Consider the following 52946-nt stretch of genomic DNA (forward strand, 5'->3'; position numbering starts at 1 on the left):
GCCGGTGTAGCTCAATTGGTAGAGCAACTGACTTGTAATCAGTAGGTTGGGGGTTCAAGTCCTCTCGCCGGCACCAGTTTTATTCATAAAATAAAGACTATAAAATTTTATGAGCCATTAGCTCAGTTGGTAGAGCATCTGACTTTTAATCAGAGGGTCGAAGGTTCGAATCCTTCATGGCTCACCATTAATAATAATGCGGGTGTGGCGGAATTGGCAGACGCGCTAGACTTAGGATCTAGTGTCTTTGACGTGGGGGTTCGAGTCCCTTCACCCGCACCATACATATTATAAAAAGCGAAGATCAACATCTGTTGTTCTTTTTTTTGTTTTTGATACTCATCATAAATATCTAAAGTTCGAAAAGAAAGGCAATGTTATTTAATACACTGTACGAACTAAAACTAATGGATGCTGTTTATGATGTAGTTGAGAAATAGCACAACAAGAGGAGAGCAATAGGGGACTATTTCAATATAAAATATAATGATACTAGTTTTTAACTTTTACTTACAAAGTTTATATCCTAGTACTAACTGCTGAATTGGACTATGTTGTCTGATTTAGCTTTTTTATATTTAGATTATTAATAAAATAACCGGTATGCAAGCTTCTAGAATTAGGGAATGATATTCAAGTAGCCAATACTATATAATTAAAAAGGAGAATCATTCAATGCAACAAAACCAACAGAATCAACAAGCGGCACAACAAGCACAGCAAGCTATCCAGCAAGCTCAACAAGCTGTTCAGCAAGCAACTCAGCAGGCTAATCCTCAAGTACTTCAACAGGCCCAGCAACAATTATTACTAGCGCAGCAACAAATCCAACAAGCTCAAAGTGGAGCGCAACCAGCTCAACAGCAACAGTACCAGCAGGCCCAGCAACAATTGCAACAGGCAGCACAACAAATCCAACAAGCGCAACAACAAAATCAACAAGCGCAACAACAAAATCAACAGCAGCAGTAAACAATAAAAGAGGGTAACTCTTAAATAAGAGCTACCCTTTGTTTAATTAATTTAAGACTCGACGTGCTTGTGTATGTTTTGAAGGATCATAAGAAGAAATCTTAACGACATCTCCAGTTTGAGGAGAGTGGATATACTGTCCATTGCCAATGTAGATCCCAACATGATGGATAGGGTTCCCTCTAAAGATTAAGTCTCCTGGTTGTACCTGACTAGGTGATACGGCCACTCCAACTGTAGCTTGTTGTCTAGAGGTTCTTGGCAAGTTAACACCAACTGAGCGGAATACATAAGAAGTGAAGCCAGAGCAATCAAATCCGCTAGGTGTTGTGCCACCCCATACATATGGGGTACCTAAGAATTGCTTACTATAATTAATAACCGCAGTAGCTTTATCCGAATTAACCGAACTAACTGTATTAGTAGAAGATGTATTGTTTGTAGTCTTCGTAGTTGTATTAGTAGGAGCTGGCGCTTGTTCAGTATTCGTGTTTGTGTTTGTTACTGCTGGTTGACTTTGAATAGATTGATTTCTTTGACTAACTTGCTCAACTTGATTTGCCTCCTGCTCTTGTGCTCGGGAGGCTAGAGCAGCTTGTTCTCTGGCAGCTTCCTCGGCTAAACGAGCCTCTTCTTCAGCTCTCCTTGCTGCCTCTTCAGCTAAGCGAATTTCCTCTTGTCGTTGCAGTTCTTTAACACGCTTTAGCTCTGTCATAACAGTAGCTTTATCTTTTTCCATTCCCTCTTGTTTCTTTTTAACTGTTTCTTTATCTTTTTCTAGCTGTTCTTGTTTCTGAACAAGGGAATCTTGTAAATTCATAAGATCATTTTCAGCACTTTGTAAGTTTTCTAGTAATCTTTGATCTTGTTCTATTACTTGCGAGATTAGTGTTACTCTTTCAAGTAGATCCCCAAAACCTTTTGATGATAGAATTACATCGATATAGGTTAGCATAGGGCTTTGTCCATTTTGTTGGATCGCACGAAGTCTATCAAAATAAATATCTTTTAAACTATCAAACTTTTCTTGTGCTTCATTAATCTGTTGTTGATTTTCTTCGATTTTTTGTTGTGCACTATTAATTTGGTTTGTTAATTCTTCAATTTTTACTATAGCTTCAATAATCTTGTTGTCAAACGTAAGTATTTTTGCTTCAAGCTCTTCTATTTGCGCGGGATATTCTGTAGGAGGATTAGCGTAGGATGTTGTTGGTGCCGCATTTAGAAGGGTTGCAGCTAATGCTGTTGCAATAACTACATGTGTTAACTTCCTCTTCATTCTATTACTCTCCTTTTATGTTTACCTTTCCTGCATTGGAAAGATTATGCTAAATACTAGTCTCCCAAATTTTAATATGTTTCATGTCTAATAACAATGAATTTTGCTAGAATGTAATATAATTGTTACATAAGAAATGATTTTGTCGTTTTTTAGGTGTATTTTTACCAAATGATTGAACTTTATTTACTTTCGGTTACTTAATGAATAACAGACTAACGAATTAACTATAACAAAAAAGATGCTTAAAGCAGTATTGATTGCTAAGCATCTTTTCTTCTAATGAATTATTCGCTTGATTTTGCTTCTAAAACATCAATGGCTTCATCTAATACTTCGGTATAGAATGTTTCAACGTCTGGATCTATTAAACCATGCAATTCTTCCTTTAACCATTGAAAGTTCTCTAATACTAATGTAGTGCTGACATTCCTCGATGTAAGAACTTCATTTAACCAGAGTGAATAATCAATAAAAACTTTTTTATTTTTTAATTTCCACGCAGTATCTAAATATTGAAGGTGATAGAAGTTATCTTCTCGCGTACGTTTCCTTCCATTTTCTCCGAATTTGTCAACTAACGTTGGGTACTTTTCATAAAACTTTTTTACTATTTCATTTACGATTTTTTCTTTAACAGTTAAGTCCATTATGTAGCTACCACCTTAAATCGTTTAACTATTGGTTTTATTGAAGCTAGTTCATAATTAGGATATTTTTTTTCGAGTTCATGTATCTGTTTAAAATTATGTGTTTGGCAGCTTGAGTTGAATAGATTTATTCGTCTGTCAATGCGCCGTAAAACACTATTTTGCTTATAAAGGGAAAAGTCTATATTACACTTATCTTTTACGAGCTTATAGATTTTTACTAATTCATCTTCTGCCAATTCAATTTTTTTATAAGTACTATATTTTGAAATAAATTTAGCCATTTCAGTAGGTGATAATATATAGTTTACGATACCAGTTTCCTTAGCACTTCGAGGCATGCAATCTAACTTTTTAATATTAGTATAAAAGTAATAGTATTAAAAAGTTTTCACTCCCCCATAGTAGTACTTTAATAATTTTCAATAAAGTAACATAAAATAATAAAGAAACATCCTTTTTAATTATTTCAATATATTTATATAAAAAGAAGAGCTAATAATTGAAATTAAATGAGTGGTTCAGATTAGCGGAGGTATCTATAGGAGCAGCATACTATAATAACCTTAAAATAAATAGCAGTGTAGGCTACTATCTTGTATCTTAATTCTACTAGATATATATGAGGTGAATTTCATGAGAGGTGAAAACATATGAATGTCACTAAAGTAGATCATATTATCTTTATCCTAGTAACCGTTATGTATTGGTTTACGATTTATAGTTATGTTCCTATATTAACGGCTTACCTAGATTTTTTAGGGGCTACATACATGTTTATTGGTATTGTAGTAGGAAGTTACGGCTTGTTACAAATGCTCATCCGTCTTCCACTAGGAATATATTCTGATGTCATAAAACGTCGAAGGCCATTTATAATTTTAGGAATTGCAATAGGGAGTATGAGTTGCTTTGGGTTTATACTCACAGACCATTTAGGATGGACGTTGCTTTTTCGAGCTTTAGCTGGAGTGAGTGCTTCCACCTGGGTTGCTTTTACGGTATTGTATGCAAGCTACTTCTCTAGGGAAGAAATTACGAAAGCAATGGGTTGGATTAGTGTGACAATGGTTCTTGGCCAGTTGGTCAGTATGGTTTTTAGTGGGATAGTTGTTGATAAATTTGGTTGGATGGTGCCTTTTTGGATTGGTGGAATAGCAGGAATTGTTGGATTGGTATTATGTTTTTGGTTAAAGGAAGAAAAAGAAAATGTTTCGAGAGAGCCTATAAAGATTATAGAATTAGTTGCGATTATTAAGGAACCTGTATTAATTAAGGTGACATTCCTATCGGTTCTAGCCTATAGTATAATCTTTATTACGATCTTTGGATTTTCTCCAAATTATGCGCTTGAGCTGGGTGCTTCAACAGTTGGTTTAAGTTATTTGGTAATTATTTTTGTCGTTCCACATGCGCTTGCTGCTATTATTGTTGGGAAATGGTTAATCCCACGAATAGGAAATTGGGCAACATTATTTCTTGGTTTTTTAGTAAGCGCTTTAATGACAGGGACAATACCTTTTATTACTTCATTCGGTTTGTTACTCCTGACACAAGCTGTTAATGGTTTCGCATTAGGTCTAGTGCTGCCATTACTTCTAGGGATGTCTATTGAATCCGTGGCGGACGAGAAAAGGGCTACGGCAATGGGGTTCTATCAAGCAGTTTATGCAGTAGGCATGTTTGTAGGACCTTTAGTAGCTGGTATTTTGAATTCAGCCTATGACCTTGCTGCGGGTTTTTATTTCGGAGGGGTAATTGGTATGGTCGGAGTTCTTTTAGTAGTTGTCTGGAAGCGTACGGAAGAAAGTAATCTTAATAGGAAAGCAGAACCTGCTGCGTTAGATTGATTAAGGGGTGGTAGAAGTGTTAGTGTTAAAAACCAAGAGAAGGATGAACTTGGTTTTTGGTAGACGAAGGTAAGGACGGTGCTTTGGGCTTCTTTACTAAGCATGGCTTAGTAAAAGGAATTAAATATTTAAATCAAACTCCCATGAAGTGGGAATAGTGCAGGTTTAGTCTCCTCGAAAAACTCTTTTCTAAAAGTCCCCACTTATCTATGAAAAAAGTTAAGTGGGGATTTAAAAGTTAACTTACTCCTTTATATTTAACCTCCCATTTTATTCTCCATTTATTTCGCCTTTCAATTCGGTTCCCTTTATAAAGGTGCTTGTACTTTTTCCAATGTGTTTTCCATTCGTTTCGACGTTTTGTTCTCATTTTTTAGTCTTCCCTTCTGTCATTTCTTGTGTCCTTTATTAATTTCAACCTTTATTGCGCTTTCCCTTTGACTGCGATTGTCTGTTAACGTCTAATTTTGCGGATTTGTCTTAGGTTAGAATAAATCGAGTTAGAATTTGCTAGAATGTGATGTATATGTATAGTGAAAAAAGAGAGGATGGGTCAGAAAAGAGGGATTAACGTTTAATTGTAGCGAGGTGAATTATTATGTTTGTACCAGTACAAGCCTCTTTTTTTCAGCAAAAGACTCTTGATTTATCGAGGAAATTACTAGGAAAATTACTAGTGAAAGAAACAGAGAAAGGGGTCGCCACAGGCTGGATCGTTGAAACTGAAGCATATATTGGCCCAGGTGATCAAGCAGCACATAGTTTTAATAACCGTCGCACGAAGCGAACAGAGGTTATGTTTGGTCCATCTGGCTATGTGTATACATATGTTATGCATACTCATTGTCTAGTCAATATAGTAAGTGGTGAGGTAGAACATCCCGAAGCAGTTTTAATCCGAGCCCTAGAGCCACACACTGGGATAGAGCTCATGTATAAAAGGCGTGGAAAGGTAAAAAAAGAGTACGATTTAACGAATGGACCAGGAAAATTAACGAAAGCACTCGGAATTGTGAAGGAGGACTATGGACGACCGTTTTTTAAGCCTCCTTTATTTATAGCGGAAGGCAAAGAAATTCCAATAGAACAAATCAGCGCTGGACCAAGAGTGGGAATAGACAATAGCGGTGAAGCAAAGCATTATCCTTGGCGTTTCTACATAAATGGAAACCGTTATGTAAGTAAGAAGTGAGAAGTAAGAAGTGTGGTGCATGCGGTATATGGTGTGCAGTGCGGCGCGGTGTGAGGTGCCAGGCACCTTTAATGCTTTGTTGTGTTAAAGGTGCCTGGCACCGTTATAGCAGGATGTGGAGCTTAAGTGAGCGGCAGAAGCCTTCGAGGCCAGGGTAAATGGTTTCGTGGGTAATATTCATTTGAGCTAGTTTGTACCAATAATCTTGTAGATTTTTTTTATTGAAGATGAGTTTATACGTCACGTCTTTTCCGTTAAGTTTATTGTTTTTAATGTTATAAACTTTTAAAATATCGTCCATCGTTTTATTTATAACGCTTGGAACGAGAAACAGTCCTTGTTGAATTCGAAGTCGTTCATTTTTTTGGTATGGATCGTAACGAAAAATGAATAATTCTGATATGGTTTCGGGAGAAAATATCGCTCTTTTGTAATGATCGTATTTATCCCCATAACGATCGTTATCGAATTCTTCAAGTTCCTTTACATTTAATGCATAAATACTAAAGTTATCCTCTGCGCCATCTAAGGCAAAAAAAGCTGCAATGTATGGAGATCGTGTCCAATCCAATAGTCGTGTAGGTGTCCCGTAATCTTGCATTACAGACAACGGCTCAAGCCGAAAATTAACCCATTCTTTCTCATTTTCTTTACTAGGCACCTGAAATTCTAGGGAAGAATACAAATGAGCAGAGGAGTAAAATTCGTTAACCATTTTATTTTCGATAGTGACGCAATTTTCGTTCGTTGGCTGTTCAATCACTTTCTGAATTTCTCGGTACAAGGAAGACTGTAAATCCCAAACTGAATTTCTTTGGCCTCGAAAAATCCACTCATTATAATGTAAGTGAGAAATTACATCATTAAACTCATGCCAGCTTTCAATTTTTATCTCTTTCCACATACGCACCTCCAAGAAAGTGAAAGTAATATAAGATAAATGAATATCGAATAAAACTTATTTTGTTCCTAGAAGTTGAAATACATGCAATAACGTACTGGGAATTACACTGGAGATACTAACTTTAATCCTATCGTTGCACCAATAATGATGAAAATGAAAAGAACACGATAGAAATTTTTAGGTTCCCCGTAAAATACAATCGCAAGGATGGCTCCTCCAGCTGCACCAATTCCAGTCCAAATAGCATAGGCTGTAGACATTGGTAATGTTTGCATAGCTAGTGCTAAAAATAAAAAGCTTCCTCCAAATGCACTAAATAGATATACCAAGGATTGCCAATTACGGTCTTTATGCAATTTGTAAATCATTACGACACCAACCATTTCAGAAATTCCAGCTATGAAAAGGTAAATCCAGGCCATTATGCTTCGTCCCCTTTATCAACAGCAACTTCTGGAGTTACAACTTTAAGTCCAATAACACCGAACAGCAAAAGTGAAATCAGTAAAATTTTTATAGTATGAACTGGTTCATTGAAAATGAGAATGTCAGCAATTATGGTCCCAACCGTCCCTAAGCCGACGAAAACCGCATATACTGTTCCTACGGGAAGTTTTTTCCCAGCCATAATCATTAAGTAGAAGCTAACAAAGACAGCGATAGCAGTGCCAATCCACGTCCATACATTATAGGAATGTTTTAAACCGATTACCCATAATACCTCAAATCCTGCTGCAATAAAAACACTCCACCAAACTTTTTGCATACAAATAGACACCTCTAATCTAATAAGCTTTCAAAGTAAAAAGCCCGAGAAGATATTAACAATTAATATCCTCCCGGGCTTTTGTCCCTCCGTGAACACAGCTAAGCTGTGCGTTTTCTCTTGGACCAGACCAGTAGTAGCTGCGGAACCCTAGAAAACCTCTTGATTTAATTAATTGTTATCTTAACGTAGGATTGCTCTTTTGTAAAGTAGATGAAATATCCAGCGGTTGGATATAAAGCTTCAATTTTTTAAATATTAAGGTTTTTTTTTTGATAATTTTTCAGCGTGTATTCGTGATGTGTCCTTTAAATTGTATATGTCATTAACTTGAAAGGTAATACTAAAATACAAAAACTGTATGTTTAATACAGTAGGAGGATAAAATGCCACGTAAAACTAAACCTCTTGAAGAGGATACAGAAGAAGTAGTTTCAAATGAAGATGAGAAGATAGATGAAGTTGATAATCTTACTCGCTTGTTAGCGGCAGTATTGAACTATCTGTCAGATGATGAAGTTGAGGAAATTGATATAGAATACTTGTTTAATCATACAGAAGGTTTAAAAGACTGGTGGGAACAATATCGTGAAAGTAACAGAAAAGTTATTGAGGAAGACATCAAGAATTCTCTTAGTGAACTATCGTTGAAGGAACTTGAAAGCATTCATGAAAGAATAAAAGAAAAAGATAAGTGATCTTTGACTGTGTAACTTATTATCAGGGTATGAAAGAGTGTTGTGTAGTAGCGTTTTGATGCGCAGCGTATACCCTAGTTTTAGTTTAGAGTGTATATGTATGGATTTGATTTTGGGGAAGAGCCGTGCTGTTCCAGTAGAAGTAGTACGAATTACATAGGGTAGTCTAGATATGGTAAAATAATGAAAAAAAGCAAATAGGAGTGTTACAATATGTCGATGAGTTGCATGTCCATTCAAGTAGGAAAGCCTAAGACTGTTAGTCATAACGGTAAAGATCTATTGACGGGGATTTATAAAACCAAAGTTCAAGGTTCTGTATTTATTGGAAAACTAAATGTCGAAGGCGATGGACAAGCCGATCTGAAAAATCATGGTGGAAAAGATAAGGCCGTTTGTGTCTATCCTTATGAGCATTATGAATACTGGCAGGAAAGTCTTAATCGAGAGTTGACTAATGGTGCATTTGGGGAGAATTTAACTGTCAGTGGAATGTTAGAAAAAGATGTATGTATTGGGGATACGTATAAGGTTGGAGATGTTGTTGTTCAAGTCAGTCAACCGCGTCAACCTTGCTTCAAATTGGCGAAGAGAAATGAGGTAGATGATCTAGTTGTTCGAGTACAAGATACGGGGTTTACTGGATACTATTTTCGTGTGTTAGAAGAAGGCTTTGTTGAAGAAGATGATACGATAGAATTAATAGAACGGCATCCAAATCAAGTTAGTATTGAGTTTGCAAATACAATAATGTTTAAAGAAAAGGATAATCTTGAAGGAATAATGGCAATTCTAGCGGTGGAAGAGCTTTCCGAAAGCTGGAGAGATACATTGCAAAAACGCTTAAATTCATAAAAAATTCTAAGGGAACGGGATGAGTTTCATGTATGTGGTTCTTTTTTGTGATACTACTTGATTAATTTGGTATAAATTTTGGCCTTATTTATAAAACTTTTAGTTCTAAAAGGCTTGTGGGGAACTATTTTTTCATTTTCTAATAAAAAGTAGTTTGATTTATACGAAAGCAGGGTAATGTTATATTACGTTATAAAACAGTAAAGACGATAACTTCCTAGATCCACCTATAAATAAATCAATAGTGAATTAGGAATGGGAGGTAAGAGTAGTGTTATTTAAAGTACGAGAATGGAGACGCTTATCGAAAAAAGAACAATTACTAATATTGTATGGGCTTGTTTCTTTAAACGGAAAGAGAAAGCAAGAAGCTTAAAAAATCCATGATACACATAGAAGCTCTAAAAAGAGGTTGACCTAATAAATAGATCAACCTCTTTTTACGTTGTTCGTTATTGCTGAATAAGCATATTTAACTTTTCATTTCGTTCCTGTTGTTCCTCTTTTGATGCAAGATCGTATTTCTTTAATAAGTGAAATAATTCATTGAGTTGAGCTTGAGTAAGAGGTTTAGCTAAAAATTGTTCAGTAGCCTCGCTAAGCTCAGTAGGTAAAAATGCTTTTTGATCTGCTAATTTCTTTTGCACATCCTCCAATGGATGATCCAATTTGCATGAACTCATAATATTCACTCCTTCTTTAGGATGGTGCCAGGCACCTTTAGTACTTTACAGTAATAGTAGTGCCTGACACCACTTATTAACCACCGATGTGGGACATTTCGATTTTTTTTCGCTTGTGTTTTAGTTGGCTACGGTCAACGGAATATTGGTCTTTGCGACCTTGCCAAATTTCTTTTATGTGTTTCAACACTTCTTCGTCAGAGAATGGAGACCGAACAATATCCCTTAAGTCGTGGCCACTCGAAGAAAACAGGCATGTGTAAAGCTTTCCTTCTGCTGATATGCGAGCGCGGTTACAGCTTTTACAAAATGCATCTGTGACCGATGAAATAACGCCAATCTCATCTGTTGAACCAACATAGCGATACCGGGTTGCTACTTCGCCGACATAGTTAGGCTCCATTGGTTCAAGTGGCATTACTTCATTAATATCTTCAATAATTTGTTTTTTTGAATAGACGTCATCAAGACGCCACTCATTTGTGTTGCCGACATCCATGAATTCAATAAACCTTAGAATGTGGCCTTGTTCCCGGAAAAATTTAGCCATGGGAACAACTTCTTTTTCGTTCATACCACGCTTAACGACCATATTAACTTTAACCTTTAGTCCTGCTTCTTTTGCAGATTCAATTCCATCAAGGACAGCTTTCACTGAAACACCTCGACCATTAATTTTACCGAATAATTCGTCGTTTAACGAGTCTAAACTAATAGAAACTCTCGCTAATCCAGCCTTTTTTAAAGCTTCTGCATATTTGGGTAGCAGTACACCGTTCGTTGTCATTGCAATGTCATCGACGCCATCAATTGTATTAATTTTTTCAATAAGTTGAGGAAGGTCTTTGCGCATTAAAGGTTCTCCACCAGTGATCCTAATTTTCTTTACGCCAAGAGAGATCACGAATAGTCTAGTTAACCGTTCAATTTCCTCAAAAGATAAAATTTCATGCCGTTCTAAAAATGGATAGTCGGGTCCAAACAGTTCGGCAGGCATGCAATACGTACAGCGAAAGTTACATTTATCTGTCACTGAAATCCGTAAATCTCGCAATGGCCGTTTTAATTGGTCATAGACACTTTGGCTTTTACTCACGATAGCAGCCTCCTCTACAAATAAATGAAAGTAATAAAATAGATTAACTCTACTTTTAATAAATAAAATGTCTTATTTGAGCCAAGTACATAAGATAAGTTTATACGTTGAGTAGCTAAATTTTATATAATATAGTATAGGTTGTCAGAGATGTCTGCTTCTAACGTATTAGCATAAAGTCGCTTGACCTATTATACGTAATCCTGAAAAGGAAAACAATTTGCACCCTTTCTTACGCTTCTTCAACGATCCGATGATGGTGTGAGTAGACGTTAAAAGAATTGCCACGGATAAAACCAACGGCTGTTATATTTAAATCTTGTGCAAGTTTAATTGCTAAATCAGTTGGAGCAGATTTTGAAAGGATTATACCGACACCAATCTTTGCGGCTTTTGTTAATACTTCTGAAGAAATTCTCCCACTAAAAACAAGGATTTTATCCCGCACTGGAATTCGATTTATTAAACAGTGCCCAAAAAGTTTATCGAGTGCATTATGACGTCCGATATCTGACCGATCGACAATAATGTCATTAGGATCACAAATAGCAGCGTTATGAACACCGCCTGTTGATTGGAAGACAACACTGTTCTGTTGCATTTTTCTCATCAGATTTAAGCATTGTTTACCTGTAATTGTAGTAGTAGACGTCGAAGTTTTCGCTGTTCTAACATCATTATGAAAATAAAACTGTCTACTCTTTCCACAGCACGAGCCGATAAACCGCTTTGAATAATATTGTTGACTTGTTATTTGATTTGCATGCAAATCAACGTAAGCAAAGCCTTTACTTACATCGATGTTCATATTTTTTACATCGTCTTTTGTACGAATTAAACCTTCAGAGGCTAGAAATCCTATTACCATTTCATCAAAATGAGCGGGGCTACATACCATCGTTGCAAATTCTTCATTATTAACATAAATCGTCAACGGATATTCACTAACGATTTCGTCTTCTGTATGGTTGAGTCGGCCGTTTTCGTATTTAACGATTGGCCATTGTGTACTCATTTGTCCGTCCATAACGTTCCACCCCAAGTCAGTTTCTTAATTACTAAACAATATAAACACATTCTTATCTATTAGACAAGTTAAATGTATTACCATTTTTCTATGAAAATGTCATCAGTTTACTATTAAGTTTTTTTGATAATTATTATAAAAAGTGTTGAAAATATAAAGGAATCGGGTTATATTATAACTGTTCAAAAATCTGTAACATTTAAGGTCCGAGATAGCGACCCTGTCATCGATTTAAATGTTTACAAGATAAACGCGAATTATGTTGGTCATAAAGTAGAGTTCCTGCTTGCTACTAACCGTCGCTGTATACTTACTATGGTTGAAATGTTTGTGTGTGAAAACGTTTTCGATCAAAACGTAAGGTACAAGCGTCGGTTTTATTTTTGTCCAAAATAGATGAGAGAACGAAAGGAAGATGAAAGTGGGAAAGACAAAAAATCGTTGGTTAATCGCTTTAGCCGCGGTAGGAATACATATTTCTATCGGTTCGGTTTATGCGTGGAGTGTATTCACAAATCCGCTACAAGAACAATTCGGATGGAGTTTAAGCGCAATTTCTTTAACATTTAGTATTGCTATTTTATTTTTAGGATTATCAGCAGCATTTATGGGACACTTCGTAGAAAAGCATGGACCTCGTAAATCTGGCCTTGTTTCGGCAACATTCTTTGGAATTGGTTTAATCGGTGCCGGATTAGCGATTAATATGGAAAGTTTAACAATGTTTTATATAACGTATGGAGCTTTAGGTGGTATTGGATTAGGTGTCGGGTATATTACACCAGTTTCAACTCTCGTAAAATGGTTCCCTGATCGTCGGGGTCTTGCAACAGGTCTTGCAATTATGGGATTTGGATTTGCAGCGATGATTGCCAGTCCGATCATGGCAAACTTAATTGGATCAGTTGGTATAGCGAATACGTTCTTTGTTTTAGGAGCTGTTTATTTCGTCATTATGACGGCTTCAGCCTTGTATCTTGAGCGCCCGCCAGAAGGCTGGATGCCAGAAGGATTTAAACAACAAGTCGCTTCAGGTGCTAAAAAGCCAGCAGCTGACTTATCACAGTTGACTGCAAACGAAGCAATTAAAACAAAACGCTTCTACTATTTATGGGTTATGTTATTTATCAATGTAACATGTGGTATCGCAGTTCTTTCTGTCGCATCTCCAATGGCACAAGAAATTGCGGGTCTATCAGCGGCAGCGGCAGCAACAATGGTAGGTTTAATGGGATTATTTAATGGGATCGGCCGTCTCGGTTGGGCATCGATTTCTGATTACATTGGAAGACCAAATGTTTACACAGCATTCTTCGCTATTCAAATCGTAACATTCTTATTATTACCGAGTATTACACATGCAATTTTATTCCAAGTTGTACTATTTTTAATCTTAACTTGTTATGGTGGTGGGTTTGCTTCTATACCTGCTTATATTGGTGATCTTTTTGGAACAAAGCAGCTTGGAGCCATCCACGGATACATTTTAACAGCATGGGCTGCTGCTGGACTAGCTGGTCCGATCATTGCATCTTATGTACGTGAAACGACAAATAGTTATGCAGGAACACTATATATCTTTGCAGCGATGTTTGTTGCAGCATTAGCTGTATCTTTAATTATTCGTCTTGATATTAAGAGACTGAGAGAACAACAAAACAGAGCTGAAAACAAGCTGGCGAGTTGACAATTAAAGTTCAGAAGACTACTCTTTTAGTAGAACAATTAAAAGGGTTGACGTTAATGAACAAATATGAAGCTGAATTTAGTAATTTAGTACGTTCTTTTCGAAAAAAACATATGGGGAAAGGCCCTAGCAAAATCAATACAAAGTTTTGTAAAAACTGGGCGATTTGCGAGATGGAAGGAAACCTTTCTCCAATTGAAAAATTTATTGCAACAGCGGACGAAGGCAAGCAAATGCTACGTGCTGCTAGAACAGAGATGGTCAAAGAAATGTATCGTAAAAACCCGCCTGCTGAGATGGAAGAGTTTCTACAATGTAATTTTGTCGAACTCTTTGTTGATATTAATATTGAAAAAGATTTAGGCATGTCCATCTTTGTATTTGATGAAGATATAGAAGAAAAATTTTGTAAACCGAATAGCTAGGTTTGGTACTTAGCAGCGATCCTGCAGAAGACTCAACCACCGACTTACCATTTCATCAAAGAAATAGGAATTTCGGTGGTTTTTTATTTCTAAAATACTGACAATTTAAATAAGTAATAAATAACAGGTTATGTGAGAATTAAGGAGTGTTAATTATGGGAAAAACAAAACATCCAGGACCTATGAAGAAAGCAAAAATGCCAGATCCAAGTCTTTGGGTAAGTCCAGTTCCTTTTGGATTAGGTAAAATAAAACCAAAACATATTAGAGATTCAATCAAAGTTGCTTGGGATAATAAAGATAACTTAGGTTATGCCTCTAGAATTATTTCAAAAGGAGTTTGTGATGGCTGTGCCCTTGGAGTGGCTGGGTTATATGACCAAACTTTAACGGGGCCTCATCTTTGTACTACACGTCTAAACGTTCTACGATTAAATACAATGCCAGCTATCAAAGAAGAAATTTTACACGCTGATATTGATGAATTAAAAAAATACGACAGCACGGAACTTCGTAAGTTAGGCAGAATTCCATATCCATTAATCCGAAGAAAAGGAGAGAGAAAGTTTTCACGCTTAACTTGGGATGACGCTATGGATATGATTGCGGGCAAGATGAAAAAATTAAATCCGAAACAGTATGCGTTCTATTTAACTTCACGTGGTATTACTAATGAGTCGTATTATGTAGCGGGTAAAGTAGCGCGTTTCTTAGGAGCAAATAATATTGATAATGCATCACGTATATGTCACTCACCGAGTAAAACGGCTTTAAAGCGTTCGATTGGAGTAGGAGCATCTACTGTAAACTATCAAGATTGGATTGGGACAGATGTTCTTTTATTCTGGGGAAGTGTAGCATCTAACGCTTCACCTGTATCTTCTAAATATATGTTAGAAGCGAAGAAAAGAGGAACGAAGATTATTGTAATCAATCCATATCGAGAGCCAGCGATGGAAAATTACTGGATTCCTTCGAATGTAGAATCAGCACTTTTTGGAACGAAACTTGCTGATGATTTCTATCAAGTCAACATCGGTGGAGATATTGCGTTCATGCATGGTATTATGAAGCATTGGTTCGAGATGGAAGAAACAGCACACGGTTCTGCAATTAACCATGAGTTTGTTGAAAAGCACGTGAATGGTTATGAAGAGTTAAAAGCAAATGTTGTAGCACAAAACTGGGATGAAATCGTTAAGTCTTCTGGTATTTCAAAAGAGAGAATTATAGAATTAGCTGAGTTACTTGCAAAAAGTAAGAATGCAGTATTTGCTTGGGCACTCGGTTTAACAATGCATTCGTTTGCAACAGATAACATTTCACAAGTAGCTAACCTTGCATTATTACGTGGGTACTTAGGGCGAAAACATGCTGGTTTAATGCCATTCCGTGGTCACTCTAGTGTACAAGGTAGTGGCGAAATGGGAGCTGATCCATTCGTATTACCTGGTGGAGATTTTTACGGTGAAAATATTGAACGTATCGAAAAGCTATGGGGCTTTACACTTCCGAAATGGCAAGGGGACACGGTTGGTATCACACTTGAAAATATCGTTCTCCCAGAAGGTCACGAACGAAAAGTAAGGTTATATTACATGTCTGGTGGTAACTTCTTAGAGACAATGCCTGATCCTCATTTTGTTGAGAAAGCTTTATCAGAGCTCGAAATCCGTGTCCACCAAGATATTATCTTAAATACTTCAACGCTTATAGATGCTAAAGAAGCTGTTATCGTATTACCTGCAAAAACACGTTATGAGCAAGAAGGTGGCGGGACTTCAACATCTACAGAGCGAATGGTATACTTCTCTCCTGAAATTGAAGGAAACAAAAATAGAATTGAAGAAGCACGTACAGAGTGGAAGATTTATATTGATCTAGCTAAACGTGTAAACCCGATGATGGCCCATTTAGTAGATTTTAAAGATGCTGATGATGTTCGTGCTGAAATTGCAAAAGCAAACCCAAGTTATGAAGGGGTACAGCATCTGAAAAAACAAGGTGATGTGTTCCAATGGGGTGGCGCTTGGTTATGTGAAGATGGAATTTGTCCTACTCCAGATGGAAAAGGAAATTTAATCCCTGTCGAAATCCCTGATCTTGGTATGAAAAAAGGCCAATATTTGTTAACGACTCGCCGTGGAAAACAGTTCAACTCAATGGTATATAGCACAAAAGATTCATTTAATAATGCGGAAAGATACGATGTATTAATGAATGCTGAAGATGCAAAAGAATTACGAGTTACTGAAGGTGAAGGTGTTGTCGTTTATAACGGATTCGGGGTATTCCAAGGAAGAGCTAAATTCGTAGATATCGCTCGTGGAAACGTTGAAGTTCACTTCCCTGAAGGAAACTTCTTACTTCCAAGAGGACGTTATGAAAAATACGCTCGTATTCCTGATTACAACATCGCTGTCTCTGTTGAAAAAGCAGACCGCTTTAATGCTCGAAAAGATCGTAAATATTTAGAGAAGCCGATCGAAGACTTAGAAACTACTGTCGGTTAATATAATAAAAGAAAGAGATTTAGCTGCTGTGCTAAATCTCTTTTTTTAGGTGTGTACTTAGGGTAATCCTATTCTAGTACTAAGCGAGAGGCACGCATAGTCAAGATTGTTAGAAAAAGCAAGAAGTTATCCCGAACTTCAAGACGGGAGTGAAAAAGTAACAGCCCAGACTTAAAACATCTTTACTTCAGCAAATAAAATGCTCTCTCTTCTATTTTATCTTTTGAAATCGCCACTTTTTCCTCCAGATTTTTGTACAAGGTACGTCTGACCAATAATCATACCTTTATCTACTGCTTTACACATATCGTAAACGGTTAATGCTGTAGCGGAGGCTGCGGTTAATGCTTCCATTTCAACCCCAGTTTTTCCTGTCGTTTTAACAGTCGCTTCAATATGTAATTCGTAGTGATCAGGATCTTTTGTTTCCCATTGAAACGATATATCTACACCTGTTAATTGTAAAGGGTGACACATCGGGATCAAGTCAGATGTGTTTTTTGCTGCTATAACGCCAGCAACTTGAGCTACAGCTAAAACATCGCCCTTTTTAAAGGTTCCTTCAATTATTTTTGTATAGATTTCTTGATTTACTTTTATACTTGAATGAGCGATAGCTATTCTTGATGTGATTTCCTTTTCAGAGATGTCGACCATTTTAGCGCGCCCTTGTTCATTGAAATGGGTAAGTTTACTCATATGATTTCCTCCTTAAATAACTGTTACAATTTTAACATGAATGATCATTGAAATGCTAAATTTCAAAGGGTGTAATTATGTAATTTTATTCGACTTTGATATAATTTTATAAATAAACTAATTAGAGAGAGGGTACCTTATTTGTCTACAATTGAACATAAAAAAGAAGCGCCTAAATCAGTAAAATGTATGATCATTACGGTTTCTGATACAAGAACACTAGAAACTGATAAAAGTGGTGAGTTAATTAAATCATTACTGGAAGAAAATAACCATGTTATAACAGAGTACCAAATAGTAAAGGATGAATATGTAGGAATTCAAGCACTGCTTAAACATGCAGAAACTCGGGCCGATATTGATGCAGTACTAATAAATGGTGGTACAGGAATTGCGTTACGTGATACTACATATGAGGCAGTTAAAGACCTATTACAAAAAGAGATGCCTGGCTTTGGGGAGATTTTTCGTTATTTAAGCTATGCAGAAGATATTGGGACAGCTGCGATATTAAGTCGTGCGGTTGCAGGTGTATACGGTTCAAAAGCGGTTTTTTCAATGCCTGGATCCTCGGGGGCGGTAAAACTAGCTATGAATCGAATTATAATTCCTGAATTAGGCCATGTAATTCGAGAAATTCGCAAAGACCTCTAATGCTTCATTTATTCTAGGTAAATGATATACTGGTCATTTAATAAGGTAAGGAATTCTGTTCAACTATATTATTTAAATAGGAAGAAAATTTATAATTAATTCTGAATTACAACATTGCATATATAGTTCAATTCATCTATAAGGATTAACTAAACGGTACTTTTTGTGTTATAATTAGAACTATCTATTCAATATTAATGAGGGGTACCTCTTTTGTAATTGGATGAAAGGGTTCAATTAAATATGTTAAAGCAAATGCTTAAGAATAAAATAGAGTTAGAAAAAGGACTCGTTAATAAGTTAGTCAATATTTCTGGCCTGAAGAGCAGGTCTTCCTTATATAAATTCCTTAATGAGAAAGACCGGGAGTTAGATAATTTTGAAGGCTTACTGGACATGGTACGTTTTACTTTTCCTCAACAAGAATTTGAAATTATGGATACCTACTTACGGGACGTTAATCCTAACGGTAAGACCGCTAGATTGAGCCTCGAATATGCTTCGGTTAATCGCTTTAATGAATTAAAAATGTTCATGATTGAGAAGTTGAAAGACTGTCAAAATGCTGTTAGTCGGGAATGGGCAAAGACGTATGAGATTGATCAGCAGGTAATGGATGGTCAGCTCTCACCAAATGAAGCAAATATAATGTATGATGAGTTGACTTTAAAAACGCAAGAAATGAAGGTAGTATCAAAAGTATTTATGATATATAATTATTTTGATATGAATATGATTGATAGATGTCAACAGGTTGCTACATTTTTAGAAGATGGAATAGCACAAATCAAAAAGTATTCGTTTTTAAGGAAGTCTTTACTTTGTCGAATTGGTCTTATTAATATGCATATTGGAAGTCGCGATGAAGCTATAAGGAACGGAAATTTAGTGTTCGATAATGCAGTTAGTGAACTTACAAAAGCCGTAGCCTATCATAACATTAGTATTGTTTATATTAGTGAAAGTTACGATGTTGCGTATTCTTATTTAACCAAAGCACTTGAAATTTATAAAAAGCATAATTCATCAAACATAAGTAGTACGAAACAGACGATTAATTTTCTACAAAATTATTGGCATAAGGAGCCAGGGTTTCTAGATTTTACATCAAATGAAACTTTTGATTTACATGAAATTGCTTTTTACTATATTCAAAAAAATCAGAACGATAATGCAGTAGCAATATTAGATAAGATAAATCTTGAAAAGGAGTCACACTTTTCAAAAGGTTTTCATTATTTTTACCGTGGCTTGATCTCACAACGGCGTGAGGATTTTTTTCAGTCGGTTATTGAATTTAAATATGCAAATCAAAAAATGTATTGTCACTTTCCTTTACTAGAGCTAAGGAAGCTAGGGGAAGATGAGTTGACTCTGAAGGTACTAGAAATTTAAAGATAAGTAATATGAATGACACTTTCTTAATAGAAAGTGTCATTCGTCATTTATCGACAAGTTTCCCGATTTTGATTTTTGAAAATCGGGAAACAAGCAAGTATATTTGACAGACTTAGACATATATTTGTATGGGGGATACAACTTAGAGTGTCTTCAAATATTTAGGGGAGCTGGAAATATGAAGATAGGGACAAAAGTAAAATACAAAGATAAGGTATATACTATTTTTTGGATCTATGAAAGTGGTTATTGCGAGATCCAAGAGGAAGATTATTTTCAAGTGGTTTTAGCTGAATTATCCGAACTAGAATTGATGGATCAGACGAATTCCTTTAAATAGCATATAGTAATTTACCTTTAGTTATAGGTGCTAATATTAAACCCAAGGGTGATTAAGGTGCCTAGTCGTCTTCACATGTTACGGACAATGAGACAGTTTGAGGATATCGTTATGGCCAGACAAATAAATCTGCTACTAAAAAATTTAATAGTTGATATGATTATATTGTTTAGTAAGTTATGTTTTTTAGTAAGGTAAAAATTAATATAAACAGCCTTTAATATCTAGTTACGGTCCAATAGAAAAAATTATAGAACAGAGTCAATAAGGAAAACATCACTAAAAAGAGCCAGTGACACCCTTCAAAAACATAGAAGCTTTCTCTTTAAATTAGTCATTTACTTTTAAATTAAAACTTCATTAAACGACATGTATATATTAAGTTAGAAGCACGTTACATCATTATTAATGATGAAGCGTTTGGTGTATAATGTTAATGTCGAAATATAATAGTCATACAAGGCTAGTATTATATAACGAAGAAATTTAGATATTATTGTTGTTCTTAGGGAGGATATGTCATTGGTAGAAAGAAGAACTCCGATACCTGTAAAAGATGCAGTAAATAAAATAATGGACCTCGTAAAGAGAAGTGGAGAAATTGAATATGTTGCGATTGAAGAATGTCTAGGACGTTATTTAGGACAGCCACTAAAAGCCGATCACGATGTGCCACCGTTTAATCGCTCTCCGTATGATGGTTTTGCGCTCCGAAGCGAAGACACGAAAGCTGCTAGTTCAGAACAACCAGTTACTATAGAGGTAATAGAAGAAATTGGTGCTGGAACAGTTGCTATAGCAAGCCTTAAACAAAATCAAGCTATTCGTATTATGACAGGGGCGCAAATTCCAAATGGAGCGGATGCTGTCATTATGCTTGAGCTCGTTAAAGAAGTACAAAAAGACGAGAAAACATACATACAAGTAAAACGAAAAGTAGCCGCTGGCGATAATATTTCTAGACAAGGTGAAGACGTTCAAAATAGTGCAGTGTTACTTGATAAAGGAACAAAAATTAACGAGGGAACGGTCGCATTGCTAGCTACATTCGGTTATGCAAAGGTTCCAGTTTTTAAAAAGCCAGTTGTTGGAATTATTGCTACGGGATCAGAACTATTGGAAGTTGATCAAGCGTTAGAACCAGGAAAAATTAGAAACAGTAATGGGTATATGATCGCGGCTCAAATTCAAAAAGTAGGTGCAGAACCTAAATTTTTTGGGAAACTAGCGGACGATTTTGATACATGTTATCAAAAGATTAAACAAACATTAGCTGAAGTCGATGTTTTAGTAACAACTGGTGGTGTATCAGTAGGTGATTTTGATCATCTACCAGGAATTTACAAGAAACTAGAGGCGGAAATCCTGTTTAATAAAATAGCGATGCGTCCAGGTAGTGTAACAACGGTTGCGGTGAAAGACGGCAAGTTCTTATTTGGGCTTTCAGGTAACCCATCAGCTTGTTTTGTTGGCTTTGAACTTTTTGTCCGACCAGCTATTCTTAGTTTATTTGAGACAGATCGTGTACATTTGCAAAAAGAGCAGGCTATACTTGATAAAGACTTTCCAAAGCCAAACCCCTTTACTCGGTTTGTAAGAAGCAAAGTGTCGATTGAAAAAGGGAAGTTAGTAGTAGCACCAGTTGGATTAGATAAATCAGGTGTTGTTTCTTCTATCGCTTATGCGAACGCACTACTCATGCTTCCAGGTGGTACAAGAGGGTTTGAGCGGGGGATGGAAGTGGATGTTCTCCTTTTAAATGGAGAAGGTAGTGCCTCGCTTTGGGGAGAGCAATGAAAATAATTCAAGTGGCAGGCTTCAGTAATTCTGGGAAAACAACTTTAATCGAAAAATTAGTTGTCAGACTACAAAATGAAGACATACGAGTCTCAGTTATTAAACATCATGGACATGAAAATCGATTAGCTACACTAGATAATGGGAAAGACTCAGCGAGGTTTCGTGAAGCTGGTGCACAAGGAACTACTGTTGTTGCTGGAAATACAGTACAAATTCATTTTAATAATGAAAACAAGTGGTCGGTAGATGATGCTCTTAGGCTTCAACAGTTTATTAATATAGATGTCGTTATTATCGAAGGGTTTAAGACAGAACCGTTTCCTAAAGTTGTCATTATAAGAAGAGATGATGACCTCCAGTTACTGAAACAACTCGAAAATATTCAAGCTGTGTTATTGTGGGATAACATTAAACTAACCACTCAATTAAAGGTTCCAACCTTTTTATTAGATGATATTGATGTTTTTTTTAATTGGTTTATGAACAATGTATTGGAGGAAAATGATGAGTGAGCAACTATTTGAGATAATAAAAGAACCAATTTCAATTGAGACGATCGTGAATAAAGTAGTTGACCGTAATGCAGGAGCTATTAATACTTTTATTGGCACTGTTAGAGAGATGACAGGAGAGAAGAAAACTGTATATCTGCGTTATGATGCATATGAAACGATGGCAGTAAAAAAGCTTGCACAAATCGGTGATGAAATTCAAGAAAAGTGGCCGCAAGCAAAAGTAGCTATTACTCATCGAATTGGTGATTTAGAAATTACTGATATTGCTGTTGTTATAGCAGTTTCGACTCCTCATCGTGCAGACTCCTATGAAGCTAGTCGGTATGCGATTGAAAGAATTAAAGAAATTGTACCGATTTGGAAGAAGGAGCATTGGGAAGACGGTCAAGAATGGGTCGGCGATCAATTAGAAAAAGTAAAATATGAAACAGGTAAGCCTGACATTAAAGAGGTGTAGCAATGAAGGTTTTGTTATTTGCACAATTAGAGGAAGTAGTCGGTAAAAGGGAAATAGAAATACAAAGTGAACCAATAACGGTACTACAATTAAAAGAGATGTTATTAGAAAAATACCCGAATTTACGGTCATTAGATAGTACAATTGTGGCGGTTAATGAAGATTATGTTAAAAATGATACTCTCCTAAAAGAAAACGACGTTGTTGCATTTATTCCGCCAGTGAGTGGTGGGTAATCACTTGCAACCAAATAAAAAAAAAGTCGCACGAATTTCTCTGTAGCGACTTTTTTGTTTGGTTTTTTTATATTTTGCCCCATTGCAAACTGAAAAAGTTCAAATCGTATTAGTTTTGGTTCATATCTTCTTTTGTATTAATATTTCGAAATGCCTCATGATTGTTAAAGCTTTCTTCCTCGATAAAGACCGTTTCAACTGCTTGAAATAACATCCCCATCTTTAATTGGTTTTCTTTTAGGTTTTTTTCAATAGTAGAAAGGCACCGTCGATTGTATACAGCAATTAATGGTTGGTTTCTACCAGCCACTTTAGGTATGAATGCATCTTTTTTTGGATGAATTTTGGTATACGATACCAACCGCTTGATTACATGTTCTGTAATATATGGAGTGTCACAAGGGAGAATTACATACCACTCTGCATGAACTAATTTCATAGCAGTATATATACCTGCTAACGGTCCAAAACCACGAAATTTTTCTTCATCTAATACAACTCTATATGAAGTATGGTCTTGCATTTGTTTAATCAGTTGTGGCTGACTAACAATAATGATATCATCCGCGTTTTTTTTCAATGCATCAAGACTGTATTGAAAAAATGGTTGTCCGTCCAGCTGATAGAAAGCTTTCGGTTCACCAAAACGGCGTGATTCGCCCCCTGCTAGTAATACACCTACGATATGATGAGCATTCATTGGTCATCCTCCTATTTCTTCTATATTTAATTATTTCATAGAAGAGGGGAATTTACTATGATCTAGGCTAAAAAGCCCCTCCATTATAATTATTGGAAGGGCTTAGTAATGGGCTAAATGTTAACATTTAACTTCTGCATTTTTTCTTGAGTAGAAGTACCAGTTGATAACCAAGCTGATTACGTAGTAACCGATAAAGATAAATAGAGCTAAGTTTGCATATCCAGTTGTATCAATTGACCAACCGAAGATTTTTGGAATAAAGAATGCACCGTATGCTGCAAATGCAGCAATTAAACCTAGTACAGGTGCAGCAAATTTTTCTTCAAAAATGAATGGTACCATTCGGAAAGTAGATCCATTTGCAATTCCAGTTCCAGCAAATAGTACTAAGAATGAAATTAAGAACCCAGTAAAATTATTAATATTCAAGAAGTAAATGACACTTGATGTTGCCAGTATCATCGCGACAATCGTCCAAAATGTTACCTTTGCACCACTATTCACTTTATCAGAAAGCCAACCACCGAATGGACGGATAGAAGCACCAACTAATGCACCTAAGAAAGCAAACTTCATAACATCGATTTCCGGGAACTCAGAGCGGATTAATAATGGAAATGCTGCAGCAAACCCGATAAATGAACCAAAGCACATAACATAAAGCCAAGTCATAATCCACATATGTTTCATTTTTAGAACAGAAAGTTGACTCTTAATGCTTGGTTTTGCTACAGGTAGTTCATCCATAAAGAAAAACGTAACAATAACAGAAGCGACAATCGGTATTACCCAAATAAATGCTGCATTTTGAATGTAAACGACGCTGCCATCTGCTAAAGTTTGGCCGCCTCCAGTTAGAGCACCAATAAATCCTAAACCGATTACGATTGGAGTTAAGAACTGAACTACACTAACTCCTAAGTTTCCAATACCAACGTTAATTCCATTAGCTGTACCTTTTGCTTTTTTAGGATAATATGGGTTTAGAGTAGCTGTTGAAGACGCTAAGTTACCTCCACCAAGTCCACACAAAGCAGCAAGGATGACCATTGTAGTAAAACTTGTTTCAGGGTTTTGAACGGCAAACCCAATTCCGATTGCAGGAATTAAAAGAACAACAGTTGTAAGTAATGTCGTTTTCTTACCACCGATTAATCCCGGCATAAAAGTATAGAATAATCGTAATGTTGCCCCAGTTAATCCAGGTAAAGCAGCTAACGTAAATAATTGACTGCTAGTAAAATTAAAGCCCACATCATTTAATCGAACAGCTGTAACTGACCATAATTGCCATACACAGAAGGCTAAGATTAAGGAAAATACGGATATTAATAAGTTCTTCCTTGCTATTTTCTTACCTTCGCTTTCCCAAAAACTCTCATTTTCTGGCTCCCATTTCGTAATTTTCGCCATGATCTATTCCCCCAAATACTTTTGTTTAGTTTTTCACATCGATGTTCTTTACAAAACTGATGATACAACCAAACAAAAAAGTTGAGTGTGATTTTTTTCACAGGAAATAAAAAAGGTTGAGCCTTATTATCCCCATATAAAAATAAATAGAGGTGAGGTTCGTAGCCGCTATATAGTAGAAAGAACGAAGATAACCTATTAAATAAGCGCTAGAAATCCCTATTATAAAAATATAAAAAAGTTAGTTATTACAAATTCATGAACAAAACTTTTTCACAAATTAGTAATACTTTAATGTATAGAGTGTGATTTTTATCACAGTTTCATCAAGTTTGTACTTGCTATACTGATATCATAAAACATTATAAACAAATAGTTATTGACGCATATATTTGTGAAATGGTGAGCAAACGGAGGTCGTAAAAAATGGAGAAAAAGAAACTAGTCATGATAGGAAACGGAATGGCAGGCGTTAGAGTTATTGAAGAACTGTTAAAAATAAACCGTGATTTATATGATATAACGATTTTTGGAAAAGAACCGCATCCAAACTACAACCGGATCCAATTATCAAACATCCTCCAAGGGGAAATGAACTTTGAAGATACGATCATTAACCTTTTGGACTGGTATAAAGATAATGGAATTGAGTTGTTTACGGGGGAAATGGTTACAAAAGTAGATCCGCACCAACAGCTAGTTTATTCAGATAAAGGACAAGTTCTTCCATATGATGAACTGATTATAGCTACTGGTTCAAAGCCATTTATTTTACCTATTCCTGGTGCCGAGCTTTCAGGAGTCATTGGGTTTAGAGATATTGGAGATTGTGTAACCATGATGGAAGTCGCTAAGCAGTATAAAAAAGCAGTCGTAATTGGAGGGGGACTTCTTGGACTCGAAGCTGCAAAAGGATTACTGCATTTAGGTATGGAAGTTGATGTTGTTCATTTAGTGGATGATTTAATGGAGAAACAGCTAGATGCTGTTGCTTCTAGTATGTTAAAACATGCTTTAGAAGAGCAAGGGATGAACTTCCTCATGCCAAAATCAACGACTGAAATTATGGGAACAGATCGAGTAGAGGGTGTTTGTTTTTCTGACGGAAGTGAAGTGCAAGCAGATTTAGTCGTAATGGCTGCTGGGATTGTTCCAAACATTGACTTTATTAAAGGTAGTGGCATTTATATCAATCGTGGCATTGTAGTAAATGATTATCTAGAAACGAATATTCCTCATGTGTACGCTGTGGGGGAATGTGCGGAACACCGAGAAGTTGTTTATGGATTAGTGGCTCCTTTATATGAACAAGGAAAAGTTTTAGCTAATCGTTTGTGTGGGGTGAAAGAAGAGGGTTACGAAGGGTCATTGTTAGGAACACAGCTCAAAGTAGCTGAAATTGATTTGTTTTCAGCTGGAGAAATTTATGATGATCCATCAACGAAAACGATAAAAGTTCATAATGAATATGAAGGAGTCTATAAGAAGGTTTTAGTTAGAGATAATCGAATTGTCGGTGTTGTTTTATATGGTGATACAAAAGATAGTTCAAGATTATTTAGAATGTTAACGAACAAAGAAGATATTTCAGATCAAGCGACAATCTCTTTCTTACAAGCGCCAGGAGCGGATGCGAAGACTGACGTTGGGGCGATGCCAGATAATGAAGTTATTTGTGGTTGTAACGGAACGACTAAAGGAACGATTGTCGGTGCCATTCAACAACAAGGACTTGCAACAATTGAGCAAGTAGGTGGTTGTACAAATGCAGGAAGATCATGCGGGCGCTGCAAACCATTAATTGGTGAAATTCTAGAACATGCACTAGGTTCTGAATATGAATTGACTGCTCAAAAAGAAACATTATGTGGGTGTACAACTTTTAGTCGAGATGAAGTCATAGCTGAAATTAAAGATAAAGGATTAACTTCACCAAAAGAAGTCATTATGGTTCTGAACTGGAATGAAGAGCAAGGCTGCTCAAAATGCCGTCCAGCGTTAAATTACTATCTCGGTATGATTAATCCAGAATATAAAGATGATAGAAATTCTCGTCTTGTAAATGAAAAATTACATGCTAACATTCAAAAAGATGGAACGTATTCAGTTGTTCCTAGAATGTACGGTGGAGTGACGACAGCTGAAGATTTAAGAAAGCTTGCTGATGTAGCTGATAAGTATAATGTGCCACTCGTCAAATTAACAGGTGGACAACGAATTGGTTTATTTGGATTGAAAAAAGAACAACTCCCTCAAGTGTGGGAAGAGCTAGGTATGCCGTCTGGATATGCTTACGGAAAGACGCTTCGTACAGTGAAAACGTGCGTAGGTTCACAGTTCTGTCGATTTGGTACTCAAGATTCGATGAGTCTCGGTATTGAATTAGAGAAACGCTTTGAACGCCTCGATACACCACATAAATTCAAGATGGGTGTATCCGCTTGTCCGAGAAACTGTGCAGAATCTGGAATTAAAGATATCGGGGTTGTTGGAGTTGATGGCGGTTGGGAATTGTATGTCGGTGGAAACGGGGGTACAGACTTACGTGCTGGAGACTTCTTCTGTAAAGTCAAAACGGAACAAGAAGTATTTGAAATGGCTGGTGCCTTTTTACAGTATTATCGTGAAACAGCAAAATATTTAGAAAGAACATCTCACTGGGTGGACCGCCTTGGGTTAGACCACATTAAAGAAGTAGTAGCCGATGCTGAAAAACGAGCTGAATTAAATGCAACGCTGCAAAAAACAGTGAGTCGTTATGAAGAGCCGTGGCAAAAAATTAATGAGGATGAAAGTATCCTTCAAGCATATTTCAAAACAACAACTATACCAGTGCCTGTTAAGTAGAGAGGAAGATTAGAATGATGAAAACAAGACAAGCTATTAAGCTTTGTTCATTTTATGAACTGCCAGAGATGATTGGTCAAGTATTTTCTGTCGGCGGGGAGGAGATTGTTATCTTTCGCCTGACAGATGGTACGGTTCGTGCGATCGAAAATAAAAGTCCACACCCAAAAGGAGGCATCCTATCCGAAGGTCTTGTCAGCGGTCACTTTGTTTATTGCCCACTGTATGACTGGAAAATCTCACTAATTGATGGAAATGTACAAGCTCCTGATGAAGGTCGAGTTAAGACCTATAATATTGAGGTCTCAGATGATATTGTGAACCTAATTTTCGATGAATAAGAATAGATGGAAGAACCTCGTTCAATTACGTCTAATTCGTGAACTGAACAATATGTGACACGATTTTGTGATTTATATCACAGTCTGAAATACTACTGCATTGTTATACTATTTCTATAGATTATATTAAAAAAATTAGAAAAGACGCTATTAAAAAGTTAGGTTGTTTATATTCATATAGTAATTCATTAATCATTTTTAATAGCGTCTCAATCCCATTGTTAATTTTCAAGGAGTTGAAAAAGATGAGTCATCCAAACAGTTTTAGAAAAGGTAATTGGAATCAAGAAATTGATGTTAGGGATTTCATTCAAAAGAACTATACACTTTACGATGGTGATGACGCTTTTCTTGTAGGAGCAACCGAAAACACTAAAAAATTATGGGAACAAGTGATGGAGCTTACTAAAAGAGAACGTGAAAACGGTGGCGTATATAATTTAGATACTGAAATCGTTTCTACTATTACATCACATGGCCCAGCATACCTAGATAAAGAGAAGGAAACAATTGTCGGTTTCCAAACGGATCAACCGTTCAAACGTTCATTACAGCCGTATGGTGGTATTCGCATGGCAGCAACAGCTTGTGAAGCATACGGTTACAAGATGGATGAAGAAGTAGATCGCTTTTTTACAGACCATCGAAAAACGCATAACCAAGGTGTATTTGATGCATATACAGATGAAATGAAACTGGCGAGAAAAGTCGGGATCATTACAGGATTGCCCGATGCTTATGGGCGCGGAAGGATTATTGGTGATTACAGACGAGTTGCTTTATATGGTGTCGATTTCTTAATTAATGAGAAGAAACAATCACTTCAAGAAATGGGCAAAAGAATGTCCGAAGAAGTAATCCGTTTAAGAGAAGAGATTGCTGAACAGATTAAGTCGCTCCAAGAATTGAAAACACTTGCTGCTTCTTATGATTTTAATATTTCTGAGCCAGCAACTACGGCAAAAGATGCCTTCCAATGGTTGTACTTTGGCTACTTAGCTGCAATTAAAGAACAAAACGGTGCGGCAATGAGCTTAGGACGAGTCTCAACGTTTCTAGATATTTATATTGAAAATGATCTAAAAGAAGGCCGTTTAACAGAAGAAGAAGCACAAGAATTAGTCGATCATTTTGTCATGAAATTACGTCTCGTCAAATTTGCGAGAACACCGGATTATAACGAACTCTTTAGTGGCGATCCGACATGGGTAACTGAATCAATCGGCGGGGTTGGAATAGATGGCAGACCTTTAGTAACAAAAACGTCGTTCCGTTTCATTCACACGCTAACAAACCTAGGTCCAGCACCAGAACCCAATCTAACTGTGCTTTGGTCAACGAACTTGCCAGAAAACTTCAAACGCTATTGTGCAAATATGTCGATCCAAACAAGTTCACTTCAATACGAAAATGATGATCTAATGCGTGTAGAATTTGGTGACGATTATGGAATTGCTTGTTGTGTATCCGCGATGCGAATTGGGAAGCAAATGCAATTCTTTGGTGCAAGAGCAAACTTAGCTAAAACGCTTTTATATGCGATTAACGGTGGAATTGATGAAAAAGCAAAAATTCAAGTTACACCGATGTTTGAAAGAATTACGAGTGATTACCTAGACTATGAAGAAGTAATGGCCAAGTTTGATCATGTCATGGAGTGGTTAGCTGAGCTTTATATTAATACATTAAATATCATTCATTATATGCATGACAAATATAATTACGAACGGATTGAAATGGCTCTTCACGACAATGAAATTTTACGTACGATGGCGACAGGAATTGCAGGTCTATCTGTAGTTGCTGACTCATTAAGTGCGATTAAGCACGCAAAAGTAAAAACAGTCCGTGATGAAAACGGAATAGTCGTTGATTATATCGTTGAAGGGGAATACCCTCAATACGGAAACAATGATGATCGTGTCGATGAAATTGCTCAAGATATCGTCAAACGCTTTATGAAAAAGTTGAAAATGCATGATACGTATCGTCAATCTACAACGACAATGTCCATCTTAACAATTACTTCTAATGTCGTTTATGGGAAGAAAACAGGAACTACACCAGACGGAAGAAAAGATGGCGAGCCGTTTGCACCAGGGGCAAATCCTCTTCACGGTAGAGATAAAAAAGGAGCGCTCGCTTCATTAAATTCGGTAGCTAAATTACCTTACCAACATTCTCTAGATGGAATTTCAAACACATTCTCCATCGTTCCTAAGGCGTTAGGTAAAGAGACAGAAGATCGTATGACAAATTTAGTGGCTATCTTAGACGGTTATTCTGAGAAAAACGGGCATCACTTAAACATTAACGTCTTTGATCGTGATACATTATTAGATGCAATGGATCACCCTGAATTGTACCCACAATTAACAATCCGTGTATCAGGTTATGCAGTGAACTTTATTAAATTATCTAGAGAACAACAATTAGATGTAATCAATCGTACATTCCATGACTCCATTGGAGGAAAGCATTTAGTAACACCAGTATAAATAAATGTCAAAAAAGTACGGTAAAAAATGATAGGTGTCATATAAAAAAGGTAGGTATCAGGCACCTTTAGTTCGCTAAAGGTGCCTGTACCATTAATAAATAATATCATCATGAATCTATTTAAAAGGGGCTTCTAATTATGAAAGGTTACGTGCATTCAGTAGAGACATCAGGTATGGTAGACGGCCCAGGTATTCGTTATGTCATTTTCATGCAAGGCTGCTTATTAAGATGTCAATTTTGTCATAATCCTGATACATGGGAACAAAAGAAGGGTGAACCTGTTGACGTGGAGGATCTTATTCGTGACATTGAGACGTATATCCCGTATTTAAAACGATCCAACGGGGGAGTTACTGTAAGTGGAGGAGAACCACTTTTACAAATCGACTTTTTGATTGCCTTATTTAAAAGATGTAAAGAATTAGGTCTCCATACGACAATTGATACATCTGCAGGTTGCTTTTCAAGGAGCCAGTCTTTCCTTAAGTCGTTAGATGAACTCCTCCAATATACAGATTTGTTTTTACTAGACTTGAAACAAATAAATAATGAAAAGCATAAGCTGTTAACTACAGTACCCAACACGCACATTTTACAGTTCGCGCAGTTGTTAGCTGAAAAGCAACAGCCTGTTTGGATTAGACATGTACTAGTTCCTGGTATAACCGATTCAAATCAAGATCTAGAAAGACTAGCATCTTTTATTAAAACCCTTACCAATGTAGAGAAGGTTGAAATCCTTCCATATCATCAAATGGGTGTATATAAATGGAAGGAACTAGGTTTAGAATACCCACTTTCTCACGTAAATCCACCAGACGAAGAAACAGTAGAAAGAGCAAAACAAATTTTAAAAATTAAGTAATAAACGGCTGACATTCTAAGTCAGCCGTTTTACATATGTGCTATTCTATTTTCTGAATTCTTTCGATATATTCTCCATATTTATCAGAATGCTTTTCATATACAGGCTCAACAAGTTGACGGAAAGCATCTAGGTCTAGGTCTTTACTTTCAATAATCTCCACGCCGTTATCAATTAAACCTTGTTTTTGTTCTGCTTCCAACTCTTGAGAGATGTTACGTTGAATCTGCGCATACTCTTTACCGAGGGTTGTAATGACTTCTTGAACGTCAGCAGGTAGTGTATTATATAAATCCTCATTCATTAACAGTGTTGCCGAAGCATAGTATAGACCTGCTTCAGAAAGGTATTTTGTTTGTTCGTATACATTCGTACTCCAAATAACTCCGTAGGAAAAATCAGAACCATCAATTACACCTTGTTGAAGACCTCCATACACCTCTGGAAACGCCATTGGAGTTGCATTAGTTCCTAGTGCACTGTAGGTATCAAGTAAAAGTTCACTTTCTATCGTTCTCATTTTTAAGCCTTTTAAATCTTCTGGAGTTTTAATAGGATGTACATTATTAGCTAAATGGCGCTGACCATTCTCCCAAAAAGCAATTCCTTTTAATCCAGACTCTGACATTTTACCTAGTATTTCTTGACCAACTTCACCATCTAATGTTTTATAGGCATGATCTAAATCTCTAAATAAAAACGGAAATTCAAGCGCTGTTACTTCTGGAACAAAGTTACTTACTACACCCGTCGTTATTACACTCATATCTAAAGTGCCTAGTTGGACACCTTCTAATAATTCTCTTTCTCCTCCTAATGATCCGTTGCCGAAAATCTCAAATTGGATTTGTCCATTTGTTGCTTCCTCTACCGCTTCTGCATAAGCTTCAAAACCTAGAGCATAAGCTTCACCTGGTGGAGCGATATGGCCTACCTTGAATGTAATAGGTTCTTGTGTGTTATTGATGTTTTCACTGTCGCTAGTTTCATTTGTTGTACTGTTTGATCCTCCACAAGCTGTTAGTCCAACGAGACAAACAACTGAAGACAGGATCAATACCAAAGATTTCTTTTTCATTTTAGCTGCCCCCTAGTTTACTATTAGTATAGTAACATCTACTACTTTAATGCATAAAAGCGTTTAAGTATAAAAGTTGTTTACTATTATAAACCATTTATCCTTTAATTGCATTAATATTTTCAATTTTGTTTCAGTTTTCGAGGACTTCTCTTTAGTGATATTTTTCACAGCATAAAACACTACCGTTTGATAAAGTTAGGTTAAAGGAAGTGATGATATGAATTTAGTCGATCGATTTGATCGGAAACATGATTATTTAAGAATTTCGGTTACAGATCGATGTAATCTCCTTTGTCATTATTGTGTACCTAACGGCAGTCACGATTGTACAAGTTTTCAGAATCTACTAACAGATGATGAAATAGTTAATATCGTCAGTGCGGGCGCACAACTCGGAATTAAAAAGGTTCGTATAACAGGTGGAGAGCCGCTGGTTCGCAAGGGCCTACCACAGTTAATAGGAAGATTAAATGAAATACGTGGAATTGAAGATATAGCTTTAACGACTAATGGGATTTTTTTAGCTAAGTATGCAAAGGCGTTAAAGGAAGCAGGCTTAAACCGAATTAATATTAGTCTCGATACATTGAATGAAAAGAAGTATAGAAAAATTACAAGAAATGGACATTTGAAAGATGTACTAGAAGGAATACAAGCAGCAATTGATTATAATCTTAAACCCATCAAAATAAATGTTGTCTTAATAAAAGATTACAATGTGGATGAAGTCGAAACATTTTTAAGATGGACACAAAATGAAAATATTCAAATTCGTTTTATTGAATATATGCCTATAGGTAATCAACAGTCGGAATGGGCGAAACAGTATCAATCTTTATCGATTGTGGAGGTTATCGCTAGAAAAATGGGCCAGTATACGGAGCATGAGAAACAACAACTAGCAGGTCCAGCAAGGATCTTTTCCTTTAAAGGTGCAAAAGGAAGCTTTGGATTAATTCATCCAATATCTAATGAGTTTTGTGCGAGTTGCAATCGACTTCGACTTACTGCCGACGGTCATTTGAAATCATGTTTATTCTGGGAAGCTGAAGTTCCTATAAAACCTATAGCTAATGATCCTTCTTTATTAATAGAAGCTTATAAGCGAGCATTATTTTTAAAACCGAAAAACCATGAAATGGGGCAAGTGATGTATGAGCAAGGAGCCCCAACCACTCGAGCCATGTCGGCTATTGGTGGTTAACGTATTATTTATTGTACTGACAATCAGTAAAGTACCCATACTTTAGTAAATCTTCTATGGGAACTTTACGTTATTCCTCATAGTAGATATTTACTTGAGTTGACTTCGTTTATTATGAAGTCAACTTCTTTTTTTTGGGGACCTGTTTTGTCTGGTGTTAATTTTAGGATCAGCTGAAATCGGCAATATGGACAACTAAGAAAAGCCGTATCACTTAAGGGGAACGGCTTTTCTTATTAGTTTTATTGATATTTAGTTTATTGCTGCCTTTTTCGTAAGAAGACTATCTAGTTGAAGTGCAAGGTTATTAAAGTGGTTAAATAAATTTGTTGTTTCATCATAGATTGTTGGAACTTCACCAGCCTCGTTAGGTACGGCCATAGGTAATGAAGCTAGAATTTTAGTATCCAATGTTTGCGCTAGTGCTTCACCACCGCCTTTTCCGAAAAGATAGTACTTTTCATCTTGGTTAGGAGGGGAGAAGTAAGCCATATTTTCAATAACTCCTAAAATTTCATGGTTTGTATTTTGAGCCATCGTTCCTGCACGTTCAGCTACATGGGTTGCTGTTGCGTGAGGTGTTGTAACGATAATTTCTTTACATTCAGGAACCATGTGATGCAGATCAAGCGCAACATCCCCTGTTCCTGGTGGCATGTCTAAAATCACATAATCAAGCTTACCCCAAATCACATCCTTGAAAAAATGCTCAATCATTCGTCCTAGCATCGGACCACGCCAAACAATTGGCTGATTACCACGAACCATAAATCCAGTCGACATGACACTTAACCCATGAGAGCCAACAGGGATAATTTTATTATTTATGGTTTTTGGACGATCTGTGATATTTAACATTTTCGGAACACTAAAGCCATAAATATCTAAATCTATGATTGCAACATTTTTATTTAATCGAGATAGAGCAAGGGCAAGGTTGACAGATACTGTTGATTTTCCAACGCCACCTTTTCCACTAGTTACCGCAATTACATTTTCAGAGATCATGTTTTTCACTCCTAATTTATTAATATACAAAAAGGTATACCCCTATTTTAGTATTATTCTTTTATTTAGGATGTGACTTTTCTCACAACGGTAGACTATTAAAATGGGTACAATCTATTAATAAACAAAAGATGAAGAAGGTGAAGATATGAAGAAAAAGGATAGTGTAATCGTTAAGTTAGGGTTAATCATTTTTACGACAATTTTTATTTCGATGGTGATTATCTCAGTATCGAATTACCGAATTATTTATGAAAAAGTGAAAGAGGCTGCTGCTATTGAATTGTACGGATGTGCCAATATTACAACTGGACTTCTAAACCCAAATGACATTGAACAGCTTGCCCAAGGAAACTTATCGAAAGCCGAGGAAATTGGACAACTTATTAGTTGGACCGTCGATCATAAAGACATTTTCGAGACACAATACATACTTTCGCTTGAGGGGAAGGTACTAGCTGCTGATGTGAACTTGCAAGCACAAGGCTTTCAAGCAGGTGATATGTTCTATCTAGATGAAAAAGCATTACAAATGATGCAGTCAATGGGGCACCCGCATTATTCAGACATTTATGAATTCGGTGGAATGAAAAGACTTACAGGATATGCACCGATTTTTAAAGACCATGACCCGAGTAAGGAAATGATTGCTATTAGTGCGATTGATTTTGATGCAAGTATTGTTCACGAGAGAACTTGGGATATGGTAAAGGGCGGAATTTTATTTGGCATTATTCCATTATTAATTACGACAGTCGTTACAATTTGGTTTGTTAGAAGAACGATGAAACCTATTTCCAACTTTATTATATATGCGAAAAAAATTGCTCAAGGAGATCTAACAGCACCACGGATTAGAATTGATCGAAAAGATGAAATCGGAGAATTAGCAAGCGATTTTAATCGTATGGTCGATCAACTTCAGGAAATGGTTGGTAACGTTTCCGAAAGTTCATATCAAGTTGCAGCAACATCAGAGCAATTATCCGAGCAAGCTAAGCATGTGACAACTGCTACTGAACTAAATTCGGAAAGAATTAGAAATATTCAGGATGACTCTCAGCAGCAAGTAAAAAAATCTAATCATATTAATGAAGTTGTTACTGATATTTCAAATAATATGGAAAGAATACTTCTACAAATGGAAAAAACTACTAAAGTTTCAAAGCTAGCAAATGTTAAGGCAGATACGGGGGATGAGGTTATTAATCGGGCAATTGAGCAAATGGAGATGATTAAACAAAGTTCGGTATCAATGAAACAAACGATGAGCGGACTTGATCAAAAGTCAGAACAGATTAACGAAATTATCTCCATGATAACAGCCATAGCCGACCAAACGAATTTACTTGCATTGAATGCAGCAATTGAGGCTGCTCGTGCAGGTGAACACGGGAAAGGATTTGCAGTTGTTGCTGAGGAAGTTCGTAAATTAGCGGAACAGTCTTCTTCTGCTACAAAAGAGATTCGTGAATTAATTGTGCAAATCCAGGAAGAAACAACAGAAGCAGTGAAAACATCATCTACTGGTGATCAAACAGTCACAAAGGGAATTGAAGTGATGAACCAAGCAGGGGAGTCTTTCCACGATATTTCAGAAACGATTAATGAGATAACCAGTGAAGTTTATCAAATTAGTAATAGACTAGAGCAAATGAATGTTGAAATCCAAAGAATAGTTGAATTAACCGAAATGATCGTGGGTATTGCTGAACGACACGCAGAACATACGGACTTTGTTGCAGACTCTACTGAACAACAGACAGCGGCAATGCAAGAAGTGAGAGCAGCTTCTAGTGAATTAACGTTAATGTCAGAAACATTACAAGAGAAAATTAATCACTTTAAACTAAGATAGTATAGGAGGTAATGATTTTTTTATATCGCCACTGGAGAAAAAAACTAGGTGACTGTGGTAACGAAGAGGGCCCTATAGAGGTACAAACGAAAATTAAGAAGTGTCCCAGCTTAAAGCCTACAGGAAAATAACTAATACAAAAGAATTGTGATAGAGTTCACAGTCAGGCTTTACTTATTCTTCTATAGTAAAGGTAGATGTATGTATGCATTGATATTTCTCTATGAGGAGAGTGGCAATAATGGCTATGAATATAAACAAAATCAACCGAAATTATAACGAATATCCTTTCATCGTCATATGGGAGGTTACGAGAGCATGTGCTTTAAAATGTTTACACTGTCGTGCTGAAGCCCAATACAAAGAAGATCCAAGACAGTTGTCTTTTGAAGAAGGAAAGAAATTAATTGATCAAATAGCAGAGATGGATAATCCACTGTTTGTGTTCACAGGTGGAGATCCGCTTATGCGACCAGATCTCTTTGATTTGGCGAAATATGCAATCGATGAAAAAAAACTTGCCGTTTCGATGACACCGAGTGCTACACCGAAAGTTACAAGGGCGGCTGTAGAACAAGCTAAGACAGTCGGCTTATCGAGGTGGGCATTTAGTTTAGATGGGTCCAATGCGGAAATTCATGATTACTTCCGTGGAACGAATGGATCTTTTGATCGAACGATGAAAGGTATTTCTTATTTAAAAGAATTAAATATTCCTATTCAAATTAATACAACGGTTTCAAATTATAATTTCGATGATTTAGAACGGATTAGTGAGTGTGTAAAAGAAATGGGGGCTGTTCTTTGGAGTTTATTTTTCCTAATACCAACAGGGAGAGCGCAACAGAAAGATATGCTCTCACCAAAGCAGCATGAGGAAGTCATGAAATGGCTCGTTAAGGTGCAGCAAAAAATGCCGTATCATGTAAAAGCAACAGAAGCACCACATTACAGAAGGGTGTTTTTACAAAATAAACAGAGTGTCGATCGAAAAATAAACACCTTATATAACCAGTCTTCTTTTAAAAATCCACAAAAACACGTTGATGTACTTGGGAGAGCCCCTAAAGGCGTTAATGATGGTGACGGTTTTGTGTTTATTAGTCACATTGGCGATGTTTATCCTAGTGGCTTTTTGCCTGTTAAATGCGGTAATGTTCGGGAGCATTCGTTGTTAGATATCTACCAAAGTTCTCCTGTAATGCAGGCATTACGTAATAAGTCCTTATTAAAAGGTAAATGTGGTGTTTGTGAGTATAAAGAGATTTGCGGCGGCTCACGAGCACGGGCTTTTGCCGTACATGGAGATTATTTAGAAAGCGATCCTAGCTGTAATTATATGCCCGTTGCATTAGCATAACTTGCATTAAGTAATGGAGCTTCAATCAATTGATTGAGGCTTTTTATTATGAAGTTTTTTCTAGAGGTATATGAACTATTAATTGTTTTTTTCCTGGATCGTGACAACGTTTAATCCAGGTAACTTCATAATTAAACTGATACCTAGATTTAACTTTTGATTATAATCTGTTTTATAACATGCTCCTTATTTAGTTACCCTTTAACTCCTACTTGCAGTAAGCATCTTATTTAAAATGTGTCATAAAGTTCACATATCCTCTAAATAAAATCCTGTCTCCTGTAAAAACGGCGCCATTTCAACCTTTTACTATGCTTTAATATGAGCTTCCATTATTTTTTTACTATATTTTCTTACCTCGTGTGAAAAAACTCACAGTCCTAAAATCGAGCTGCATCTACAATAAGTTTAACAAAACAAATTGTGATTTAACGTAGAGGAGTGACAAGGATGACTCAGTTTGAAAAGTCCTTTTATTCAAAAACAAGTATGTATGCTTTTATTGTAGTTTTACTATTAATTATCTCGATGTGGGTAGGTACAAAGCAGTTCAGCCATGTGGACATGATGTTGTTTGGTTATCTAATATCATCGTTTGTCTTTGCGATTGGGATGACGGTTAGAATATGTGCTTGGTCAATGCGACCAGCCACTCACCATGTATTAAAAAGAACGATCCAAAACTTAAAAACTAGAAAAAGACAAAAACGTAATTTTAAATCTGTGATGCAGACATTAGTCGATAATATTTTATTCCAAAAATTTATTTTCAAGCGCGGCATATATCGGGGCATTCAACATTGGCTTGTAGCTTGGGGCTGTATCGGTTCTTTTGCGATTACATTTGGACTGACGTTTGGCTGGATGCACTTTAAACTCGTTGATGCCACGACGTACCAACTTGTAGTGATGGGGTTCCCAATGATCAAGATGGCGGCAGACGGATTATTCGCAGAATTAGTTTTTAACGGCCTAAACATTACCGCTTTAATGGTATTAGGTGGAGTAGTCATGATGATGATCCGACGCCAAAGAGACAAGGGTGTTCAAGTTACACAACGATTCGAATTTGACTTATTTCCTTTATATATGCTTCTAGCGATAACAGTATCTGGTTTATTTTTAACGGTTTCTTATAAATTTTTAGATGGCTTTATTCATTCTTATTTAGCGCTTTTTCACCAATTTACGGTTGTTATTTTCTTAGTATATTTCCCGTTCGGAAAGCTGTTCCACTTACCAATTCGTCCATTAGCTGTGGCGGTTCCGATGAACTACCAAGAGCAATTGAAGGTCGATACAAGACCATGTAAAAAATGTGGAACAACATATAGCAGTGACGATCAAATTGATGATGTTAAAGATATTTTAGGAGCGCAAGCATTTGACTTACAACTAAAAGACGGTTCCTATTTAGCGGACTACTGTCCATCGTGTCGAAGAAGAATGCGTGTAATGAGCCAATTAAACTTAGAAAATGCAGCAGGTAATCCTTTTGGACCTATCCAAACGAATAACGGCATTCACATTCCAGGGTTTGGCCGCAAACGTTCTGAAGACTTTTATGATGAAACAAGAGAAGGGGAGAAATAAAATGACTGACTATCTTGTAAAAGAAGGCGTACAAAACTTACAACATGAAGGAGAAAAGTTAATTTCAACACACTGTTGCTACTGCGGAATGCAGTGTGGAATGCACATTCGTTTAGATGAGAAAACAAATAAAGTCGTAGGAGTTGAACCTCGTTACGACTGGCCAGTAACACTTGGAAAGCTTTGTCCTAAAGGGGTAACCGCTTATCAAACGATCGATCACGACGAGCGAATTACAAAACCACTTATCAAAAAGAACGGACAATTTGTTGAAGCAACTTGGGAAGATGCGCTTGATCTGATTGAGAAAAACTTTAAAAAGCTGCAAAAAGAACACGGTAAAGATGCACTGAGTGTATTCGGTGGTGTATCGATGACAAATGAAAAATGTTACCTTGTTGGGAAATATGCTCGAGCTGTACTAGGTACACGTTATGTTGATTACAACGGTCGCTTCTGTATGAGTTCAGCTGCGGGTGGATTTATGCAAACATTAGGAACAGATAGAGGATCAACATTACCTTGGCCTGAGTTAGAGCATACGGATTGTTTCTTTATGGCTGGTTCAAATACGGCTGAATGTCATCCAACAAGTATTCAATGGTTATGGAAAGCGAGAGACAAAGGAGCGAAAATGATCGTTGCTGATCCTCGTGAAACTCCAACTGCTCGAATTGCCGATGTACATCTTGATCTTAGACCTGGAACAGATGACACATTAGCAAGTGGAATGCTTCACCTACTCATTAAAGAAGGCTATGTAGATGAGGCGTATGTCAACGAACGCTGTAATAACTATGAAGAATTAAAACAAGCAGTAGAAGGTTTTACACCTGAATTTACATCAAAAATTACGGGTATCGCTGTAGAAAAAATTGTGAAAGCAGCTCACATCTTTGGCCGTTCTCCTCGATCAGTTGTCATGTTTGCACGAGGTATTGAACAGCAATCCAAAGGTGTAGACAATGTTAGACTTTACACGTCAATGGCGCTTCTAAGAGGTCAAATTGGTAAATTCGCATCAGGTGTTGCAACATTTACTGGTCAAGCTAACGGTCAAGGTGGACGTGAACACGGTCAAAAAGCAGATGCACTTCCAGGTTACCGCAAAATTTCTGATCCAGAAGCAGTTAAATATGTCTCGAGTGTATGGGGTATTGACCCTGCTGATATGCCGAAAGAAGGAGTATCTGCCTACGAAATGTTTGATGAAATTGAGGAAGGTCGCATTCGCGGAATGCATGTAATGTGTAGTAATCCAGCGGTATCAGCACCTAACCTTCAACATATATGGAATGGATTTAATAAATTAGATTTTTTAGTTGTAAGTGACTTCTTTATGTCAGAAACTGCTGAATTTGCTGATGTTATTCTTCCAGTAACATCTTGGGCAGAAGACGAAGGGACAACGACTAATCTTGAAGGTCGAGTCATTCGTATTCGTAAAGTAAAAGACCCGATTGGAGAATCAAAAACAGATTGGCAAATTATGAAGGCGGTCGCAGAGCGAATGGATAAAGGACATTTATTCAACTACAACAATCCACGTGAGATCTTTGATGAGTTCCGCTTAGCTTCAAAAGGTGGAAAAGCTGATTATTACGGGATTACGTACGAGAGAATTGACCAAGAAGACGGTGTATTTTGGCCATGTCCTTCAGAAGACCACCCGGGAACACCAACGATGTTTAAACAGAAATTCGGAACGCCTGATGGAAAAGCAATTCTTCCAATTGTTAACTACCGAGACTCAGGAGAAGTCCCTGATGAGGAATATCCGTTGTATTTAACAACAGGACGTGTGGTTTTCCACTTCTTATCAGGAAGTCAAACGAGACGAACTGAATTTTTAATGCAGCAATGCCCGGTACCTTATGCAGAGATGCACCCAGCACTTGCAAGTCAATATGGCCTTGTAAATGGGGGCAAAGTGAAATTAATGACAAGACGTTCAGAAATGGAATTAGAAGTTCGCTTGACGAAAGCAATTCGTGAAGATACAGTGTTTGTTCCTTACCATTGGGGCAAAGAACTTGCGGTTAATGTCTTAACAAATCCAGCATTAGATCCAGTTTCGAGAATGCCTGAATTTAAAGTATGTTCGGTAAAAATGAAAAAGGCCTAAATGGGATAAGGAGTGTTTTATAATGAAAAAAGTTATGTATTTAGAATTTGAAAGGTGTATCGGCTGCCGCTCATGTCAAGCGGCATGCCGTGAATGTGGCGGGCACGATGCAAAAGAAAGAAACTACGTTGAATATGTTGACTTTATGGAAAGTAGACAAACGTTTCCTATGTTATGTATGCAATGTAAAGACCCAGCATGTGCACGAGTATGTCCGGCGAATGCAATTCAGATAACAGAAGAAGGCGTAGTCTTGTCTGCTATGGAAGAAAAATGTATTGGCTGTCGAAACTGTACGTTTGGTTGTCCGTTCGGAATACCGAAATTCGATTTTGAAGAAAATAAAATGTACAAATGTGATATGTGTTATGACAGAACACAATACGGGATTTCCCCTATGTGTGCCTCAGTTTGTCCTAGTGACGCGATCCGTTTTATCGATTTTGACGAAATGCAAGCTTTACGCAGACGTCGTACACAGATGAACTTAATCGAAGGAAAAAAACCTTCAGAACAAGATAAATGGCAATACGTACCTGAGTTTTTCGGGGTGTATTCGGATTAAAAATTTTCTAAGACCAGAGGAGGGACAGAGATGACGGATAAAAAGAAACTCGGTCGAAATCAAAAAAACAGTCAAGATGATATGGTTAATCTTGTTGATAATATTGATCGTGATGACGATTTAAAATTTAATCGTCGTGCTTTCTTAAAGACGGCAGTAGGAGCATCAGTCGCTTTAGGACTTGCAACAGTACCATTTTCAGTACGTGCGATGCTCGGTTTTGCTGAAGATGATTTTGCAAGAACGGAAATAGCCAAAATGGTGGATATACCAAAAGGAAGTTCCATTACATTTAACTACCCAACAGATAATGATCCTGCCATTCTTATTCATACGAAAGCTGGTGAGTGGTTAGCGTATAACAGTGCTTGTCCACACTTAATGTGTCCAGTTTTTTATGAACCAGAAAAAGAAGAATTAGTTTGTCCGTGTCATAAAGGATATTTTGACTTACACAGCGGACAACCGATGGCTGGCCCGCCGCAACGAGAGTTACCGCTAATCGAAATTGAATTAAATAATGGGGTCGTGTATGCAGTGGGAAGGAAAATTCGCCATGGGTAAAAAAATATGCTGGGCCATTATATTAATAACTATTGCTGTGAATGTCGTAATGCTACAATGGACGATTGAAGCGTATCTGGGTGTCGAGTATGAGAAAATTTATACTTATACAATTGTTGGAGTCGTTTCATCGGTTATTGCATTTTTAACGTACTTAAAGTGGCGGAAATTAGAATACACCAATTAGTAGAAAATAGCCAACATGTGCCAACTAAAGTGGTCTTTTGAGGACAATTTTAGCAGCTTTGTTGGCTTTTTTCACCTTTTCTAAAAAGACTTACTTTCTGTATTGTGTCAATTTCACCAAGGATTTAGGCAGTTGATCGCAGTGCAGATTATTAACAAAAGGCCGAAGTAGGGAAAAATACACCTAAGCAATTCAGGGTATTCACCGATTGATAATACATAACAGCTAACGTATCATTTAGAAGTAATTAATTTTGCATAAGTACGGTATTAATAGTATTTACAACGGAAAAACTAATCGATGCGAAATGTTGGTTAACCATCGAATGCGAAGTTTATTAATAGCGAGACATTTCATATAGTAAATTACTTATTAAAAATCTTTTGTAAAGTTTACACATAAATGCAACTAGAAAAGTAAAATTGGAGTGAAGTAATAGTGGAGAAGCGAACGGTAGAAATGAAAAGGTTTTTTAGTGAATTGTCCCATGAAAACCAACGAATTCTTTTAGATGTAGGTACGGACATCACAGCCGATGAAGGTACTGTATTATTTGTTGAAGGCGATTATCCAGAATTCGTATACTTAGTTCGTTCGGGGCAAGTTAGCTTAAGTAAGATGACGATTGATGGAAAAGAGTTTTCTGTTCATTTAAAACAAAAAGATGAACTAGTTGGCGAAGTTGGTTTATTCAACGAAATGGCAATTAGTGTAACTGCTAAAGTTGTTGGAAAAGCTAAATTAGTACGCTTTGAACGTGAACAATTAGAAAACTTATTTTGCCAAAATGGTGAAATTGCCATGGCGTTCATGAAGTGGTTCACAAGACACACCCAATCGACACAAGCTAAATTCCGAGATCTTTTACTTTGTGGTAAAACAGGGGCTATTTACTCAACATTAATTCGCTTTTCTAACTCTTATGGGATTGAACATGAAGAGGGCGTAAAAATAAACGTGAACTTAACGAATCAAGATTTGGCTAATTTTATTGGTACATCAAGAGAAAGTGTAAATCGTATGCTAAATGACTTAAAAAAAGAAGAGGTAATCGAGTTAGACGATGGCTATATCGTCATAAAAAACATCCAATTCTTAAAGGATTATTTGCACTGTGGCGATTGTCCAGTAGAAATATGTACAATTTAAAAGTGAGGCTGACTTATGCTTTTGCACCCCTCGTTATGGGGTTTGCTTGCGCAAATTAAGTCAACCTCTTTTTTGTTAGGGACCTACTTTAAGTCTTTACTTAGAAAAACTCGCCAGTTGCAGCGATGGACATATTATTATGCGTAAACACTTTTTCTCCAAAACGAGTCAACAAGGTAATACTTTTAATTTGAAATGCTTTTTCATCATCTAATACGTAGTCAACTAAAATCCCGTCTGCTAATTTTTCATCGCCATTGAAAATCTCTACTTTTTGCCCTTCCATCGAACGATGCTTCGCTTTTAATATAAACTCTCGCCATTGTATGAATTGATTATAAATAAAGGCTTTTCCACCATCTGGTAAATACCCGATAAAAGCCCTTTGATCATCAAGCTTTGGCTCTCTACAGTGAAGGAGGAGCTGCTCAATTAATTCATGAATTTTTTCAAATTCGACTAAATTTAATTCAGGAGGAAAAGAAAGAATCCAGCAACCTTCCTTTGGATGATGCACGATATTTAAGGCGTGTATGTGATTAAATTTTATTTGCAATTGGTCAGTGGAGTGACGCAATACATATCCATTAATGGTAACGTTCATTGGATTAAGCTCTTTGTAATAAATCGTAACGTTTAACATGAAAACATCCTTTCTAACCCACGTTATAGCTTCACTTTAACAAAATATAAATAGGTTGACAGTGCGAAAAATCACACGATGAATAGGTGTGATGGATATCACTTCGTCTTTCATTGTGATCTATTACACTAAGTGTAATGAAGGGTTTGGAACCTTTTGTATAACAATTGAAAGGCGAGATGACCATGAAATTATTTATTCCACGTGAGCATGGTGCATGGGCGATGTTAATTATTCCATACCTATTAGGATCGTTATTTAGCAATACAAATTGGACTCATTTCATTTTCTTCATCGGAATATTAAGTTTTTACTTTGCAACAGGACCTATTCTTTCTTATATTAGGAAACCTAAATTAGGGAATTCTGTTGTTCCAGCACTTTTACTATATTTTTTAATAGGATGCATATTTATAATCCCTGTGTTGCTTGAATATCCTTTTTTATTACTATTGTTTTTAATGATTAGTCCTTGTTTTCTCATAAATTTGTGGTTTGCAAAACAGAAAAAAGAACGATTGTTTATTAATGATGTTATTGCTATTATCGGTTTTTCGTTTTTAGTATTAGTTGCTTTTTATATCGGTAATGGTGAAATTCCAACGCAAGCATTTTTCCTCATGTTGATAAATGTATTTTTCTTTATTGGTAGTGTATTTCATGTTAAAACCTTTATTCGCGAACGTGGTAACAAACGTTTTCATAAGCTATCAAATTTTTATCATGGAGGGTTAATTATTGTACCAGTTTTACTAGGTTTGCCGTTTGTTGCGTTAGCGTTAGCAGCCAGTTCATTAAAAACTTGGATTATGCCTAAGAAAAATCTGAAACCAATTACTTTAGGTTTAATAGAATTAGGAAATAGTGTCGCTTTTGTGTTGCTTTTAGTTTTATTTATCTAATTGATTTTAGGTTCTAAAGATGCTCATTTTTATCAAATGTGATATGTCAAAAAAATTACGGTATTTAATGAAGAAAAACGTGTTTCGTTTTATAATGAAAAGCAAAGCATGATGAGAGTAGGGGAAGCTGTGGAAGAAAAAAAGACTTTACATTCATTAAAAGCACAAGAAAAAGAAGCACGAAGACAACTAATTATTGATGCAGCAATCTCACTATTTAGTAAGCGACCTATATCTGATGTAAGTGTTAGAGATATAGCCAAGCAGGCGGAAATTTCACCAGCGTTAATTTACCGACACTTTCAAGACCGGGATGCTCTATTCGTGGAAGCCTTCGTAAAAAAAAGTGAGGACATAATCAAAGGCTTTGAAAGAATGATGGATGAAAACGGGCAAATGAATGCCGAGGAGGTAGGGGTGGAATTTGTCAGTTATTTATTAGATAATGACTTGTTTTTTAGAATGATGACATATTTCATGCTAGATACGAACATCAATGAGAAATCACTACACAATTTTAATGAAAATATCCGACGGTTACTAGGGATGTTTGATGAAGTTTTTAAGGACAAGAAAACAGAGTCAGACATTCGACTTCACTCTCATGCCTTTTTCGCTGCTTTAAATGGCGTGTTAATTACGTACCGTCAATACCCAGGAAGAACGGAAAAACAAGTGAGAGAACATATGATACAACTAGCTAAAATAATCGGCAAACAATTCTAAACATAGACTTCACTCCACTAAAGGTGCCTGGCACCTTCAGTGGAGTGAAGTTTTTTAATATACAGAATTGAGTAGTTCCTTCGGCAAAATATCGTCGTCATTGATGTTAACTAAAATATCCTCTTGGAACATCAAGTAAAACTCTTCTAGAAATTGCGTCCATTTTTTGGCTACTCTAATGTTACTTTCATTTGGATATGCATATAAATCTGCTTCTAACAGTAATTTGAGTTCATTAGCAAGGCCGTTAATTGTTTCTGTTGAGCGGTTAGGTAAAACAGCTCCTATGAAAAGATGAGGTGTACACCAGCTCATCGCTTTTTTCAAATCACGATAGATTTGTGCAAGTAGGACATTTCGTGGACCTTCCCATAATTCGTTGACCATCGCATCTCTAAATAAACGGGGAATTGCAGAAAAATCTTCTATAGCTCCATGCCCCCCAAAGATAGAAATAGCTGTTCGAAGATGGTCAATAGTTTCCTTTGTGACAAAGACTTTTTGGAGTAAAATTAATTCACGGATGACAAATTGATTAAGTTTATCTTGAGATGTTAGATTTGATTTAGTCAAATTTTCATACTTGAGATATTCATTATGAATATGAAAGGCGGACACAGTTGCCCGCTTAGCCGCATCTTCTAACTCTTGAAGTTGAGCTTTTGCGAGTGGAAATTCATTAATTTTACGTCCGAAAACGTCACGGAAATTTGCATAAAGAACTGCTTCTCTAGCTGCACGCATTATAAATGCAGCTGAGCCAAATCCAATATCTAGGCGTGAACGTGTTAGTACAATACTAACTGCAATTGCCACACCCCGTTCAATAGGCCCAACACGATAAGCTTTCGCCCCTTCATAATTGATTTCTCCAGAAGGTAATTCACATGTTCCTAATTTTCGTTTTAATCGATTGACCACATGGCCATTTCTCCTATCTTTCAATTCATTTTCATAAGTAGGTACAACAAAGCAGGCAACATGATCGGTACCTTGTACACGAGCAGTTACTACAGAATAGTCTGCATGAGTTGCAGAGCAGAAAAATTTATTGCCGTATAGTCGGTAATAATCTTTTTCAGGTACTGCTTCTAATTGGTTAGCGGGAATATTTGATCCGCCTTGAATTTCTGACATAAATTGAGCGCCAACCGCAAAGTCACCCTCTATTCCTTCTTTTGAATGTAATAAAATATTCTTTAATTCAGGGTGAAGCTCATCTTCATACGTTTCAAGTAAAGCGACTAAACCATCCGTACAAGCGAGAGGACACATAAGACCAGCTTCGCCGTTATGGTGAAGAAGATATCGCTTTAGTGTTCGATCACTTTCGCTCGTACTTGCTGAAAACAATCCATGAGCAAAAACTTCCTTCTCCATTAATTCTAATTGATGAGGACGGACAATTTCGTCTATACGATGGTTATGTGCATCAAAGTGTAGCAGCCTTGGTTGGTTCTCAACCCGAGCATTTTCCTCAGTCATTTTTCTCCAATGATTTGATACTTTGTTAGAGAACGCTTTCATTTCTTCTGTTTCATAAATTCTAGAACCATTAGTGAAATAATCAAGAACATTGTGTAGGAAGGGGTTTTGTAAATGATTGAGTTTGTTCCGTGCCTCAAGAAAACGATCAAAGGAATAGGTTGTTTTTTTGGTTGTTGTATCCATTTTTATCAAACCTTTCTAAATAGTCTAATAATTCTAATTTTAGGTTTAGTTGTAGATTGTGTCAACGTTGTTTTTTAAAATAAACAATGTTTACATCATCTGTGATATGCAGAGGTTATAAAATTAATTTAATATAAGAAAAAAGCGGACAAATTGATTGATTTTAACAATCCGCTCGACTAAAATTGAAATGTTGTGTCTTAATTTAAGACTTATTCTGTAGATATGACATGATAATTTCATCTTAGTAGGGGAAATTAATTGAAAGATGAAACAATATGTTGTTTTCAGTCAAACTAGTAACAAGAGTGGAAAATTAGGAATGATAAATCTCTTAATAATGGCTGTGTTAAAGTGAAGGTTAATATTAAATATTAGGGGACTTTTTGAGATGAGATTTTCTACGAAATTTCTTAAAACCTTTTTATCAGTCAAAATCAACACAATAACATAACATAAGTCTAATAAATAAAAAAGTGAAAGATAAGAGAGGCATATTGATGAACACAAAACCGAAATCTACATTAGTTATATTTGGAGCAACTGGTGATTTGGCTAAAAGAAAGCTTTATCCATCAATTTTTAACTTATTTAAAGGAAGAAAATTATCTGAAGAGTTTGCTGTCGTTGGGTTAGGGAGAAGGTCTTGGTCAAACGAAACTCTTCGTGATACAGTAAAACATTCACTAGGGGAAAATGAGAATGAAGAGCTTATCGAAAAATTTTGTGAGCATTTCTATTACCTGCCATTTGATGTTCAAGAAAAAAATTCATACCATGAATTAAATGATCTGTTAAATGAGTTAGATATAAAACACCATATTCCAGGCAACCGAATTTTCTATATGGCGATGGCACCCGAGTTTTTTGGAACAATTGCATCTAACCTGAAGTCAGAGGGGTTAACGGATACGAACGGTTGGACAAGATTAATTATTGAAAAACCATTTGGTCATGACTTACCGTCTGCGCAACAATTAAACCGTGAAATTCGTGAAGCTTTTTCTGAAGATGAAATCTACCGAATTGATCATTATCTAGGGAAAGAGATGGTTCAAAACATTGAGGTAATTCGTTTTGGTAATGCTATATTTGAACACTTGTGGAGTAATCGATACATAGAAAATATTCAAATTACATCAAGTGAAACATTAGGGGTAGAAGACCGTGGTGGGTATTATGAAAAGTCAGGTGCCCTTCGTGATATGGTACAAAACCATATGCTACAAATGGTATCCTTACTTGCAATGGATCCGCCATTAAGATTGACTCCTGAAGAAATACGTAGTGAGAAAATTAAAGTACTTCGTGCACTTCGCCCTATTCCAAACGAAAAGGTAAGTGACTATTTTGTCCGAGCTCAATATGGACCAGGTGAAATTGATGGTACTGAAGTTGCAGGCTACAGAAGTGAAAGTAATGTGGACCCTGATTCATACACTGAAACATATGTTGCTGGAAAGTTAGTCATTGATAGTCATAGATGGGCTGGGGTACCTTTCTATATTCGTACTGGTAAAAGAATGCGAGTGAAATCAACAGAAGTAGTCATTCAGTTCAAAGATCTACCAATGAATCTTTATCTTAATAAGGAAGAGAAAGTTCATCCTAACTTATTAATTATTCATATCCAGCCAGATGAGGGTATTTCACTAGTTTTAAATGGCAAGAAAATGGGTACTTCAGGTGGTAGTGTCCCTGTACAGCTCGATTATTGTAATGATTGTGTGGATGCAGGTAATACCCCAGAAGCCTACGAGCGTTTAATTTACGATTGTATTTTAGGGGATGCCACCAATTTTGCTCACTGGGATGAAGTGGACTTATCATGGACTTATATCGATATGATTTCCAAAGCGTGGGAAAGCCGAGATATTGATATTCATACTTATAAATCAGGCTCTATGGGACCAAAAGCTGCTGATGAATTGCTAGAAAAAGACGGTAACCATTGGTGGTCCATTAACGATATAAATAAATAGAAAGAGGTTTTGTAAAATGAAAGTGATTGATATTAGTGTACCCATTTATGAAGGTATGCCAGTATATAAAAATAAGCCAGAAAAACAACCGAAGTTACGTACTGAAACAAATGGTTATGTAACGGAGTCGCGTCTAGATTTAGATGTCCATTCAGGAACTCATGTAGATTCTCCGTTGCATATGGTTGTTGACGGCAAAACATTTGAGACGATTGAATTGGAAAAATTAGTTGGCCCTTGTAAAGTGTTTGATTTAACACATGTTGAAGACCGTATTACTGCTAGAGATCTAGAAGGTCTAGATATTGTAGCAAACGATTTTATTTTATTGAAAACGAAAAATTCTTTTGATGAAGAATTTAACTTTGAGTTTATTTTCTTAGCTGAAGATGGAGCGAAACTCTTAGCAGAAAAAGGAATTCGTGGAGTTGGAATTGATACTTTAGGAATCGAGCGTAGTCAAGAGGGACACCCAACACATAAAACATTGTTTGGACAGGATATAATAATTATCGAAGGATTACAATTAAAAGACGTTGAAGCCAAGGAATATTTAATGGTTGCAGCGCCTTTAAAATTGATCGGGACTGACGCATCCCCAGCTCGAGTGTTATTACTTGATGGTGTTACAGTTTAATAAATAAAAAATGATGACAAAGAAGTATTAAGGTTCATAATCAGCCCTAATGCTTCTTTTTTAGGTAACTCTATTCAAAAAGACTGCGGATAACTCTTTCATCCTCTTGTGCTGGTTTTCTTTATTGTTTTTGTTCAGAATAAGATAAGATGGTAGCGTTATTACATCCCATGCTCTCAACAATTGAGAAGAGAAAAAGAAGGCCTATCATCAATTGCGATGATAGGCTGTTTCTAGTATTTATTTTTCTAGCCAATTTGTGTGGAAAGTACCCTCTTTATCTATGCGTTGATACGTATGAGCACCGAAATAGTCTCGTTGAGCTTGTAAAAGGTTAGCTGGCAGTCTTTCACTTCGGTAACTATCGAAGTAAGAAAGAGCTCCAGATAAAGCTGGTACTGGTATTCCACTTTGCACAGCGAGTGAAATAATATCTCGTAGAGCACCTTGATATTGATTAGAAATATCTTTAAAGTAAGGATCTAGAAGTAGGTTATCTAACTTCGGATCTCGATCGTACGCTTCCATTATGTTTTGTAAGAAGCCAGCACGTATAATGCAACCATTTCTAAAGACCATTGCAATCTTACCATACTGAAGATCCCAATTATATTCCTCTGAAGCTGCTTTTAATTGAGCGAAACCTTGAGCGTATGAACAAATTTTACTGAAGTATAAAGCTTGGCGAATTGACTCAATAATCTCTTCTTTATTTCCTGTGAATTTTGGTTGACTTGGACCTGACAAAATACTACTTGCTTTCACTCGTTCTTCTTTCATTGCAGATAGGAAACGAGCGAATACAGACTCTGTAATAATTGGTAGAGGTACTCCAAGATCTAAAGAACTTTGACTCGTCCATTTTCCAGTTCCTTTTTGGCCTGCAGTATCGAGTATTAAATCAACGATTGCTTCACCAGTTTCAGGATCCTTTTTCGTGAAGATGTCTGCCGTAATTTCAATTAAGTAACTATCTAGTTCACCTTTATTCCATTCTGCAAAGATTTCATGCAATTCATGGTTACTTAAGTTCAGCCCTTCCTTCATCAAAAAGTATGCTTCACAAATTAATTGCATGTCACCGTACTCAATTCCGTTGTGAACCATCTTAACGTAATGTCCTGCACCATCTGGGCCAATATAAGTGCAACAAGGGTCACCGTCTACTTTAGCTGCAATGCCTTCCAACATAGATTGGACTAAATCATAGGCTTCTTTTTGTCCGCCAGGCATGATGGCAGGTCCTTTTAATGCGCCTTCTTCACCACCAGAAACTCCTGCCCCGATAAAGTGAATACCTTTTTCAGCAAGGTATTGATTTCGTCTCATCGTATCAACGAAATAAGTATTTCCACCATCGATTAAAATATCTTTTTCCGAAAGATAAGGTAATAATGACTCAATTGCTTTATCGGTAACGGCACCGGCTTGAACCATTAATAATATTTTGCGTGGGACTTCAAGTGATTGAACAAATTCTTCTATACTATATGTACCTACAATATTCTTCTCACTATGTTCAGTAGTAATATTCTTTACAGTTTCTGATGAGATGTCATAAATGGAAACAGAGTGCCCTTTACTTTCAAAGTTTAAAGCAAGGCTTTTTCCCATAACTCCAACACCTAAAACACCGATTTGTTGTTTTGACATTAAATTTTACATCCTTTCTATGTTCACTATCATGACGTTATCATGACAACATTAAAAATAATACCGAACTATTGTCTTTATGTAAAACGTAATTTCCTATTTAACAAAAACAATTTAGGAAGGGACTTAACCAGATAAATGTTCGTTTAGTATATATAGTTTGCTTTGTAGTTGATCTTTTATTACAAAAAAATGCACCCATCTCTAATATTAAGAGTAATTCGTTAACCTTTTTCTGCTGGTCGGGTGTGACCATAGAGTAAATGTCTAGAACAATACATTCAAATAGTATTCGGAGAATTGCTAACAGCAATCTTATTTAAAAATAAACATTATAAAGGAAGAAATGAAAAGTTGGGAGGTATTGGTTGAGGGAATCCTATTGATTATTAGTATAATTCTTGATATATTATTGTCTACCGCCGATGAGCGATCATATTTCGAAACATATCTTTATAAAAGTATTGCATAGTATAAATTTATTTGTTATGATATATTTTGTCGCTATGAAAGTTGAACTGAAAGATAACATTTAACTTTTTACCAAAAATTAGATGTTGATCAAAAGTTCCTAGCGTGGTAAGATATAATTCTTGTCGCTAACAACGACATAAAAAGTTCTTTGAAAACTGAACAAAAAGCCAAGCGAAATAAAGAGATACATGATATCT

The 52946-nt window shown here is 36.4% G+C and carries 49 protein-coding genes, 3 tRNA genes and 1 riboswitch; of the genes, 35 read left to right on the forward strand and 17 right to left on the reverse strand.

Translation table 11 applies throughout. The features are described 5' to 3' along the window. The 4 genes from GKP30_RS20205 to GKP30_RS20220 all read left to right on the forward strand — a co-directional run bounded on the left by GKP30_RS20205 (position 1) and on the right by GKP30_RS20220 (position 972). Positions 1-76 (forward strand) — tRNA-Thr (locus GKP30_RS20205). A 35-nt stretch (positions 77-111) separates the two neighbouring features. Further along, a tRNA-Lys gene (locus GKP30_RS20210) sits at positions 112-187 on the forward strand. Between the two features lie 11 nt (positions 188-198). Further along, positions 199-282 (forward strand) — tRNA-Leu (locus GKP30_RS20215). Between the two features lie 393 nt (positions 283-675). After that, a complete protein-coding gene (locus tag GKP30_RS20220; protein ID WP_216831279.1) occupies positions 676-972 on the forward strand; it encodes a hypothetical protein in 297 nt (98 codons plus the stop codon). Between the two features lie 46 nt (positions 973-1018). On the opposite strand, the gene GKP30_RS20225 is transcribed toward GKP30_RS20220, so the two are convergent. From GKP30_RS20225 to GKP30_RS24060, 3 genes are all read right to left on the reverse strand, one after another. Then, entirely contained in the window at positions 1019-2251 is a 1233-nt protein-coding gene (locus GKP30_RS20225) for a C40 family peptidase (RefSeq protein ID WP_216831280.1), read from the reverse strand. 287 nt (positions 2252-2538) lie between these two features. Then, the gene (locus GKP30_RS20230; protein WP_216831281.1) at positions 2539-2901 is read right to left on the reverse strand and encodes a globin family protein; all 363 of its coding nucleotides are present in this window, start codon (positions 2899-2901) and stop codon (positions 2539-2541) included. Next, positions 2901-3242 carry a hypothetical protein gene (locus GKP30_RS24060; RefSeq protein ID WP_216831282.1) on the reverse strand — a complete coding sequence of 114 codons (342 nt, stop codon included), beginning with the start codon at positions 3240-3242 and terminating at the stop codon, positions 2901-2903. Before GKP30_RS24060 ends, GKP30_RS20230 begins: the two co-directional genes overlap by 1 nt. A 312-nt stretch (positions 3243-3554) precedes the next feature. Here GKP30_RS24060 and GKP30_RS20240 point away from each other — a divergent pair, with 312 nt between their 5' ends. Together GKP30_RS20240 and GKP30_RS20245 are read left to right on the forward strand one after the other, a co-directional pair. Beyond that, positions 3555-4751 carry an MFS transporter gene (locus GKP30_RS20240; RefSeq protein WP_216831283.1) on the forward strand — a complete coding sequence of 399 codons (1197 nt, stop codon included), beginning with the start codon at positions 3555-3557 and terminating at the stop codon, positions 4749-4751. A 598-nt stretch (positions 4752-5349) separates the two neighbouring features. Then, the gene (locus GKP30_RS20245; RefSeq protein ID WP_216831284.1) at positions 5350-5943 is read left to right on the forward strand and encodes a DNA-3-methyladenine glycosylase; all 594 of its coding nucleotides are present in this window, start codon (positions 5350-5352) and stop codon (positions 5941-5943) included. A 103-nt stretch (positions 5944-6046) separates the two neighbouring features. On the opposite strand, the gene GKP30_RS20250 is transcribed toward GKP30_RS20245, so the two are convergent. From GKP30_RS20250 to GKP30_RS20260, 3 genes are all read right to left on the reverse strand, one after another. Continuing rightward, positions 6047-6847: an FRG domain-containing protein gene (locus tag GKP30_RS20250; protein ID WP_216831285.1), complete on the reverse strand. Its 801-nt coding sequence runs from the start codon at positions 6845-6847 to the stop codon at positions 6047-6049. A gap of 101 nt (positions 6848-6948) precedes the next feature. Further along, positions 6949-7269, reverse strand: coding sequence for a DMT family transporter (locus tag GKP30_RS20255; RefSeq protein WP_216831286.1), 321 nt, complete (start codon positions 7267-7269; stop codon positions 6949-6951). Beyond that, a complete protein-coding gene (locus GKP30_RS20260; protein WP_216831287.1) occupies positions 7269-7613 on the reverse strand; it encodes a DMT family transporter in 345 nt (114 codons plus the stop codon). Before GKP30_RS20260 ends, GKP30_RS20255 begins: the two co-directional genes overlap by 1 nt. Before the next feature lie 68 nt (positions 7614-7681). Beyond that, a riboswitch (guanidine-I (ykkC/yxkD leader) is annotated at positions 7682-7778 on the reverse strand. A gap of 221 nt (positions 7779-7999) precedes the next feature. On the opposite strand from GKP30_RS20260, the gene GKP30_RS20265 reads away from it, so the two are divergent. Together GKP30_RS20265 and GKP30_RS20270 are read left to right on the forward strand one after the other, a co-directional pair. Next, positions 8000-8311: a hypothetical protein gene (locus GKP30_RS20265; RefSeq protein ID WP_216831288.1), complete on the forward strand. Its 312-nt coding sequence runs from the start codon at positions 8000-8002 to the stop codon at positions 8309-8311. Positions 8312-8524: 213 nt separating this feature from the next. Further along, positions 8525-9166 carry an MOSC domain-containing protein gene (locus tag GKP30_RS20270; RefSeq protein ID WP_216831289.1) on the forward strand — a complete coding sequence of 214 codons (642 nt, stop codon included), beginning with the start codon at positions 8525-8527 and terminating at the stop codon, positions 9164-9166. Between the two features lie 452 nt (positions 9167-9618). Here GKP30_RS20270 and GKP30_RS20275 read toward each other — a convergent pair whose 3' ends face one another. From GKP30_RS20275 to fdhD, 3 genes are all read right to left on the reverse strand, one after another. Continuing rightward, complete coding sequence (locus GKP30_RS20275; RefSeq protein WP_216831290.1) at positions 9619-9849, reverse strand: group-specific protein; 231 nt, start codon at positions 9847-9849, stop codon at positions 9619-9621. Between the two features lie 76 nt (positions 9850-9925). After that, a complete protein-coding gene (moaA, locus tag GKP30_RS20280; protein ID WP_216831326.1) occupies positions 9926-10948 on the reverse strand; it encodes a GTP 3',8-cyclase MoaA in 1023 nt (340 codons plus the stop codon). A gap of 229 nt (positions 10949-11177) precedes the next feature. Then, positions 11178-11972: a formate dehydrogenase accessory sulfurtransferase FdhD gene (fdhD, locus tag GKP30_RS20285; protein WP_216831291.1), complete on the reverse strand. Its 795-nt coding sequence runs from the start codon at positions 11970-11972 to the stop codon at positions 11178-11180. Positions 11973-12393: 421 nt separating this feature from the next. On the opposite strand from fdhD, the gene GKP30_RS20290 reads away from it, so the two are divergent. The 3 genes from GKP30_RS20290 to GKP30_RS20300 all read left to right on the forward strand — a co-directional run bounded on the left by GKP30_RS20290 (position 12394) and on the right by GKP30_RS20300 (position 16597). Next, on the forward strand, positions 12394-13659 hold the full coding sequence (locus tag GKP30_RS20290; protein WP_216831292.1) for an L-lactate MFS transporter: 1266 nt from the start codon (positions 12394-12396) through the stop codon (positions 13657-13659). 56 nt (positions 13660-13715) lie between these two features. Beyond that, positions 13716-14084, forward strand: a complete 369-nt coding sequence (locus GKP30_RS20295) for a DUF2294 domain-containing protein (RefSeq protein WP_216831293.1) — start codon at positions 13716-13718, stop codon at positions 14082-14084. Positions 14085-14239: 155 nt separating this feature from the next. Continuing rightward, a complete protein-coding gene (locus GKP30_RS20300; protein ID WP_216831294.1) occupies positions 14240-16597 on the forward strand; it encodes an FdhF/YdeP family oxidoreductase in 2358 nt (785 codons plus the stop codon). A gap of 216 nt (positions 16598-16813) precedes the next feature. Here GKP30_RS20300 and moaC read toward each other — a convergent pair whose 3' ends face one another. Then, the gene (gene moaC / locus GKP30_RS20305) at positions 16814-17296 is read right to left on the reverse strand and encodes a cyclic pyranopterin monophosphate synthase MoaC (RefSeq protein ID WP_216831295.1); all 483 of its coding nucleotides are present in this window, start codon (positions 17294-17296) and stop codon (positions 16814-16816) included. Positions 17297-17437: 141 nt separating this feature from the next. Here moaC and GKP30_RS20310 point away from each other — a divergent pair, with 141 nt between their 5' ends. From GKP30_RS20310 to moaD, 7 genes are all read left to right on the forward strand, one after another. Continuing rightward, on the forward strand, positions 17438-17950 hold the full coding sequence (locus tag GKP30_RS20310; RefSeq protein WP_216831296.1) for a MogA/MoaB family molybdenum cofactor biosynthesis protein: 513 nt from the start codon (positions 17438-17440) through the stop codon (positions 17948-17950). Between the two features lie 219 nt (positions 17951-18169). Then, positions 18170-19345: an AimR family lysis-lysogeny pheromone receptor gene (locus tag GKP30_RS20315; RefSeq protein ID WP_216831297.1), complete on the forward strand. Its 1176-nt coding sequence runs from the start codon at positions 18170-18172 to the stop codon at positions 19343-19345. 181 nt (positions 19346-19526) lie between these two features. Beyond that, positions 19527-19688, forward strand: a complete 162-nt coding sequence (locus GKP30_RS20320; RefSeq protein WP_216831298.1) for a hypothetical protein — start codon at positions 19527-19529, stop codon at positions 19686-19688. Positions 19689-20210: 522 nt separating this feature from the next. Further along, positions 20211-21485: a molybdopterin molybdotransferase MoeA gene (locus GKP30_RS20325; RefSeq protein ID WP_216831299.1), complete on the forward strand. Its 1275-nt coding sequence runs from the start codon at positions 20211-20213 to the stop codon at positions 21483-21485. Next, entirely contained in the window at positions 21482-22000 is a 519-nt protein-coding gene (gene mobB / locus GKP30_RS20330; RefSeq protein WP_216831300.1) for a molybdopterin-guanine dinucleotide biosynthesis protein B, read from the forward strand. The genes GKP30_RS20325 and mobB overlap by 4 nt, the downstream gene beginning before the upstream one ends. Further along, complete coding sequence (locus tag GKP30_RS20335; RefSeq protein WP_216831301.1) at positions 21993-22460, forward strand: molybdenum cofactor biosynthesis protein MoaE; 468 nt, start codon at positions 21993-21995, stop codon at positions 22458-22460. The genes mobB and GKP30_RS20335 overlap by 8 nt, the downstream gene beginning before the upstream one ends. A gap of 2 nt (positions 22461-22462) precedes the next feature. Then, on the forward strand, positions 22463-22696 hold the full coding sequence (gene moaD, locus GKP30_RS20340; protein ID WP_216831302.1) for a molybdopterin converting factor subunit 1: 234 nt from the start codon (positions 22463-22465) through the stop codon (positions 22694-22696). A 109-nt stretch (positions 22697-22805) separates the two neighbouring features. Here the strand turns inward: moaD and GKP30_RS20345 are convergent, their stop codons facing one another. Further along, on the reverse strand, positions 22806-23396 hold the full coding sequence (locus GKP30_RS20345) for a molybdenum cofactor guanylyltransferase (RefSeq protein WP_216831303.1): 591 nt from the start codon (positions 23394-23396) through the stop codon (positions 22806-22808). Positions 23397-23516: 120 nt separating this feature from the next. Next, positions 23517-24812 (reverse strand): MFS transporter, encoded by a 1296-nt coding sequence (locus GKP30_RS20350; RefSeq protein WP_216831304.1) that lies wholly within the window; start codon positions 24810-24812, stop codon positions 23517-23519. A 426-nt stretch (positions 24813-25238) separates the two neighbouring features. Between GKP30_RS20350 and nirB the strand changes: the two genes are divergently transcribed. From nirB to pflA, 4 genes are all read left to right on the forward strand, one after another. After that, positions 25239-27659 (forward strand): nitrite reductase large subunit NirB, encoded by a 2421-nt coding sequence (gene nirB / locus GKP30_RS20355; protein ID WP_216831305.1) that lies wholly within the window; start codon positions 25239-25241, stop codon positions 27657-27659. A gap of 14 nt (positions 27660-27673) precedes the next feature. After that, on the forward strand, positions 27674-28000 hold the full coding sequence (gene nirD, locus GKP30_RS20360) for a nitrite reductase small subunit NirD (RefSeq protein ID WP_216831306.1): 327 nt from the start codon (positions 27674-27676) through the stop codon (positions 27998-28000). A gap of 245 nt (positions 28001-28245) precedes the next feature. Further along, positions 28246-30498: a formate C-acetyltransferase gene (gene pflB, locus GKP30_RS20365; RefSeq protein ID WP_216831307.1), complete on the forward strand. Its 2253-nt coding sequence runs from the start codon at positions 28246-28248 to the stop codon at positions 30496-30498. Positions 30499-30635: 137 nt separating this feature from the next. Continuing rightward, a complete protein-coding gene (pflA, locus tag GKP30_RS20370; RefSeq protein WP_216831327.1) occupies positions 30636-31367 on the forward strand; it encodes a pyruvate formate-lyase-activating protein in 732 nt (243 codons plus the stop codon). Between the two features lie 40 nt (positions 31368-31407). Here pflA and dctP read toward each other — a convergent pair whose 3' ends face one another. After that, complete coding sequence (gene dctP, locus GKP30_RS20375) at positions 31408-32445, reverse strand: TRAP transporter substrate-binding protein DctP (RefSeq protein WP_216831308.1); 1038 nt, start codon at positions 32443-32445, stop codon at positions 31408-31410. Positions 32446-32665: 220 nt separating this feature from the next. On the opposite strand from dctP, the gene moaA (GKP30_RS20380) reads away from it, so the two are divergent. After that, the gene (gene moaA, locus GKP30_RS20380) at positions 32666-33652 is read left to right on the forward strand and encodes a GTP 3',8-cyclase MoaA (protein WP_216831309.1); all 987 of its coding nucleotides are present in this window, start codon (positions 32666-32668) and stop codon (positions 33650-33652) included. Positions 33653-33904: 252 nt separating this feature from the next. On the opposite strand, the gene GKP30_RS20385 is transcribed toward moaA (GKP30_RS20380), so the two are convergent. Beyond that, complete coding sequence (locus tag GKP30_RS20385; RefSeq protein ID WP_216831310.1) at positions 33905-34660, reverse strand: Mrp/NBP35 family ATP-binding protein; 756 nt, start codon at positions 34658-34660, stop codon at positions 33905-33907. Positions 34661-34808: 148 nt separating this feature from the next. Between GKP30_RS20385 and GKP30_RS20390 the strand changes: the two genes are divergently transcribed. From GKP30_RS20390 to GKP30_RS20425, 8 genes are all read left to right on the forward strand, one after another. Continuing rightward, complete coding sequence (locus GKP30_RS20390) at positions 34809-36518, forward strand: methyl-accepting chemotaxis protein (RefSeq protein WP_216831311.1); 1710 nt, start codon at positions 34809-34811, stop codon at positions 36516-36518. A 247-nt stretch (positions 36519-36765) separates the two neighbouring features. After that, on the forward strand, positions 36766-37878 hold the full coding sequence (locus GKP30_RS20395; protein ID WP_407928650.1) for a TIGR04053 family radical SAM/SPASM domain-containing protein: 1113 nt from the start codon (positions 36766-36768) through the stop codon (positions 37876-37878). Between the two features lie 450 nt (positions 37879-38328). Continuing rightward, positions 38329-39471, forward strand: coding sequence for an MFS transporter (locus GKP30_RS20400; protein ID WP_216831313.1), 1143 nt, complete (start codon positions 38329-38331; stop codon positions 39469-39471). Between the two features lies 1 nt (position 39472). After that, positions 39473-41596: a molybdopterin oxidoreductase family protein gene (locus tag GKP30_RS20405; protein WP_216831314.1), complete on the forward strand. Its 2124-nt coding sequence runs from the start codon at positions 39473-39475 to the stop codon at positions 41594-41596. A 22-nt stretch (positions 41597-41618) separates the two neighbouring features. After that, a complete protein-coding gene (locus GKP30_RS20410) occupies positions 41619-42161 on the forward strand; it encodes a 4Fe-4S dicluster domain-containing protein (RefSeq protein WP_216831315.1) in 543 nt (180 codons plus the stop codon). 30 nt (positions 42162-42191) lie between these two features. Beyond that, on the forward strand, positions 42192-42725 hold the full coding sequence (locus tag GKP30_RS20415) for a QcrA and Rieske domain-containing protein (RefSeq protein WP_216831316.1): 534 nt from the start codon (positions 42192-42194) through the stop codon (positions 42723-42725). Then, complete coding sequence (locus tag GKP30_RS20420) at positions 42718-42912, forward strand: hypothetical protein (protein ID WP_216831317.1); 195 nt, start codon at positions 42718-42720, stop codon at positions 42910-42912. Before GKP30_RS20415 ends, GKP30_RS20420 begins: the two co-directional genes overlap by 8 nt. A gap of 438 nt (positions 42913-43350) precedes the next feature. Further along, positions 43351-44061, forward strand: coding sequence for a Crp/Fnr family transcriptional regulator (locus tag GKP30_RS20425; RefSeq protein ID WP_216831318.1), 711 nt, complete (start codon positions 43351-43353; stop codon positions 44059-44061). Positions 44062-44161: 100 nt separating this feature from the next. Here the strand turns inward: GKP30_RS20425 and GKP30_RS20430 are convergent, their stop codons facing one another. Next, positions 44162-44704 carry a hypothetical protein gene (locus tag GKP30_RS20430; RefSeq protein WP_216831319.1) on the reverse strand — a complete coding sequence of 181 codons (543 nt, stop codon included), beginning with the start codon at positions 44702-44704 and terminating at the stop codon, positions 44162-44164. A gap of 185 nt (positions 44705-44889) precedes the next feature. Here GKP30_RS20430 and GKP30_RS20435 point away from each other — a divergent pair, with 185 nt between their 5' ends. Both GKP30_RS20435 and GKP30_RS20440 read left to right on the forward strand, forming a co-directional pair. Then, on the forward strand, positions 44890-45606 hold the full coding sequence (locus GKP30_RS20435; RefSeq protein ID WP_216831320.1) for a YwiC-like family protein: 717 nt from the start codon (positions 44890-44892) through the stop codon (positions 45604-45606). A gap of 129 nt (positions 45607-45735) precedes the next feature. Beyond that, entirely contained in the window at positions 45736-46332 is a 597-nt protein-coding gene (locus GKP30_RS20440; protein ID WP_216831321.1) for a TetR/AcrR family transcriptional regulator, read from the forward strand. A gap of 54 nt (positions 46333-46386) precedes the next feature. Here the strand turns inward: GKP30_RS20440 and GKP30_RS20445 are convergent, their stop codons facing one another. Then, positions 46387-48003 (reverse strand): acyl-CoA dehydrogenase family protein, encoded by a 1617-nt coding sequence (locus GKP30_RS20445; protein ID WP_216831322.1) that lies wholly within the window; start codon positions 48001-48003, stop codon positions 46387-46389. A gap of 494 nt (positions 48004-48497) precedes the next feature. Here GKP30_RS20445 and zwf point away from each other — a divergent pair, with 494 nt between their 5' ends. Next, a complete protein-coding gene (gene zwf, locus GKP30_RS20450; protein WP_328703191.1) occupies positions 48498-49985 on the forward strand; it encodes a glucose-6-phosphate dehydrogenase in 1488 nt (495 codons plus the stop codon). A gap of 16 nt (positions 49986-50001) precedes the next feature. Beyond that, complete coding sequence (locus GKP30_RS20455; RefSeq protein ID WP_216831324.1) at positions 50002-50622, forward strand: cyclase family protein; 621 nt, start codon at positions 50002-50004, stop codon at positions 50620-50622. Positions 50623-50862: 240 nt separating this feature from the next. Here the strand turns inward: GKP30_RS20455 and gndA are convergent, their stop codons facing one another. Then, complete coding sequence (gene gndA, locus GKP30_RS20460; protein ID WP_216831325.1) at positions 50863-52275, reverse strand: NADP-dependent phosphogluconate dehydrogenase; 1413 nt, start codon at positions 52273-52275, stop codon at positions 50863-50865. Positions 52276-52946: the final 671 nt, after the last annotated feature.

Origin of the sequence: Alkalihalobacterium elongatum, from assembly GCF_019024285.1 — a bacterium.
GTDB lineage: Bacteria > Bacillota > Bacilli > Bacillales > Bacillaceae_F > Alkalihalobacterium > Alkalihalobacterium elongatum.

What these genes read in the sequence shown, in the direction of transcription:
- GKP30_RS20220 (WP_216831279.1), top strand. Translation starts at nt 676, where the DNA reads ATGCAACAAAACCAACAGAATCAACAAGCGGCACAACAAGCACAGCAA.
- GKP30_RS20225 (WP_216831280.1), bottom strand. Translation starts at nt 2,251, where the DNA reads ATGAAGAGGAAGTTAACACATGTAGTTATTGCAACAGCATTAGCTGCA.
- GKP30_RS20230 (WP_216831281.1), bottom strand. Translation starts at nt 2,901, where the DNA reads ATGGACTTAACTGTTAAAGAAAAAATCGTAAATGAAATAGTAAAAAAG.
- GKP30_RS24060 (WP_216831282.1), bottom strand. Translation starts at nt 3,242, where the DNA reads ATGCCTCGAAGTGCTAAGGAAACTGGTATCGTAAACTATATATTATCA.
- GKP30_RS20240 (WP_216831283.1), top strand. Translation starts at nt 3,555, where the DNA reads ATGAATGTCACTAAAGTAGATCATATTATCTTTATCCTAGTAACCGTT.
- GKP30_RS20245 (WP_216831284.1), top strand. Translation starts at nt 5,350, where the DNA reads ATGTTTGTACCAGTACAAGCCTCTTTTTTTCAGCAAAAGACTCTTGAT.
- GKP30_RS20250 (WP_216831285.1), bottom strand. Translation starts at nt 6,847, where the DNA reads ATGTGGAAAGAGATAAAAATTGAAAGCTGGCATGAGTTTAATGATGTA.
- GKP30_RS20255 (WP_216831286.1), bottom strand. Translation starts at nt 7,269, where the DNA reads ATGGCCTGGATTTACCTTTTCATAGCTGGAATTTCTGAAATGGTTGGT.
- GKP30_RS20260 (WP_216831287.1), bottom strand. Translation starts at nt 7,613, where the DNA reads ATGCAAAAAGTTTGGTGGAGTGTTTTTATTGCAGCAGGATTTGAGGTA.
- GKP30_RS20265 (WP_216831288.1), top strand. Translation starts at nt 8,000, where the DNA reads ATGCCACGTAAAACTAAACCTCTTGAAGAGGATACAGAAGAAGTAGTT.
- GKP30_RS20270 (WP_216831289.1), top strand. Translation starts at nt 8,525, where the DNA reads ATGTCGATGAGTTGCATGTCCATTCAAGTAGGAAAGCCTAAGACTGTT.
- GKP30_RS20275 (WP_216831290.1), bottom strand. Translation starts at nt 9,849, where the DNA reads ATGAGTTCATGCAAATTGGATCATCCATTGGAGGATGTGCAAAAGAAA.
- fdhD (WP_216831291.1), bottom strand. Translation starts at nt 11,972, where the DNA reads ATGGACGGACAAATGAGTACACAATGGCCAATCGTTAAATACGAAAAC.
- GKP30_RS20295 (WP_216831293.1), top strand. Translation starts at nt 13,716, where the DNA reads ATGAACAAATATGAAGCTGAATTTAGTAATTTAGTACGTTCTTTTCGA.
- GKP30_RS20300 (WP_216831294.1), top strand. Translation starts at nt 14,240, where the DNA reads ATGGGAAAAACAAAACATCCAGGACCTATGAAGAAAGCAAAAATGCCA.
- moaC (WP_216831295.1), bottom strand. Translation starts at nt 17,296, where the DNA reads ATGAGTAAACTTACCCATTTCAATGAACAAGGGCGCGCTAAAATGGTC.
- GKP30_RS20320 (WP_216831298.1), top strand. Translation starts at nt 19,527, where the DNA reads ATGAAGATAGGGACAAAAGTAAAATACAAAGATAAGGTATATACTATT.
- mobB (WP_216831300.1), top strand. Translation starts at nt 21,482, where the DNA reads ATGAAAATAATTCAAGTGGCAGGCTTCAGTAATTCTGGGAAAACAACT.
- GKP30_RS20335 (WP_216831301.1), top strand. Translation starts at nt 21,993, where the DNA reads ATGAGTGAGCAACTATTTGAGATAATAAAAGAACCAATTTCAATTGAG.
- moaD (WP_216831302.1), top strand. Translation starts at nt 22,463, where the DNA reads ATGAAGGTTTTGTTATTTGCACAATTAGAGGAAGTAGTCGGTAAAAGG.
- GKP30_RS20345 (WP_216831303.1), bottom strand. Translation starts at nt 23,396, where the DNA reads ATGAATGCTCATCATATCGTAGGTGTATTACTAGCAGGGGGCGAATCA.
- GKP30_RS20350 (WP_216831304.1), bottom strand. Translation starts at nt 24,812, where the DNA reads ATGGCGAAAATTACGAAATGGGAGCCAGAAAATGAGAGTTTTTGGGAA.
- nirB (WP_216831305.1), top strand. Translation starts at nt 25,239, where the DNA reads ATGGAGAAAAAGAAACTAGTCATGATAGGAAACGGAATGGCAGGCGTT.
- nirD (WP_216831306.1), top strand. Translation starts at nt 27,674, where the DNA reads ATGATGAAAACAAGACAAGCTATTAAGCTTTGTTCATTTTATGAACTG.
- pflB (WP_216831307.1), top strand. Translation starts at nt 28,246, where the DNA reads ATGAGTCATCCAAACAGTTTTAGAAAAGGTAATTGGAATCAAGAAATT.
- dctP (WP_216831308.1), bottom strand. Translation starts at nt 32,445, where the DNA reads ATGAAAAAGAAATCTTTGGTATTGATCCTGTCTTCAGTTGTTTGTCTC.
- moaA (WP_216831309.1), top strand. Translation starts at nt 32,666, where the DNA reads ATGAATTTAGTCGATCGATTTGATCGGAAACATGATTATTTAAGAATT.
- GKP30_RS20385 (WP_216831310.1), bottom strand. Translation starts at nt 34,660, where the DNA reads ATGATCTCTGAAAATGTAATTGCGGTAACTAGTGGAAAAGGTGGCGTT.
- GKP30_RS20390 (WP_216831311.1), top strand. Translation starts at nt 34,809, where the DNA reads ATGAAGAAAAAGGATAGTGTAATCGTTAAGTTAGGGTTAATCATTTTT.
- GKP30_RS20395 (WP_407928650.1), top strand. Translation starts at nt 36,766, where the DNA reads ATGAATATAAACAAAATCAACCGAAATTATAACGAATATCCTTTCATC.
- GKP30_RS20400 (WP_216831313.1), top strand. Translation starts at nt 38,329, where the DNA reads ATGACTCAGTTTGAAAAGTCCTTTTATTCAAAAACAAGTATGTATGCT.
- GKP30_RS20405 (WP_216831314.1), top strand. Translation starts at nt 39,473, where the DNA reads ATGACTGACTATCTTGTAAAAGAAGGCGTACAAAACTTACAACATGAA.
- GKP30_RS20410 (WP_216831315.1), top strand. Translation starts at nt 41,619, where the DNA reads ATGAAAAAAGTTATGTATTTAGAATTTGAAAGGTGTATCGGCTGCCGC.
- GKP30_RS20415 (WP_216831316.1), top strand. Translation starts at nt 42,192, where the DNA reads ATGACGGATAAAAAGAAACTCGGTCGAAATCAAAAAAACAGTCAAGAT.
- GKP30_RS20420 (WP_216831317.1), top strand. Translation starts at nt 42,718, where the DNA reads ATGGGTAAAAAAATATGCTGGGCCATTATATTAATAACTATTGCTGTG.
- GKP30_RS20430 (WP_216831319.1), bottom strand. Translation starts at nt 44,704, where the DNA reads ATGTTAAACGTTACGATTTATTACAAAGAGCTTAATCCAATGAACGTT.
- GKP30_RS20435 (WP_216831320.1), top strand. Translation starts at nt 44,890, where the DNA reads ATGAAATTATTTATTCCACGTGAGCATGGTGCATGGGCGATGTTAATT.
- GKP30_RS20445 (WP_216831322.1), bottom strand. Translation starts at nt 48,003, where the DNA reads ATGGATACAACAACCAAAAAAACAACCTATTCCTTTGATCGTTTTCTT.
- GKP30_RS20455 (WP_216831324.1), top strand. Translation starts at nt 50,002, where the DNA reads ATGAAAGTGATTGATATTAGTGTACCCATTTATGAAGGTATGCCAGTA.
- gndA (WP_216831325.1), bottom strand. Translation starts at nt 52,275, where the DNA reads ATGTCAAAACAACAAATCGGTGTTTTAGGTGTTGGAGTTATGGGAAAA.